This window comes from Pseudomonas fluorescens, from assembly GCF_000968015.1.
GTDB lineage: Bacteria > Pseudomonadota > Gammaproteobacteria > Pseudomonadales > Pseudomonadaceae > Aquipseudomonas > Aquipseudomonas fluorescens_W.
The window spans coordinates 1-56,993 of record NZ_LACH01000040.1 but is presented as its reverse complement, the minus strand read 5'-3'; the positions used below and the strand labels follow the sequence as shown (position 1 = coordinate 56,993).

General features: G+C 59.9%; 53 protein-coding genes and 2 pseudogenes (1 of these 55 running past the window's edge). 28 read left to right on the top strand and 27 right to left on the bottom strand.

The genetic code is table 11. The features are described from left to right. Positions 1-1,137 carry the 3' portion of an NAD-dependent dihydropyrimidine dehydrogenase subunit PreA gene (gene preA / locus VD17_RS18615; protein WP_046055071.1) on the top strand. 138 nt of this gene lie to the left of the window's left edge, so 1,137 of the gene's 1,275 nt are visible here — the last part of the coding sequence; its start codon lies off the left edge, out of view; its stop codon occupies positions 1,135-1,137. A gap of 126 nt (positions 1,138-1,263) precedes the next feature. Here preA and VD17_RS18610 read toward each other — a convergent pair whose 3' ends face one another. Beyond that, positions 1,264-1,884 (bottom strand): TetR/AcrR family transcriptional regulator, encoded by a 621-nt coding sequence (locus VD17_RS18610; RefSeq protein WP_008149783.1) that lies wholly within the window; start codon positions 1,882-1,884, stop codon positions 1,264-1,266. 140 nt (positions 1,885-2,024) lie between these two features. Here VD17_RS18610 and copC point away from each other — a divergent pair, with 140 nt between their 5' ends. The 6 genes from copC (at position 2,025) to VD17_RS18580 (ending at position 7,960) form a co-directional block, all read left to right on the top strand. Further along, entirely contained in the window at positions 2,025-2,390 is a 366-nt protein-coding gene (gene copC / locus VD17_RS18605; protein WP_046055070.1) for a copper homeostasis periplasmic binding protein CopC, read from the top strand. Between the two features lie 3 nt (positions 2,391-2,393). Continuing rightward, a complete protein-coding gene (gene copD / locus VD17_RS18600) occupies positions 2,394-3,254 on the top strand; it encodes a copper homeostasis membrane protein CopD (protein ID WP_046055069.1) in 861 nt (286 codons plus the stop codon). Positions 3,255-3,503: 249 nt separating this feature from the next. Next, complete coding sequence (locus VD17_RS18595; RefSeq protein WP_046055068.1) at positions 3,504-4,802, top strand: OprD family porin; 1,299 nt, start codon at positions 3,504-3,506, stop codon at positions 4,800-4,802. Positions 4,803-5,144: 342 nt separating this feature from the next. Next, complete coding sequence (locus VD17_RS18590) at positions 5,145-5,969, top strand: NAD-dependent epimerase/dehydratase family protein (RefSeq protein WP_046055067.1); 825 nt, start codon at positions 5,145-5,147, stop codon at positions 5,967-5,969. Between the two features lie 53 nt (positions 5,970-6,022). Beyond that, positions 6,023-6,919, top strand: coding sequence for an SMP-30/gluconolactonase/LRE family protein (locus tag VD17_RS18585; RefSeq protein WP_046055066.1), 897 nt, complete (start codon positions 6,023-6,025; stop codon positions 6,917-6,919). Positions 6,920-7,084: 165 nt separating this feature from the next. Next, entirely contained in the window at positions 7,085-7,960 is an 876-nt protein-coding gene (locus VD17_RS18580) for an aldose 1-epimerase (RefSeq protein WP_046055065.1), read from the top strand. On the opposite strand, the gene VD17_RS18575 is transcribed toward VD17_RS18580, so the two are convergent. The 13 genes from VD17_RS18575 to pedF all read right to left on the bottom strand — a co-directional run bounded on the left by VD17_RS18575 (position 7,939) and on the right by pedF (position 21,533). Further along, positions 7,939-9,672, bottom strand: a complete 1,734-nt coding sequence (locus VD17_RS18575) for a hybrid sensor histidine kinase/response regulator (RefSeq protein WP_046055064.1) — start codon at positions 9,670-9,672, stop codon at positions 7,939-7,941. The two genes, VD17_RS18580 and VD17_RS18575, sit on opposite strands and share 22 nt — an antisense overlap. Beyond that, positions 9,656-10,819 carry an alcohol dehydrogenase-like regulatory protein ErcA gene (gene ercA, locus VD17_RS18570; RefSeq protein ID WP_008149766.1) on the bottom strand — a complete coding sequence of 388 codons (1,164 nt, stop codon included), beginning with the start codon at positions 10,817-10,819 and terminating at the stop codon, positions 9,656-9,658. Before ercA ends, VD17_RS18575 begins: the two co-directional genes overlap by 17 nt. A gap of 256 nt (positions 10,820-11,075) precedes the next feature. Then, a complete protein-coding gene (gene pqqE, locus VD17_RS18565) occupies positions 11,076-12,218 on the bottom strand; it encodes a pyrroloquinoline quinone biosynthesis protein PqqE (RefSeq protein WP_046055063.1) in 1,143 nt (380 codons plus the stop codon). Then, positions 12,196-12,468: a pyrroloquinoline quinone biosynthesis peptide chaperone PqqD gene (gene pqqD / locus VD17_RS18560; RefSeq protein WP_046048900.1), complete on the bottom strand. Its 273-nt coding sequence runs from the start codon at positions 12,466-12,468 to the stop codon at positions 12,196-12,198. The genes pqqE and pqqD overlap by 23 nt, the downstream gene beginning before the upstream one ends. Next, a complete protein-coding gene (gene pqqC, locus VD17_RS18555; protein ID WP_046055062.1) occupies positions 12,465-13,217 on the bottom strand; it encodes a pyrroloquinoline-quinone synthase PqqC in 753 nt (250 codons plus the stop codon). Before pqqC ends, pqqD begins: the two co-directional genes overlap by 4 nt. A gap of 127 nt (positions 13,218-13,344) precedes the next feature. Next, complete coding sequence (gene pqqB / locus VD17_RS18550; protein WP_046055061.1) at positions 13,345-14,259, bottom strand: pyrroloquinoline quinone biosynthesis protein PqqB; 915 nt, start codon at positions 14,257-14,259, stop codon at positions 13,345-13,347. 55 nt (positions 14,260-14,314) lie between these two features. After that, positions 14,315-14,386, bottom strand: a complete 72-nt coding sequence (pqqA, locus tag VD17_RS31685; protein ID WP_003253598.1) for a pyrroloquinoline quinone precursor peptide PqqA — start codon at positions 14,384-14,386, stop codon at positions 14,315-14,317. 257 nt (positions 14,387-14,643) lie between these two features. Beyond that, positions 14,644-16,164 carry an acetaldehyde dehydrogenase ExaC gene (gene exaC / locus VD17_RS18545; RefSeq protein ID WP_046055060.1) on the bottom strand — a complete coding sequence of 507 codons (1,521 nt, stop codon included), beginning with the start codon at positions 16,162-16,164 and terminating at the stop codon, positions 14,644-14,646. A gap of 264 nt (positions 16,165-16,428) precedes the next feature. Then, entirely contained in the window at positions 16,429-18,204 is a 1,776-nt protein-coding gene (locus VD17_RS18540) for a PQQ-dependent methanol/ethanol family dehydrogenase (RefSeq protein ID WP_046055059.1), read from the bottom strand. Positions 18,205-18,476: 272 nt separating this feature from the next. After that, positions 18,477-19,415, bottom strand: a complete 939-nt coding sequence (locus VD17_RS18535; protein WP_046055058.1) for a quinoprotein relay system zinc metallohydrolase 1 — start codon at positions 19,413-19,415, stop codon at positions 18,477-18,479. Positions 19,416-19,431: 16 nt separating this feature from the next. Beyond that, on the bottom strand, positions 19,432-20,193 hold the full coding sequence (locus VD17_RS18530) for a quinoprotein dehydrogenase-associated SoxYZ-like carrier (RefSeq protein WP_046055057.1): 762 nt from the start codon (positions 20,191-20,193) through the stop codon (positions 19,432-19,434). Next, a complete protein-coding gene (locus VD17_RS18525; protein ID WP_046055056.1) occupies positions 20,190-21,068 on the bottom strand; it encodes a substrate-binding periplasmic protein in 879 nt (292 codons plus the stop codon). The genes VD17_RS18530 and VD17_RS18525 overlap by 4 nt, the downstream gene beginning before the upstream one ends. 3 nt (positions 21,069-21,071) lie before the next feature. Beyond that, a complete protein-coding gene (pedF, locus tag VD17_RS18520; RefSeq protein WP_046055055.1) occupies positions 21,072-21,533 on the bottom strand; it encodes a cytochrome c-550 PedF in 462 nt (153 codons plus the stop codon). Between the two features lie 252 nt (positions 21,534-21,785). On the opposite strand from pedF, the gene VD17_RS18515 reads away from it, so the two are divergent. From VD17_RS18515 to VD17_RS18490, 6 genes are all read left to right on the top strand, one after another. Continuing rightward, a complete protein-coding gene (locus VD17_RS18515; protein WP_046055054.1) occupies positions 21,786-22,970 on the top strand; it encodes an ABC transporter substrate-binding protein in 1,185 nt (394 codons plus the stop codon). A gap of 40 nt (positions 22,971-23,010) precedes the next feature. After that, positions 23,011-23,970: a YVTN family beta-propeller repeat protein gene (locus tag VD17_RS18510; RefSeq protein WP_046055053.1), complete on the top strand. Its 960-nt coding sequence runs from the start codon at positions 23,011-23,013 to the stop codon at positions 23,968-23,970. Then, the gene (locus VD17_RS18505) at positions 23,967-24,698 is read left to right on the top strand and encodes an ABC transporter ATP-binding protein (RefSeq protein ID WP_046055052.1); all 732 of its coding nucleotides are present in this window, start codon (positions 23,967-23,969) and stop codon (positions 24,696-24,698) included. The genes VD17_RS18510 and VD17_RS18505 overlap by 4 nt, the downstream gene beginning before the upstream one ends. Continuing rightward, entirely contained in the window at positions 24,695-25,486 is a 792-nt protein-coding gene (locus VD17_RS18500) for an ABC transporter permease (protein ID WP_046055051.1), read from the top strand. The genes VD17_RS18505 and VD17_RS18500 overlap by 4 nt, the downstream gene beginning before the upstream one ends. Positions 25,487-25,782: 296 nt before the next feature. Further along, positions 25,783-26,340 (top strand): PQQ-dependent catabolism-associated CXXCW motif protein, encoded by a 558-nt coding sequence (locus VD17_RS18495; protein ID WP_046055050.1) that lies wholly within the window; start codon positions 25,783-25,785, stop codon positions 26,338-26,340. Between the two features lie 56 nt (positions 26,341-26,396). After that, the gene (locus VD17_RS18490; protein ID WP_008149733.1) at positions 26,397-27,059 is read left to right on the top strand and encodes a response regulator transcription factor; all 663 of its coding nucleotides are present in this window, start codon (positions 26,397-26,399) and stop codon (positions 27,057-27,059) included. Between the two features lie 113 nt (positions 27,060-27,172). Here the strand turns inward: VD17_RS18490 and nahK are convergent, their stop codons facing one another. The 4 genes from nahK to VD17_RS18470 all read right to left on the bottom strand — a co-directional run bounded on the left by nahK (position 27,173) and on the right by VD17_RS18470 (position 33,365). Beyond that, positions 27,173-29,767 (bottom strand): hybrid sensor histidine kinase/response regulator NahK/ErcS', encoded by a 2,595-nt coding sequence (nahK, locus tag VD17_RS18485; protein WP_046055049.1) that lies wholly within the window; start codon positions 29,765-29,767, stop codon positions 27,173-27,175. Then, complete coding sequence (gene nosP / locus VD17_RS18480) at positions 29,736-30,902, bottom strand: nitric oxide-sensing protein NosP (RefSeq protein ID WP_046055048.1); 1,167 nt, start codon at positions 30,900-30,902, stop codon at positions 29,736-29,738. Before nosP ends, nahK begins: the two co-directional genes overlap by 32 nt. Before the next feature lie 262 nt (positions 30,903-31,164). After that, positions 31,165-32,349: a porin gene (locus VD17_RS18475; RefSeq protein WP_046055047.1), complete on the bottom strand. Its 1,185-nt coding sequence runs from the start codon at positions 32,347-32,349 to the stop codon at positions 31,165-31,167. Positions 32,350-32,558: 209 nt separating this feature from the next. Continuing rightward, positions 32,559-33,365 carry a sulfite exporter TauE/SafE family protein gene (locus tag VD17_RS18470; protein ID WP_046055046.1) on the bottom strand — a complete coding sequence of 269 codons (807 nt, stop codon included), beginning with the start codon at positions 33,363-33,365 and terminating at the stop codon, positions 32,559-32,561. A 160-nt stretch (positions 33,366-33,525) separates the two neighbouring features. On the opposite strand from VD17_RS18470, the gene VD17_RS18465 reads away from it, so the two are divergent. Further along, positions 33,526-34,389 carry an MBL fold metallo-hydrolase gene (locus tag VD17_RS18465; protein WP_046055045.1) on the top strand — a complete coding sequence of 288 codons (864 nt, stop codon included), beginning with the start codon at positions 33,526-33,528 and terminating at the stop codon, positions 34,387-34,389. Positions 34,390-34,598: 209 nt separating this feature from the next. Here the strand turns inward: VD17_RS18465 and bkdR are convergent, their stop codons facing one another. Continuing rightward, complete coding sequence (bkdR, locus tag VD17_RS18460) at positions 34,599-35,087, bottom strand: Bkd operon transcriptional regulator BkdR (protein WP_033054503.1); 489 nt, start codon at positions 35,085-35,087, stop codon at positions 34,599-34,601. 185 nt (positions 35,088-35,272) lie between these two features. Between bkdR and VD17_RS18455 the strand changes: the two genes are divergently transcribed. The 5 genes from VD17_RS18455 to VD17_RS18435 all read left to right on the top strand — a co-directional run bounded on the left by VD17_RS18455 (position 35,273) and on the right by VD17_RS18435 (position 41,502). Beyond that, positions 35,273-36,508 (top strand): 3-methyl-2-oxobutanoate dehydrogenase (2-methylpropanoyl-transferring) subunit alpha, encoded by a 1,236-nt coding sequence (locus VD17_RS18455; RefSeq protein WP_046048921.1) that lies wholly within the window; start codon positions 35,273-35,275, stop codon positions 36,506-36,508. 1 nt (position 36,509) lies between these two features. Continuing rightward, positions 36,510-37,568 carry an alpha-ketoacid dehydrogenase subunit beta gene (locus tag VD17_RS18450; RefSeq protein WP_046055044.1) on the top strand — a complete coding sequence of 353 codons (1,059 nt, stop codon included), beginning with the start codon at positions 36,510-36,512 and terminating at the stop codon, positions 37,566-37,568. After that, complete coding sequence (locus VD17_RS18445; RefSeq protein WP_046055043.1) at positions 37,569-38,840, top strand: dihydrolipoamide acetyltransferase family protein; 1,272 nt, start codon at positions 37,569-37,571, stop codon at positions 38,838-38,840. A 3-nt stretch (positions 38,841-38,843) separates the two neighbouring features. Continuing rightward, a complete protein-coding gene (gene lpdA / locus VD17_RS18440) occupies positions 38,844-40,229 on the top strand; it encodes a dihydrolipoyl dehydrogenase (protein ID WP_046055042.1) in 1,386 nt (461 codons plus the stop codon). Positions 40,230-40,482: 253 nt separating this feature from the next. Next, on the top strand, positions 40,483-41,502 hold the full coding sequence (locus VD17_RS18435) for a branched-chain amino acid aminotransferase (RefSeq protein ID WP_033054494.1): 1,020 nt from the start codon (positions 40,483-40,485) through the stop codon (positions 41,500-41,502). A 72-nt stretch (positions 41,503-41,574) separates the two neighbouring features. Here VD17_RS18435 and VD17_RS18430 read toward each other — a convergent pair whose 3' ends face one another. Together VD17_RS18430 and VD17_RS18425 are read right to left on the bottom strand one after the other, a co-directional pair. Beyond that, positions 41,575-42,489 carry a hypothetical protein gene (locus tag VD17_RS18430; protein WP_046055041.1) on the bottom strand — a complete coding sequence of 305 codons (915 nt, stop codon included), beginning with the start codon at positions 42,487-42,489 and terminating at the stop codon, positions 41,575-41,577. A 236-nt stretch (positions 42,490-42,725) separates the two neighbouring features. Next, a complete protein-coding gene (locus tag VD17_RS18425; RefSeq protein WP_046055040.1) occupies positions 42,726-43,631 on the bottom strand; it encodes a LysR substrate-binding domain-containing protein in 906 nt (301 codons plus the stop codon). A 105-nt stretch (positions 43,632-43,736) separates the two neighbouring features. On the opposite strand from VD17_RS18425, the gene VD17_RS18420 reads away from it, so the two are divergent. Together VD17_RS18420 and VD17_RS32665 are read left to right on the top strand one after the other, a co-directional pair. Next, complete coding sequence (locus tag VD17_RS18420) at positions 43,737-44,345, top strand: LysE family translocator (RefSeq protein WP_046055039.1); 609 nt, start codon at positions 43,737-43,739, stop codon at positions 44,343-44,345. 138 nt (positions 44,346-44,483) lie between these two features. Beyond that, positions 44,484-44,630: pseudogene (locus VD17_RS32665) on the top strand (cytochrome P450); the annotation flags it as partial. Between the two features lie 7 nt (positions 44,631-44,637). Here VD17_RS32665 and dmeF read toward each other — a convergent pair. The 3 genes from dmeF to VD17_RS18405 form a co-directional block, all read right to left on the bottom strand. Next, positions 44,638-45,558, bottom strand: coding sequence for a CDF family Co(II)/Ni(II) efflux transporter DmeF (gene dmeF / locus VD17_RS18415; RefSeq protein ID WP_033054492.1), 921 nt, complete (start codon positions 45,556-45,558; stop codon positions 44,638-44,640). 12 nt (positions 45,559-45,570) lie between these two features. Further along, entirely contained in the window at positions 45,571-45,846 is a 276-nt protein-coding gene (locus VD17_RS18410; protein WP_046055038.1) for a metal/formaldehyde-sensitive transcriptional repressor, read from the bottom strand. 116 nt (positions 45,847-45,962) lie between these two features. Next, complete coding sequence (locus VD17_RS18405; RefSeq protein ID WP_046055037.1) at positions 45,963-46,844, bottom strand: LysR substrate-binding domain-containing protein; 882 nt, start codon at positions 46,842-46,844, stop codon at positions 45,963-45,965. Between the two features lie 138 nt (positions 46,845-46,982). Between VD17_RS18405 and VD17_RS18400 the strand changes: the two genes are divergently transcribed. The 3 genes and pseudogenes from VD17_RS18400 (at position 46,983) to VD17_RS18390 (ending at position 49,613) form a co-directional block, all read left to right on the top strand. Further along, the gene (locus VD17_RS18400) at positions 46,983-48,014 is read left to right on the top strand and encodes a D-cysteine desulfhydrase family protein (protein ID WP_046055036.1); all 1,032 of its coding nucleotides are present in this window, start codon (positions 46,983-46,985) and stop codon (positions 48,012-48,014) included. Positions 48,015-48,136: 122 nt separating this feature from the next. After that, positions 48,137-49,358, top strand: a pseudogene (locus tag VD17_RS18395) (colicin E3/pyocin S6 family cytotoxin). 15 nt (positions 49,359-49,373) lie between these two features. Next, positions 49,374-49,613 carry a pyocin S6 family toxin immunity protein gene (locus VD17_RS18390; RefSeq protein ID WP_046055035.1) on the top strand — a complete coding sequence of 80 codons (240 nt, stop codon included), beginning with the start codon at positions 49,374-49,376 and terminating at the stop codon, positions 49,611-49,613. Positions 49,614-49,719: 106 nt separating this feature from the next. Here VD17_RS18390 and VD17_RS18385 read toward each other — a convergent pair whose 3' ends face one another. Further along, positions 49,720-50,058: an FKBP-type peptidyl-prolyl cis-trans isomerase gene (locus VD17_RS18385; RefSeq protein WP_046055034.1), complete on the bottom strand. Its 339-nt coding sequence runs from the start codon at positions 50,056-50,058 to the stop codon at positions 49,720-49,722. Between the two features lie 185 nt (positions 50,059-50,243). On the opposite strand from VD17_RS18385, the gene VD17_RS18380 reads away from it, so the two are divergent. Beyond that, the gene (locus tag VD17_RS18380; protein ID WP_046055033.1) at positions 50,244-51,317 is read left to right on the top strand and encodes a sensor domain-containing diguanylate cyclase; all 1,074 of its coding nucleotides are present in this window, start codon (positions 50,244-50,246) and stop codon (positions 51,315-51,317) included. Between the two features lie 12 nt (positions 51,318-51,329). On the opposite strand, the gene VD17_RS18375 is transcribed toward VD17_RS18380, so the two are convergent. After that, the gene (locus VD17_RS18375; RefSeq protein WP_046055032.1) at positions 51,330-51,638 is read right to left on the bottom strand and encodes an RcnB family protein; all 309 of its coding nucleotides are present in this window, start codon (positions 51,636-51,638) and stop codon (positions 51,330-51,332) included. Between the two features lie 211 nt (positions 51,639-51,849). Here VD17_RS18375 and VD17_RS18370 point away from each other — a divergent pair, with 211 nt between their 5' ends. Together VD17_RS18370 and VD17_RS18365 are read left to right on the top strand one after the other, a co-directional pair. Beyond that, positions 51,850-53,154 carry an MFS transporter gene (locus VD17_RS18370; RefSeq protein WP_046055031.1) on the top strand — a complete coding sequence of 435 codons (1,305 nt, stop codon included), beginning with the start codon at positions 51,850-51,852 and terminating at the stop codon, positions 53,152-53,154. Between the two features lie 21 nt (positions 53,155-53,175). Next, entirely contained in the window at positions 53,176-53,952 is a 777-nt protein-coding gene (locus VD17_RS18365; protein WP_046055080.1) for a substrate-binding domain-containing protein, read from the top strand. Here the strand turns inward: VD17_RS18365 and VD17_RS18360 are convergent. Then, entirely contained in the window at positions 53,942-54,847 is a 906-nt protein-coding gene (locus VD17_RS18360; protein ID WP_046055030.1) for a LysR family transcriptional regulator, read from the bottom strand. The genes VD17_RS18365 and VD17_RS18360 overlap by 11 nt on opposite strands. 306 nt (positions 54,848-55,153) lie before the next feature. On the opposite strand from VD17_RS18360, the gene VD17_RS18355 reads away from it, so the two are divergent. Continuing rightward, the gene (locus tag VD17_RS18355; protein ID WP_046055029.1) at positions 55,154-56,965 is read left to right on the top strand and encodes a monovalent cation:proton antiporter-2 (CPA2) family protein; all 1,812 of its coding nucleotides are present in this window, start codon (positions 55,154-55,156) and stop codon (positions 56,963-56,965) included. The last annotated feature ends 28 nt before the right edge of the window (positions 56,966-56,993 follow it).

Here is a 56,993-nt window from a genome sequence, read left to right as displayed (position 1 = left end):
CTGGGTGAAGACCCGGCGGCGGTCAACGTGTCGTCCCGCTACTCGGCACACTTCGGTGCCAACCGTGAAGTGGTGGGTTTCAACAACATCGAGCTGATCACCGATCGCTCGCTGGAGATCAACCTGCGGGAAATCACTCAGGTCAAAAAGGACTGGCCGGACCGTGCGCTGATTGTGTCGCTGATGGTGCCCTGCGTCGAAGAATCCTGGAAACACATCCTGCCGCTGGTGGAAGCCACCGGCGCCGATGGCATCGAGCTGAACTTCGGTTGCCCGCACGGGATGCCGGAACGCGGCATGGGCGCGGCGGTCGGCCAGGTGCCGGAGTACGTCGAACAGGTCACCCGTTGGTGCAAGACGTACTGCTCGCTGCCGGTGATCGTCAAGCTCACGCCGAACATCACCGACATTCGCGTCGCCGCCCGCGCAGCTCATCGGGGTGGTGCGGATGCGGTGTCGCTGATCAACACGATCAACTCGATCACCAGCGTCAACCTGGAGCGCATGGTCGCCAATCCCGCCGTGGGCAACCAAAGCACTCATGGGGGTTATTGCGGTTCGGCGGTGAAGCCGATTGCGCTGAACATGGTCGCCGAAATCGCCCGCGATCCACAGACGCAAGGCCTGCCGATCTCCGGCATTGGCGGCATTGGCAGCTGGCGCGACGCGGCGGAGTTCATTGCGCTGGGCAGCGGCTCGGTGCAGGTGTGCACGGCGGCGATGTTGCATGGCTTCCGGATTGTGGAGGAGATGAAGGACGGGTTGTCACGCTGGATGGACAGTCAGGGTTACGCCAGCGTGTCAGAGTTTTCCGGGCGTGCGGTGGGCAACACCACGGACTGGAAGTACCTGGACATTAACTATCAGGTGATTGCCAAGATTGACCAGGAGGCGTGCATTGGTTGCGGTCGTTGCCACATTGCTTGCGAAGACACTTCGCACCAAGCGATTGCCAGCCTTAAGCAGGCGGACGGGACGCACAAGTATGAAGTGATTGATGATGAGTGCGTGGGGTGCAACCTGTGTCAGATCACGTGCCCGGTGCAGGATTGTATTGAGATGGTGCCGATGGATACGGGCAAGCCGTTTCTGGATTGGAATCATGATCCGAGGAATCCGTACCATGTAGCGGTCTGAACTGACGCCATCGCGAGCAGGCTCACTCCCACATTGATCTCTGGTGTACACAGCATTTGTGTGCAACAACAATCCAATGTGGGAGTGAGCCTGCTCGCGATGAGGCCGTCAACAACGCCTGAACTCTCAAGGCTCCAACCCAATCCCCCGCAAGATCACACTCGTCACCGTCTGCACCGCCCGCTCGAACTGCATGTCCGACAGCGGCTGATGGTCATTCAGAATATTCACCTGATGATCAAAATCCGCGTAGTGCTGGGTCGAGGCCCAGATCATGTACAGCAGGCTCGAAGGCTCCACCGGCAGGATGCGTTTGTCGTCCACCCACTGGCGAATTTTCGCTTCTTTCATCTTGGCCCAGTCGTACAGACTGACGTCCAGCTTCTCACCCAGGGTCGGCGCACCATGGATGATTTCGTTGGCCCAGACCTTGGAGCCATAAGGCCGGCTGCGGGAGTGGTTCATCTTGGCGCGGATGTAGCTGCTGAGCACCACACGCGGGTCGTCGAACATCTCGAAGCACAGGGCGTCCTGTTTCCACACTTCCAGCAAACCCAGCAGCACGGCGCTGTACAACTCACTCTTGGTGCTGAAGTAGTAATGCAGGTTGGAGCGCGGCAGTTGCACTTCGGCGGCGATGTCGGCCATGGCGGTGCCGCCGAAACCTTTTTCGGCGAAAACCTTTTCGGCCCCCAACAGAATTTTCTCGACGTTACTGCGACGAATCTCGATCTTGTGATTGCCCATGAGGGCTCCCTGACAACAGCGTTGGTCAAGACTAGCATCCGCTCTACCTCGCGGCGACAAGGGAAAACGAAACTTCGTACACCCAGCGTCTCGCAGGTAAACTGGCCGCCTTTTCGAACCCGCCTCAGAGGTATTCCACGATGCTGCTCAAGAAAACCCTGACCACCGTCGCCCTGCTCGGCTCGTTGTTCGCCGCTTCATCGGTGTTTGCCCACGCCCATCTGAAAAGCCAGGCCCCGGCCGCCGACAGTACGGTGAGCGCGCCGTCGGAACTGCGCCTGGTGTTTTCCGAAGGCGTTGAAGCGACCTTTTCCAGGGTCACGATCAGCAAGGACGGCAGCGACGTGCCGGTGAAGAGCCTCGCCACCGAAGGCAGCGACAAGAAAACCCTGATCGTTACCCCGGCCGCACCGTTGGCAACGGGTGCCTACAAAGTCGAATGGCACGCGGTGTCGGTCGATACCCACAAAAGCGAAGGCGCCTATAGCTTCAAGGTTGGTCAGTAATTCATGACGAGCGCGATGGTGCTGTGCCGCTTTCTGCATTTCACCGTTGTGCTGATGCTGTTCGGGGCCTGGGTGTTCAGGCCTCTGCTGGTCAATGGCGACGCTGGACATCTGGATCAGCGACTGACGAAGACAAGCCGCTGGCTGGCGGCGGTGGCGTTGGTCACTGGCGTTAGCTGGTTGCTGTTGATCACCGCCAGCATGGCCGGTTCGTGGGACGCGGCATTCGATCCGTCGACCCTGCAACTCGTGCTGAGCAAGACGTTTTTCGGCCAGGTCTGGCGCTGGCACTTGCTGCTCAATGCGTTGTTGGTCGCGCTGCTGATGACGCCCTTGCGTTCAAACCTGCCCCTGCGAATCGGCCTCGCCAGCCTCCTGCTGGCCACCCTCGCCCCGGTCGGCCACGGGGCCATGCTCGACGGCCTCAATGGCCAATTGCTGATCCTCAATCAAATCATTCACCTGACCTGCGTCGGCGCCTGGCTCGGCGGTTTGATGTTATTGGTGATGATTCTGCGGCAGCCGGCAGAGCATTTAATCAAGGCGACCTTGCAACGCTTCAGCGGCGTTGGTTACGTCTTGGTGGCGGGGTTGGTGATGACCGGTTTGATCAACGTGCGGGTACTCACGGGGCAATTCTGGCCGACGCCATTGCTGTCCGGGTTTGCGCTGATTCTGTTGATCAAGGTGGTGCTGGTCGCCGCGATGCTGGGGCTGGCGTTGTTCAATCGGCTGCGGATCAACGACTGCGAGCAGCGTCCGACCATTCTGAAAACCAGCGTGATCCTGGAATGGCTGCTGGGGACGGGCGCAGTGGCAGCCGTTTCATTGCTGGGCACCCTGCCGCCGATGATCGTGAGCTAAAACACAGAACCCTGTGGGAGCGAGCTTGCTCGCGATAGCGGTCTGACAGTCACTGCTGTGGTGTCTGTTCTACCGTCATCGCGAGCAAGCTCGCTCCCACAGGGGTTCTGCGACATACCATCAATCGCGCCAAGTCATCGTACAACTTCCGATTGACATTCCCCGTAACACTTGCAAATAATCCGCCCCGATGTTGTACGACGACGTATAACAAAAAATAAAAACAACAAGAAACACGGGAGCGTCACTGTGAGCAAGCTCGTCCGCAATTCCTCCGTCTGCACCCCTCGCCCAACCTTCGCACGCCGTCATGCCCTGAGCCTGATCGGTTGCAGCAGCCTGGTCCTCGCCCTGCCCATGACCAGTCATGCCGAAGGTTTCGTCGATGACGCCAAAGCCACGCTGAACCTGCGCAACTTCTACATCAACCGCAACTTCACGAACCCGGCCTACCCGCAGGGCAAGGCTGAAGAGTGGACGCAAAGCTTCATCCTCGACGCCAAATCCGGATTCACCCAGGGCCCCGTCGGTTTCGGCATGGATGTGCTGGGCCTGTACTCGGAAAAGCTCGACGGAGGCAAAGGCACCGGCGGCACTTCGTTGCTGCCGATTCATGACGACGGCCGCCCGGCCGACAATTTCGGGCGCCTGGGTGTGGCGCTGAAAGGGAAAGTCTCGAAAACCGAATTGAAGGTCGGCGAATGGATGCCTGTGTTGCCGATCCTGCGCTCCGACGACGGCCGCTCGCTGCCGCAAACCTTCCGGGGTGGTCAGGTGACGTCCACCGAGATCAGTGGCCTGACGCTCTACGGCGGCCAGTTCCGCGCCAACAGCCCGCGCAATGATGCGAGCATGGAAGACATGTTCATGAACGGCAAATCGGCGGCCTTCACCTCGGACCGTTTCAACTTTGGCGGCGGTGAATATGCGTTCAACGAAAAGCGCACCCAGGTCGGCGTGTGGTACGCGCAACTCAGCGATATTTATCAGCAGCAGTATTTCAACCTGAGCCACAGCCAGCCCATCGGCGACTGGACCCTCGGCGCCAACCTTGGCTACTTCATCGGCAAGGAAGACGGCAGCGCCCTGGCCGGCGACCTCGACAACAAAACCGCGTTCGCCATGCTCTCGGCCAAATACGGCGGCAACACCTTCTTTGTCGGCCTGCAAAAACTCACCGGCGACGATGTCTGGATGCGGGTCAACGGCACCAGCGGCGGCACCCTGGCCAACGACAGCTACAACTCCAGCTATGACAACGCCAAGGAAAGATCCTGGCAACTGCGCCACGACTACAACTTTGTGGCGCTCGGCATTCCCGGCCTGACGATGATGAACCGCTACATCAGCGGCGATAACGTGCACACAGGCACCATCACCGACGGCAAGGAATGGGGCCGCGAATCAGAACTGGCTTACACCGTACAGAGCGGCGTGCTGAAGAACCTCAACGTCAAATGGCGAAATGCGTCGATCCGCAAGGACTTCAGCACCAATGAATTCGACGAAAACCGCATTATCATCAACTACCCGATCTCGTTGCTGTAAGACGGGTATTACGACAAGGTTGAATCCCAGATTTGTGCCACAACTCACTCCTTGTAGCAGCTGGCGAAGCCTGCGTTCGGTTCGGGCCGCGTTCGGACGGAGCAGTCGTAAACCCTGCGCACGTGATTTTCCTGATTCACCGCGTCAGCTGATTTTACGACTGCTCCGCAGCCGAACGCAGGCTTCGCCAGCTGCTACATCGATCGTGGGGCTGCCTGACCCTTTGTCAATTTCAATTGATGTGTCGTTGACAACCACCAGAAAGGCTAACGATACTTCGACCCAGTCGTACGACAACCCACAACAAATTCAATAACAATGACTGCTTGTTCAGGGACTTCCATGACCATCACTACCCAAGCCCGCGCTCCTTTCAATCGTCTCCTCCTGACCGGTGCCGCCGGTGGCCTCGGCAAAGTCCTGCGCGAACGCCTGCGCCCCTACGCCAACGTGATTCGCCTGTCGGACATCGCCGACATTGCCCCGGCCATCGATGACCGTGAAGAAGTCGTGCCTTGCGACCTGGCAGACAAACAAGCAGTCCATCAGCTGGTTGAAGGTGTGGACGCGATCCTGCACTTCGGTGGCGTGTCGACGGAACACTCGTTCGAAGACATCCTCGGCGCCAACATCTGCGGTGTGTTCCACATCTACGAAGCCGCTCGCCGCCATGGCGTGAAACGGGTGATTTTCGCCAGTTCCAACCACGTGATCGGCTTCTATAAGCAGGATGAAGTCATCGACGCTCACTCCCCTCGCCGCCCGGACAGCTACTACGGCTTGTCCAAGTCCTACGGCGAAGACATGGCCAGTTTCTACTTCGATCGCTACGGCATCGAGACCGTCAGCGTGCGCATCGGCTCTTCGTTCCCGGAACCGCAAAACCGCCGGATGATGAGCACCTGGCTGAGCTTCGGTGACCTGACCCAACTGCTCGAATGCGCGTTATACGCGCCGAACGTCGGCCATACCGTGGTCTACGGCGTGTCCGATAACAAGAACGTCTGGTGGGACAACCGTTTCGCGGCCAGCCTGGGTTACAAGCCCCAGGACAGCTCCGAAGAGTTCCGCGAAAAAGTCGAAGCCCAACCGATGCCGGCCGCTGATGACCCGGCTCGGGTCTACCAGGGGGGTGCGTTTGTCGCGTCCGGCCCGTTTGGCGACTGAACCCGCGTACCTCACTTGATCCCAACAACAAAAACCCGAGGGGATGAGTTGTCATGCAAGCCGAATTGATTGTCGATGCCCGCAACGCAGTCGGTGAATGCCCGGTCTGGGTCCCCGAGGAAAACGCCCTGTATTGGGTTGATATTCCTGCCGGCGGACTTCAGCGCTGGAGCGCCGAAACCGGCCATGTCCATGCCTGGACAGCACCGCAGATGCTCGCCTGCATTGCACGTCACAGCAACGGTGGCTGGGTTGCCGGGATGGAAAGCGGGTTCTTTCATCTGCACCCGCATAACGATGGCAGCCTCGACAGCAACCTCCTGGCTCCGGTCGAACACGCCCGCCCGGATATGCGCCTCAACGATGGTCGCTGCGATCGTCAGGGGCGCTTCTGGGCCGGCAGCATGGTGCTGAACATGGGCGCCAACGCTGCCGACGGCACGCTGTATCGCTACAGCGCCGGTCAACGCGGGCCACTCGAAGCGCAACTCAGTGGGTTTATCGTGCCCAACGGCTTGGGTTTCAGCCCGGACGGGCGAACGATGTACCTGTCTGACTCTCATCCCCTGGTCCAGCAAATCTGGGCCTTTGATTACGACATCGACAGCGGCACGCCGTCCAACCGCCGACTGTTCGTCGACATGACTCAGTTCCCCGGCCGCCCCGATGGCGCGGCGGTCGATGCCGACGGTTGCTACTGGATCTGCGGCAACGACGCCGGGCTGATTCACCGTTTCACTCCCGACGGCCGACTGGACCGTTCCCTCGCCGTACCTGTGAAAAAACCGAGCATGTGCGCCTTCGGCGGCAGTCGTCTGGACACACTGTTCGTGACCTCGATCCGCCCCGGCGACGACCATGACGAACAGTCGCTGGCCGGCGGTGTGTTCGCCCTCAATCCCGGGGTGAAAGGTTTGCCGGAGCCATTGTTCAAGGATGAACCCATATAGCAGCTGGCGAAGCCTGCGTTCGGCTGCGCAGCAGTCGTAAAACCATACGGCGCGGTGTATCAGGAAAATCGCATTCACCGGATTCACGACTGCTGCGCAGCCGAACGCAGGCTTCGCCAGCTGCTACAGGGCTCAGCGGTGTTCTTACATCAGAGTTCAATTGAAATGACGCCAATGTTGCTGAACCTTGAAGACGAATTCACCCACCTCACCCTCGCCCCGCAACTCGGCGGCAGCATCGTCAACTGGAGCGTGCGCGGCACGGGTTTGCCGCTGCTGCGCCACAGCGATGCTCACGCGCTGAACACTGGCCTGCCGGGCAAGCTCGGGTGTTTCCCCTTGGCGCCGTGGTCAAACCGCATTGCCGAAGGCGGCTTTGAATGCCCCGATGGCTGGCTGGCGCTGACACCCAACAGCCTCACCGATCCCCTGCCGATTCACGGCAGCGCCTGGCAACAGCCGTGGCAGGTGGTTTCGCAGACGCACGATGAAGTCATCCTGCAACTCGACAGCACCACGCCCTTCGCCTATCGCGCCCGGCAACGATTCCACCTGAGCGACGGCAAGCTGAGCATTGATCTTAAGGTCACCCATCTGGCCAAACGTCCTGCCTGGCATGGGCTGGGTTTGCATCCTTACTTTCCGCGTACCACGGGCACCCAGTTGCTGGCGCAAGCCCGGCAAGTCTGGTTGTGTGACGGGAGCAAACTGCCGACACACCTCAGTGCGTTGCCGGCCGAATGGGATTTCCAGTCAAGCAAAGTGTTACCCGAGACATTGGTCGACAACGGCTTCTGCGAATGGGACGGTCACTGCCTGATCCGTCAGCCAGCGTTGGGCTATGAGCTGGAATGCCGCGCCACCGGCAGCGATTACTTCCTGCTCTACTGTCCGGTGGGCCTGGATTTTTTCTGTATCGAGCCGGTGAGCCACCCTGTCAACGCGCATCACCTGCCCGGTCGTCCGGGGTTGCGATTGCTGGAGCAAGGCGAGTCAGCCGAGCTCGGTTTCAGCCTGCACTATCGCTCCCCCAGCAACTGACTCAGCACCGCACGCAACTTGCCGGGTTTTACCGGTTTGTTCAGCAGCGGTGCGTCGAGTTTCAGCAATGAGCGCCGACATTGATCCGTGCGGTCTGCGGTGATGATGACCGCCGGAATCGCCTGGTGGTAATGCTCGCGCAAATGCCTGACCACATCACAACCCACCACCCCGTGATCGAGGTGGTAGTCCGCCAGAATCAGTTCCGGCGGTCGCCCCTGCAAGGCCGCCAGTGCGGAGAATTCATCGGTGGCCGTCACCACTTCGCAGCCCCATTGCCCGAGCAGCGCGCTCATGCTTTCGAGGATGCTCACTTCGTTGTCCAGCACCAGCAAACGCCGGCCCGGCAATGGATTTCCGGTGCCCGGCAGTGGTGCGGCCTGACTGATCGGTAGCGGAACCTCATGGGAAATCGGCACCTCGATGCTGAACATCGAACCGCGTCCCGGCAGCGAATGAACCCCGACTTTATAGCCGAGGATCTTGGCGATGCGTTCAACGATGGCCAACCCCAGGCCCACACCCTTGCGGTCGGCGGCGCGTCCGACGTCCAGTTGGTTGAACTCGAGGAAAATCGAATCCAGTCGATCCGCCGCAATCCCGCGCCCGGTGTCCCAGACTTCCAGGCGCAGCATCTCACCCCGGCGTCGGGCACCCAGCAGGATGCTGCCCTCGTCGGTGTAGCGGCAGGCGTTACTGAGGAAGTTGCGCAGAATCCGCGTCATCAGGCGCAAGTCGGTGCTGATGGCGTAATCGCCCATGTGCACCCGCAGGTTCAACCCTGCGGCTTGGGCCACTGACTGGAACTCCGACACCAGCGGCGCGAGCAATTCGTCGAGGCGGTACAGCGCAATGTCCGGTTTGACCGCCGCCTGATCGAGCCGGGAAATATCCAGCAAATCGGTGAGCAAATCCTCCGCCCCTTCCAGCGCCTGGTGCGTGCGCTCCACCAGCACTTGCTCGACATCGGGCAGCTTGCGCTCGCGCAAGGTGGAGATCAGCAAACGCGCGGCATTCAGCGGTTGCAGCAGGTCATGACTGGCGGCGGCGAGGTATTTGTCCTTGCTGCGATTGGCGGCCTCGGCGGCGTCCCGGGCATCGCGCAAGGCCTGGGCAATCTGTTTACGCTGGGTGATCTGCTGTTGCAGGTTGCGGTTGGCTTCCAGCAACTCGTCGGTGCGCGCGGTGACGCGCTGCTCCAGTTCGTCGTTGAGTTGCTGCAGGCGCTGCTGGGCGAGTTTGCGCTCGGTGATGTCGGCGACAAAACCCTCTACCAGCCCTTCCTGATCGGGCTTGAGCAACAGGTTCATCAGCACGTCGAGGCTGCTGCCATCCTTGCGTCGCAATTGGGTTTCGTAACCAAGCAGGCTGCGCTCGCGCTTGAGCAGTTCACCGATGTTTTCCAGCTCTTGAGCGCCGCCGACAAACAGATTGCTCGCCAGATCGGCCAGCGAAAACAGTACCTCCTGAGGGTCCTGATAGCCGAGCATCCGCGCCAGTGCCGGGTTGGCGGCGCGCATGCCTTCCAGGAGGCTGGCCTGGAAGATCCCGTGGACGGCGTTTTCGAACAGCCATTTATAGCGATTGCGCTCGGCTTCCAGTTCGTCGAGGCGCGCGGCCAGTTCCGGGTAATGACTCTTGCGCGCCGAGTGGCTGCCTAATCCCAGTAACCCCGCCAGCGCCCGTTGCTGTTCGTCAGAGGGCTTCGCCATAGACGACCTCGACATCACGCTGACTGGACTCGCGCGGGTTGGTCAGGATGCACGGGTCGTGCATGGCGTGTTGCGACAGGAACGGAATGTCCGCGGTGCTGACCCCGTGCAGTCCGAGGGTTTCGTGGAAGCCGATGGCGTGCTTCAGGGCGATCAGGTGTTCGACCAGACGCCCGCAAATCTGCCGGTGATTCAAGCCACGGCAATCGATGCCAAAGGTCTCGGCGATCACCTTGAAGCGCTCCGGTGCGGAGCTGTAGTTGAACGCCACCACGTGTTCCACCAGCACCGCGTTGCACAGCCCATGAGGCAAGTCGAGAAAGCCACCCAGGCTGTGAGACATGGCGTGCACCGCGCCGAGGATCGCGTTGGAGAACGCCAGCCCGGCCTGCATGCTGCCGAGCATGATTTTCTCGCGCAGGGCGATGTCGTTCGGGTTGGCGATCATCTGCACCAGGTTGCCGTTGATCAGGCGCATCGCCTCCAGCGCATGGGGATCGGTCAACGGCCCGTGACCGGTGGAAACAAACGCTTCGATGGCATGCACCAACGCATCAATGCCGGTACAGGCCGACAGGAACGGGTCCATGCTCAACGTGGTTTCCGGGTCGATCAGCGACACGTCCGGCACCACCGCCTTACTGACGATGGAGAACTTCATGCGTTCTTGCTGGTTGGAGATGATCACGAATTGCGAGACATCGGCCGAGGTCCCGGCGGTGGTCGGAATCAGGATCAACGGCGGGCTCGGGACACGGATGGTGTCCACGCCTTCGAACTCGAGGATGCTGCGCCCATGGGCGACGACAATGCCGATGCCTTTGCCGCAATCCATCGGGCTGCCGCCACCGACGGCCACGATCACATCGCAATGGTTTTCCCGGTACAGGTCCGCGCCGAGCATCACTTCTTCGACCCGAGGGTTGGGCGAGACCGCGCTGTACAGGACGTACTCGATGCCCTGGGCTTGCAGGCTGGCCTCGACATCGGCGACCCAACCGGCGGCAATCACACCGGGATCGCTGACCAACAGCACCTTGCGGGCACCAAAGGTTTTGGCGCAATTGCCGACGTTGTGCCGGCAGCCGGCACCAAAGATGATTTCAGGCGAAACGAATTTACGCAGCTGGCTGAGACTCTGGCTCATTGGAAAGCCTGTTTTTATTGTTTTGGAAGGTAATGTCCACACTAAAGCATCCGTCGGTGAATGCAATCAGACCAATGGGTAGCAGACAGGGGCGTACTCAAATCTTGAATTCACTAGAGATTCCCTGTGGGAGCGAGCTTGCTCGCGATGACTGTCTTCCAGTCGACATTGATGTTGATGTTGATGTTGCCTGACACTCCGCTATCGCGAGCAAGCTCGCTCCCACAGGGGATTTGCGTCGGACGCACCTCCCGATTTACCCGCGGTAGATCAGTCGCGAAGCCTTCTCGTTACGCAACGTCAGGTGTTCCATGCCCAGCCCCGGTGCCTCGGCTTCCTCGCGGGCCTTGAGAATCACACCGTGGTGCGGTGACTTGCTGCACACCGGGTCCGCGTTGGCGGCGTCGCCGGTCAGCATGAATGCCTGGCAGCGGCAGCCGCCCAGGTCCTTGTGCTTTTCATCGCAGGAGCGGCACGGCTCCTTCATCCAGTCATCGCCACGAAAGCGATTGAAACCGAAAGAATCAGTCCAGATGTGCTCGATACTGTGCTCGCGCACGTTGGGGAACTGCACCGGCAACTGTCGGGCGCTGTGGCAAGGCAACGCCGTGCCGTCGGGGGTGATGTCGAGAAACAGATTGGCCCAGCCGTTCATGCAGGTCTTGGGGCGTTCCTCGTAGTAATCCGGGGTGACGAAGATCAGCTTGCACGGGTGGCCCTGCGCTTCAAGACGCTCGCGGTATGAGTGGGTGATGCGCTCGGCACGCTGCAATTGTTCGCGCGTGGGCAACAGGCCGACGCGGTTGAGCTCGGCCCAGCCGTAGAACTGGCACGTCGCCAATTCGACGAAATCCGCTTCCAGTTCCAGGCACAAGTCGATGATCTGCGCGATCTGGTCGATGTTGTGCCGATGGGTGACGAAATTCAGCACCATCGGGTAGCCCTGGGCTTTCACCGCACGAGCCATCGCGAGTTTCTGGGCGAAGGCCTTGCGCGAACCGGCGAGCATGTTGTTCACCGCTTCGTCGGCGGCCTGGAAGCTGATCTGGATATGGTCCAGCCCCGCGACCTTGAAATCGCGCACTTTCTGCTCGGTCAGGCCGATGCCCGAGGTGATCAGGTTGGTGTAGTAACCCATGTCCCGGGCGGCCTTGATCAGCTCGGCCAGGTCCTGGCGAACCAACGGCTCACCGCCGGAAAAACCCAGTTGCGCGGCGCCCATTTCCCGGGCCTCGCGGAACACCCGGATCCATTCTTCGGTGCTCAACTCTTCGTCTGATTGGGCAAAGTCCAGCGGGTTGGAGCAATACGGGCATTGCAGCGGGCAACGATAGGTCAACTCCGCCAACAGCCACAGCGGCGGCCCCGGACGCGAATCATTCGATCCAGAATTGAGCATGGGCCACCTCCAGAAACGCCAGCACATCTTCATCGATCCCCGGTACGCCGGGGAAACTCTCAGACAGTCGATCAATGATCGCCGCGACGCTGCGCTGACCGTCCACCAGATCGAGGATCTGCCCGGCACTGGTGTTGAGTTTGATCATGCCTTCGGGGTACAGCAGCACGTGACAGTCCTGACGGGGTTCCCATTGCAGGCGAAAACCCTGGCGCAGCGACGGTGATTGCTCGCGGTTGATCAGGCTCACAGGGCAATCCCTCGATGCCAGACCTGCTCCGTGGTGACGCTGTGATACGGCGGACGCTCCAGCTCGTAGGCCATGCTCATGGCGTCGAGCATGCTCCACAGCACGTCGAGCTTGAATTGCAGGATTTCCAGCATGCGTTGCTGGCCTTCGACCGTGACGTAGTGCGCCAGGGTGATGCGCAAACCGTGCTCGACATCCCGTCGCGCCTGACTCAGCCGAGTACGGAAATAGTCGTAACCGCCGACGTCGATCCACGGGTAATGGGCCGGCCAGGCATCGAGCCGGGATTGATGGATTTGTGGCGCAAACAGCTCGGTCAGCGAACTGCTGGCGGCCTCCTGCCAACAGGCGCGACGGGCGAAGTTGACGTAGGCGTCCACGGCGAAACGCACACCGGGCAGTACCAATTCCTGCGAGAGGATTTGCTCGCGATCCAGCCCCACCGCTTCGCCCAGCCGCAGCCAGGCTTCGATCCCGCCTTCGCTGCCGGGTGCGCCGTCGTGATCGAGTATCCGTTGCAACCATTCCCGGCGTACGTCGCGGTCCGGGCAGTTGGCGAGAATCGCGGCGTCCTTCAGGGGAATGTTGACCTGGTAATAGAAGCGATTGGCGACCCAGCCTTGAATCTGCTCGCGGGTTGATCGGCCGGCGTACATGGCTTGGTGGAATGGATGGTGGATGTGGTAATAGGCGCCTTTGGCGCGCAGGGCCGCTTCGAATTCGGTGGGGGTCATTGCTTGGTCAGTCATTGCTGTTCTCCTGGAAGCTGTGCGGTGTCTGCTCTGGCCTCATCGCGAGCAAGCTCGCTCCCACACTGGATCTGTTGCGAACTTGAGTCCCCTGTGGGAGCGAGCTTGCTCGCGATGAGGCCATCAGCTACAGCTCAATACTCATGCCGTCATAGGCCACTTCAATCCCGCGCCGATCCAGCAGCGCCCGCTCGGCCGAGTCTTCATCGAGGATCGGGTTGGTGTTGTTGATGTGGATCAGCACCTTGCGCTGGCGGGTGAAGCCTTCAAGGATGTCGAGCATGCCGCCAGGGCCGCTTTGCGACAGGTGACCCATTTCACTGCCCAGGTTCTGGCCGACTTCGCAGACTCGCATCTCGTCGTCGCGCCACAAGGTGCCGTCCAGCAACAGGCAATCGGCGCGTTGCATCCAGCCCAGAACCTCGTCGTCGACCTGTCCCAGGCCCGGCGCATAGAACAGCGACGCGCCGCTGCGCCGGTCTTCGATAAACAAGCCGATGGTGTCGCCCGGCTGCGGATTGCCGCGATTGGGCGAGTACGGCGGTGCGTTGCTGACCAAGGGGATCGCGCGAAATCGCAGGTGCGCGCACGCCGGGATGCTGAAGGGCTCGCGGTCGAGCCCGACCGGTTGCCACTGCAACCCGCCGTTCCAATGCTTGAGCATGGTGAACAACGGGAAGCCGCTGCTCAGGTCTTCATGAACCCGTTCAGTGCACCAGACCGAATGCGGGCAGCCTTCGCGCAGGCTCAACAGGCCGGTGCAATGGTCGATCTGGCTGTCCAGCAGGACGACGCCAGCGATAGCGGTATCACGTACCCGGCGCGCCGGTTGCAGCGGCGCGAAACTCTCGAGTTGCGCGCGAATGTCCGGTGAAGCATTGCACAGCACCCAATCCACACCGTTGTCGCTCAGGGCAATCGAGGACTGGGTGCGCCGTTGGGCCCGCAGGCTGCCATTGCGCATCGCGGCGCACTGGCGGCAGTTGCAATTCCACTGCGGAAAACCACCGCCAGCGGCGGATCCGAGAACGCGAATGTGCATGGGCAATGCTCCAGAAGGCAGGCCCGGCCAACGTAACGGCTGGCCGGGTGAACAATCAGCGGTTGGCGAAATACATCGTCACTTCGAAGCCAATGCGCAGGTCGGTAAACGCGGGTTTAGTCCACATGGGTCAATCCTCTTCTTGTGCCGGACGATTCCGGTAAAGCCATTAATGCACGGGGGGCCAGGCACCCGAATGCTACTTTCGAACGAGGTGGCGGCGTGCATTGGTAGGGGGTGCTGCCAGATTCTCAGCACACCCAAAACCAATGTGGGAGCGAGCTTGCTCGCGATGAGGGCAGCACATTCAACATTGATGTTGACTGTCAGACCGCTATCGCGAGCAAGCTCGCTCCCACAGGTTCTTCAGTGTACTTGCGGGGGTTAGAAGAACCCCATCGGATTGATGTCGTAGCTCACCAGCAGGTTTTTGGTCTGCTGATAATGGTCGAGCATCATCTTGTGGTTTTCACGGCCGACACCGGACTTCTTGTAGCCACCGAACGCGGCGTGGGCCGGGTACAGGTGGTAGCAGTTGGTCCAGACACGCCCGGCCTTGATCGCGCGGCCCATGCGGTAGGCGCGGTTGATGTCGCGGGTCCACAGGCCGGCGCCGAGGCCGAACTCGCTGTCGTTGGCAATCGCCAGGGCTTCGGCTTCGTCCTTGAAGGTGGTGATACCCACCACCGGGCCGAAGATTTCTTCCTGGAACACGCGCATTTTGTTGTGGCCCTTGAGCAGGGTCGGCTGGATGTAATAACCCGTCGACAAGTCGCCTTCAAGACGCTCGGCCGCGCCGCCGGTGAGCAGCTCGGCGCCCTCTTCCTGGGCAATTTTCAGGTACGAGAGGATCTTGTCGTATTGCTGCTCGGACGCCTGGGCGCCGACCATGGTTTCGGTGTCCAGCGGGTTGCCGCGCTTGATCTTGACGATCTTCTTCATCACCACTTTCATGAAGTCGTCGTAGATCGACTCCTGCACCAGCGCTCGCGATGGACAGGTGCAGACTTCGCCCTGGTTGAAGAACGCCAAAACCAAACCTTCGGCGGCCTTCTCGATAAACTGCGGCTCGGCTTGCATGATGTCTTCAAAGAAAATGTTCGGCGACTTGCCGCCCAGTTCGACAGTGCTCGGAATGATGTTCTCTGCCGCGCATTTCATGATGTGCGCGCCAATCGGGGTGGAACCGGTGAAGGCGATCTTGGCAATGCGCTTGCTGGTGGCCAGCGCCTCACCCGCTTCGCGACCGAAGCCCTGAACGATGTTCAGCACACCGGGTGGCAGCAAATCGGCGATCAGTTCGGCGAAGACCATGATCGACAGCGGCGTCTGCTCGGCGGGTTTGAGTACCACGCAGTTACCGGCGGCCAGGGCCGGGGCGAGTTTCCAGGCGGCCATCAGTAGCGGGAAGTTCCACGGAATGATCTGTCCGACCACGCCCAGCGGCTCGTGGAAGTGATAGGCCGTGGTCAACTCGTTGATCTCGGCAGCACCGCCCTCTTGAGCGCGGATGCAACCGGCGAAGTAACGGAAATGGTCGGCGGCCAGCGGCACGTCGGCATTCAGGGTTTCGCGCACGGCTTTGCCATTGTCCCAGGTTTCGGTGACGGCGAGGATTTCCAGATTCTGCTCGATGCGGTCGGCGATTTTCAGCAGCACCAGGGAGCGGTCCTGCGCCGAAGTCTTGCCCCAGGCGTCGGCTGCGGCATGTGCTGCGTCGAGGGCTTTTTCGATGTCGGCGGCGCTGGAGCGAGGGAATTCGGCGATCACTTCACCGGTGACCGGCGAAGCGTTGGTGAAGTACTCACCATTGACCGGGGCGACGAACTCGCCGCCGATGAAATTGCCGTAGCGCGGTTTAAACGTAACGACGGCGCCAGGTGTACCAGGTTGTGCGTAGATCATGGTGGGCCTCTGTCTGGGTCGATGCCTGTCGGGCAAACAGGCGATGAACCGATAGTAGAGAGCCCTGCGCGCCAGACGAATGCGCCGTTGGCAGGAGGACTCTCGTTATTTGGTCGTAGATTTGCGTACATCTCCATGTGGCAAATCTCCCTTGTAGGAGTGAGCCTGCTCGCGATGGCGGTGTCACAGTCAGTATCACTTTTGACTGGAAGTCCGCTATCGCGAGCAGGCTCGCTCCTACAGGGTTATGCGGTGTATTTGGGGTTAGTGCTTGGCCACGAGGTCTTTCGGCAGCTTGAAGGTCCAGAGCATGCCGCCCTGGTTGAAGTCCTTGATGCGCTTAGCCACTTCGCCGCCCCACAGCGGAACAGCACCGCCCCAACCGGACAGCACCGAGACGTATTGTTCGCCGTCCATTTCCCAAGTGATGGGTGAGCCGAGTACGCCGGAGCCGGTCTGGAACTCCCAGACTTTCTCGCCGGTCTTGGCATTGAACGCCTGCAGGAAACCTTCCGGCGTACCGGTGAACACCAGGTTGCCCTTGGTGGTCAGCACTCCACCCCACAACGGCGCGAAGTTCTTGTGGCGCCAGACTTCCTTGCCGGTTTTCGGGTCGATGGCGCGCAACACGCCGATGTAGTCTTCATTCAATGGCTTGATGGTGAATCCGGCACCGAGGAACGCCGCGCCTTTCTTGTAGGCGATGCCTTCGTTCCAGATGTCCATGCCCCACTCGTTGGACGGCACGTAGAACAGTCCGGTGTCCTTGTTGTAGGCCATCGGCATCCAGTTTTTCGCGCCGAGGAACGCCGGGGCTACGAATACCGAACTGCCTTTGGCTTCGGTGCCTGGCGCGCCTGGGCGGCTGGCTTCGTTGTAGATCGGCCGGCCGTCTTTATCCAGGCCGGTGGCCCAGGTGATCTTGTCCACGAACGGGAAACCGCGAATGAATTTGCCGTTGGTGCGATCCAGCACATAGAAGAAACCGTTACGGTCAGCGGTCGCGGCGGCTTTGATCTCTTTGCCGCCTTCGGTGTAGTTGAACGAGACCAGCTCGTTTACGCCGTCATAGTCCCAGCCGTCGTGAGGTGTGCTCTGGAAGTGCCATTTGATGGTGCCGTCGTCCGGGTTGAGCGCCAGGCGCGACGAGGAGTAGAGGTTGTCGCCAGGACGCAAGTGCGAGTTCCACGGTGCCGGGTTGCCGGTGCCGAACAGCAGCAGATTGGTTTCCGGGTCGTAGTAACCGCCCAGCCAAGGGGCGGCGCCGCCGGTTTTCCAAAGGTCGCCGGGCCAGGTCTTGCCGGCTTCACCGCCGGAGATGCCGTTCTCTATCGCTTTGCCGTCCTTGTAGGTGTAACCCATGTGGCCTTCAACGGTGGGTCGAGTCCACAACAGGTCGCCGTTTTTCGGGTCGTAGGCTTCGATTTTGCCCACCACCCCAAACTCGCCGCCGGCAACACCGGTGATCAGTTTGCCGTTGATGACCAACGGCGCGGCGCTGATCGAATAGCCTTCCTTGTGATCAGCGACTTTCTTGCTCCAGACGACTTTGCCGGTGTCTTTGTTCAGGGCCACAAGCTTGGCGTCGAGGGTGCCGAAGATCACCAGGTCGCCGTACAGCGCGACACCACGGTTGATCACGTCGCAGCAAGGACGGATGTCATCGGGCAGGCGCGCATCGTATTGCCAGAGTTTCTTGCCGGTGCGCGCGTCCACCGCAAACACCCGCGAGTAAGAACCGGTCATGTACATCACGCCGTCCTTGATCATCGGCTGTGCTTGCTGACCGCGTTGTTTTTCACCGCCGAAGGAGAATGCCCAGACCGGCCGCAAGTCCTTCACGTTGTTGACGTTGAGCGTGTCCAGCGGGCTGTAGCGTTGACCCTGGACGCCCAGACCGTTGGTGACGACCTGCTCCGGGTTCTTGGGGTCCTGGAGGATGTCTTGATCAGTGACGCCGGCCAATGCCGAGCCAGACAACAGCATGGCACTGAGCAGCACGCTCAAGACGAAGGGTTGGCGACGTGCGGGTTGGGTCATGACGGCTACCTCTGCAGTTTTTGTTATACCCGGGAAATTTTTCCGGTCTGGTGCAGATTCTTGGGCGCCGCCGCCCTTGGAACAATTGCCCGCAGTGCTGAGATTGCTAGTTCCTTAGTACCGGGTCGTATGAGGTGAAACCGAATTCGTTGATCGCCACTACCCCCTGTGGGAGCGAGCTTGCTCGCGATGAGGCCCTCACATTCAGCATCGATGTCGGCTGATACACCGCCATCGCGAGCAAGCTCGCTCTCACAGGGGATCTTTGTTGATCACTTGTCCGCGTTCGAATCGACTCGGGTCATTTGCCCGCGCTCGTAACGCGGATACAGATGGCTGACGCTGCGGATCAGTTCGTAGCGGCTCAGAGTGATCCCGGCGAAACGTTCGGGAATGGGGCTGCGGATCATCTCGGCCATATCACTGCCATTGGTGGCACCATCGCGCATAAGCTGATCGAGCCAGCTGAGGTAGTCACGCATTTGCTCGAACGGTTGTTGGTCACTGGCCACGGGGCCGTGACCGGGGACGATCAACGTCCACGGCAAGCCTTGAAGGGTGGCGATGTCCGCCAGCCACACCGACAGCCCCGGACTGTTGGGCGTGGTCAGCGCCCGTTGGTAAAACACCAGGTCTCCAGCAAACAGCACGCCGGTTTTCTGGTCGAGAATAGCCAGATCCGCGCCCGTGTGCCCACCCAGGCCCAGCAGAAGCAGATCGTGATCCCCAAAACTTCGCACGCCGGGCGTCAGCGCCTCGGTCGGCAACACCACTTCGGTGCCGCGCATCCAGTCGCCCACCAGGCGATACATGTTCTCGGCCATGGCATCGCCCTGCTGATGCAACAGCTCGGTGGTGCCGGCCAGCGCGCCAATCGGCACGTCACTGAAGGCCTGGTTGCCGAGCACATGATCAGGATGATGATGGGTCAGCAGCACCTCGATCACCGGTTTGTCGGTGATCGAGGCAATCGCCTTGCGCATCGCTTCGCCGTAGCGTTTCGACGGCCCGGTGTCGATCACCACCACACCCTGCCCGGTGACGATGAACGCGGTGTTGACGATGTTGCCGCCGTTGGCCTTGGCAAAATTGTCGGTACTGCCTTCCAGCAACCAGGTGTCTTCGGCGATCTGCCGGGGTTTGAGTGAGTAGTCGAGATCGGCCAGGGCCGGCAGGCTCAGGCTCATGAACAACAGCAGCATCCAGCGCATCACGCGCTCCTTTGGGTCAGGGTAGGGCCGCATCGAATTGATTGCCGCTGTTGTCGCGCAGCATCAGGCGCGTCTGCCCTGCCCCTTCGATATCGAAGGTCAGGTTGGGGTTTTCGCTGACGGCGGGAAACAGCTCCAGACGGGCCAGCAGCTGATCGTTCTGATCCCGCAGTTCGGCATGGTTGATGAAGAATTCCGGGATGCCGCTGACCATGCCGTTGTCCATCGGGTGCGCCACCTGCAAACGCACGCGACTGAATTCGCCACGGGGATAACGACCGCCCAGTACTTCGCCGATGTGCTCTTCCCATCCCGGCTGAGTGCGCACCACACTCGGCGCCGTGCAACCGCCGCCCGCCGCATCGATCAGCGTCGAACCGACATGCCAGACCCCATCGCGGGTCAGTACCGCCGCGCGCAACGGCGTGGCCTGCTCGATACGAATGCGGATCGACAGCCAGGGCAGCACGCGGTCCAGCGGCTGGAAATCGACAATCTTCGGCAAGGGGTTGAGCTCAGCCCAGGCGAGGATTTTCACCACTTCGCCCTTGAACGCTCGCGCGTCGATTTCCAGCGGCACTTGCCGGGCGTCTTCGGCGAACGGTGGCGCCAGCAGCTTGACCCGCTCGTCGAACACGAACGGTGCATCGCCGAGCATTTGCTTGTGATAGAAGGCCCACATCACCGAGGGCACCGGGTCTTTGCCCGGGTCGATGTCCACGGCGTGCGCGGCGATGGGTAACCAACAGGCCAACAGACAACTCGCTCGCCAGTTCACTGTTGATACATCTCGGGCACGTCATAGCGCAGGCCGTAATGGCCATAAATGGTTTTGACAGCGCCCTCGCGGATCAAGACTTCCAATGCCTCTTCCACGGCATAGGCCAGTTGTCGGTTGCTTTCGTGCACCGCCATGCCGATCTCCCAAAGCTGCTTGCCCATGTTCGGGTAGGCGTTTTCCGCCAGCGCCACTTGCGGGTCCGCCGCTTCATGCACTTGCCAGTCAATCTCGCCGCGCATGGCCATGACGGCGTCGACTTCACCGGCCTTCATGGCCGCGAAAGCCTGGGGCACGCCGGGATAGTGGTGGGTTTTGCCGGCGAGCATGCCGTTGAACACCGAGGTCAGGTAGAACGACGGCACGCTGTCGACTTCGACGCCGATCGGGTGGTGCTCGAACACGGCGACGCTGCCCACCTTGTCCAGCCGGCGACGGTCATAGGCGACCTGCCATTGTTCGTTCTGGTACGGCCCGAACATCACTACATGGCCGTTTTCCAGCTCGCCCAGTTCATTGCGTTTTTGCGCGTAATCGCGGTCATACGGCACGCGCATCATCAGGTCGGCCAGTTGCAGATCATGCAACTGACTGGCACGCCAGATGTAATCGCGCAGATCGTCATCGAGCTTCTCGCCGGCCGGCGCCCAAATCAACGTCAGGCGTACGCCGAGGGCCTTGGCCAGCGCTTCGGCGAGCTCGACATCAACGCCACGGGCCTGGCCGGCGTCCTCGAAACTGTAGGGGGCGAAGTCCTTGTAGACCGCTACTTTCAGCTCCCCGGCCGCGATCATTTCGTCATAGGTACGGACCTGCGCCTGCACGGCCTGGCAGCACAGCAACACAGCGCTGATCAACACAGCGAACAGGCGCATGGATTACTCCTCGACGTGAACGGTGTCCAGGTAAGTGCGTACCGCCCACAAGGCTTCCTGGCTCAGGTAGTCGGCCATCTTCGGCATGTAGACCCGGCCGTCACGCACGGCGCCGTGGCGCACCCGTTCGACGAACCATTCATCACCGGCATCAGCGACATCGAGCATGCGCAAATCAGGGGCGATGCCGCCGGATTTGGCTTCCAGGCCATGACAGGCCGCGCAGTTCTGGTTGTACGCCGAAGAGCCGATTTCCACGGCTTTATCGTGTTGCGGTGAATTGCGGTAAGGGTTCACCGATGCCCAACCATCGGCATCGACCTTGACGCCTGCGTCCTTGATCGGGGTCAGGCCCGGGGTTTCGACAGCCTGGGGGACCACGTTGCCGTGGGCCCAGACCGAACCTGCACTGATAAAACCGGCCAGCAGTCCGGCAACGAGTAAGGCGTTGCGTTTTGTTTTCATTGTTATGCCCTCTTGATTGCACGCAAAACCTCTTTGAAGAGGCTATGGCACCCATCTTAGGAAGGGCTTCGCGCAAGCCCCATGCTGCTTTGGTGGCCGCCGTCTAGTTCCTTGGTAGTAGGGCTTGTGGCGCGAACCCGGGTACGCTTCCGGCACCTTTACGACCTTGGTACTGGCTCACTGGTACTTTCTGCATATTTCCTTCTGCCTCACAGCGTTCCTATGCTGGCGCTACCTGTAATGGAGTGCCTTATGCGCCAGCTTGCCCCTTACGCCCTGATCTACCTGTTGGCGATTGCCTGCGCCGCCGGGCTGGCGACCCAGAGCCTGGCCGCGGACGCGCCGTTGAAGGTGCAGATCGGCTACCTGGGCTATCACCCCGACCCGGGACCGTTGCTGTCGAACGTCATTCCCGAGCCGGTCGATGCCGGGTTGCGTGGCGCCGAACTGGCGATCAATGACAGCAACAGCACAGGGCGTTTCCTCAACCAGAGCTACAACCTCGTCAGCGCCAACGTCGACAATCCAGATGCCTTGGTGGAAGCGGCCAAGGCTCAACATGAACAAGGTCTGCGCCTGTTTGTCGTCAACGCACCGGCCGCCAGCTTGCGCCAACTCAGCGCCGTGCTACCCGACAGCTTGCTGTTCAACGCCGGCAGCCCCGACGACAGCCTGCGCACCACCGACTGCCTGCCGAACGTGCTGCACAGCCTGCCGAGTCGGGCAATGCTCGCTGATGCGCTGGCGCAATTTCTGGTGGTGCGCAAATGGCAACGGGCGTTGCTGATCGTCGGCCCGACCCCGGACGATCAAGCCTATGCCGCCGCCCTGCGGCGCGCCGCCAAACGCTTCGGCCTGAAACTGGTCGCGGAAAAAGCCTGGAGTTTCGACAACGATCAGCGTCGCAGCGCCCAGGCCGACATGCCGCTGTTCACCCAGACCGCCGAGTACGACGTGGTGCTGGTGGCGGATGAACGCGGTGATTTCGGCGAATACGTGCCCTACCAGACCTGGTACCCACGGCCGGTCGCCGGCACTCAGGGCCTGACCCCGGTGGGTTGGCACAAAACCGTGGAAACCTACGGCGCCGCCCAGTTGCAGAAACGCTTCGAAGCCCTGACCGGGCGCTGGATGAATGACCGGGATTTCGCCGCCTGGATCGCCGTACGCAGCATCGCCAGTGCGGTGAGCAAACTGCGTCAGGTCGATGCGATGGCGATCCGTACGCTTGAAATCGGCGATCAATTGCCACTGGACGGTTTCAAGGGTCGCAAGCTCAGTTATCGGCCGTGGAACGGCCAGTTGCGCCAACCCATTCCCATCGTGCAGCCCCGGGCGCTGGTCAGCACGTCGCCGCAAGACGGCTTCCTGCACCCCTTCAACGAGATGGACAGCCTCGGCTACGACAAGCCCGAGGTCAGCTGCCGCTTTCCCTGATTCAACTTTCCACAAGAACTACAACAAAAAGGAATCCACCATGCGTCGCACCCTGCTCTCTTGCGTCCTCTTGCTCGCCGCCGGGAATGCCACGGCCAGCACCGCCTGGGTCTCCAACGAAAAAGACAACAGCCTGAGCCTGATCGACCTGCAGACCCTGCAAGTGACCGACACCCTGCCCGTCGGCCAGCGCCCGCGCGGTCTGCTGCTGTCCCACGACAATAAGCTGCTGTACATCTGCGCCAGCGACTCGGATCGGGTCCAGGTGATGGACGTCGCCACGCGCAAGATCATCAAGGAACTGCCCTCGGGCAAGGATCCTGAACAATTCGCCCTGCACCCGAATAATCGCTGGCTGTACGTTTCCAATGAAGACGATGCGCTGGTAACGGTGATCGACACCGAAACCTCCAAGGTGCTGAGCCAGATCAACGTCGGCGTCGAACCCGAAGGCATGGCCGTCAGCCCCGACGGCAAGTGGGCGGTGAACACCAGTGAAACCACCAACATGCTGCACTGGATCGACACCAGCACCCAGACCCTGGCCGACAGCACCCTGGTGGATCAACGACCGCGCTTCGTCGAGTTCACGCCAGATGGCTCGAAGCTCTGGGCTTCGGCGGAAATCGGCGGCACGGTGACCATTCTCGACGTCGCCACCCGCAAGATCCTCAAGACCCTGACCTTCCAGATCAAGGGCGTGCACCCGGACAAAGTCCAACCGGTAGGCATCAAGCTCAGCGCTGACGGCAAGTACGGTTTCGTCGCGCTCGGCCCGGCCAATCATGTGTCGGTGATCGACGCCAAGACCTTCGAGATTCTTGATTACCTGCTGGTCGGCCGGCGTGTCTGGCAGATGTCGTTTACCCCGGATCAAAAGCAATTGCTGGCCACCAACGGCGTCAGCGGCGATGTGTCGGTGATCGATGTCGACAACCTCAAGGTCACCCAATCGATCAAGGTCGGGCGTTATCCGTGGGGCGTGGTGGTGACGCCATGAACGCACTCGAAGTCAGTGAGCTGAGTTTCGCTTATGGTGCAAAAGAGGCGTTGCGTCAGGTGAGTTTCAGCCTCGCGCCCGGCCGTTTCGCGGCACTGCTGGGGCCGAACGGCGCGGGCAAATCGACGCTGATTGCCCTGCTCACTCGACTCTACGATGTGCAGCGGGGCGACATCCGCGTCGGCGGCTGTTCGTTGCGCAACGCGGCGCGTCCGGCGCTCAAGCAATTGGGTGTGGTGTTTCAGCAAAGCACGTTGGACCTGGACCTCAGCATCGAGCAAAACCTGCGTTATCACGCCGCGCTGCATGGGATGTCCCGACGTCAGACCGGTCTTCGGGTCGACGCCGAACTGGCACGCCAAGCCTTGACCGAACGCCGTCGCGAACGGGTCCGCGAACTCAATGGCGGCCACCGTCGTCGGGTGGAAATCGCCCGCGCCTTGCTGCATGAGCCACGCCTGTTGCTGCTCGATGAGGCCAGCGTCGGTCTCGACCCGGCCAGTCGGCTGGCGCTCAATCAGCACATTCGCAGTTTGTGCCGCGAGCAGAACATCAGCGTGCTCTGGACCACCCATTTGCTGGATGAAGTGCAGCCCAGCGACGACTTGTTGATCCTGCATCAGGGCCGGTTGGTCGCCAGCGGACAAGCCGACGCCCTGAGCCTGGAGCACGGCGGCGACCTGGGTTCGGCCTTCACTCGACTGACCACTTCAGGAGCCGCCCAATGAATGCCTACTGGCAATGTTTCAGCGGCATCGTGCTGCGTGAATGGCTGCGTTTTGTGTTGCAGCGCACGCGGTTTCTCAGCGCTTTGGTTCGGCCATTGTTGTGGCTGCTGGTGTTCGCCGCCGGTTTTCGCGCGGCACTCGGGATCGCGATCATCGAGCCCTACGACACCTACATTCCGTATGAGGTTTACATCATCCCTGGCCTTGCCTGCATGATCCTGCTGTTCAACGGCATGCAAGGTTCGCTGTCGATGGTCTACGACCGGGAAATGGGCAGCATGCGCGTGCTGCTGACCAGCCCCCTGCCCCGGACTTTCCTGCTGTGCAGTAAACTGTTGGCCACCTCTCTGATCTCGCTGTTGCAGGTGTACGCCTTTCTCGCGATTGCCTGGGTGTATGGCGTGCAACCACCGGCAATGGGCTTGTTGATCGCCTTGCCGGCGTTGCTGCTGGTGGCGTTGATGCTCAGCGCGCTGGGTTTGTTGCTGTCGAACGCGATCCGTCAGCTGGAGAACTTTGCCGGGGTGATGAATTTCGTGATCTTCCCACTGTTTTTCCTGTCGTCGGCGCTGTATCCGCTGTGGAAAATGCGCGAGTCCAGCGAGTGGCTGTACTGGTTGTGCGCCTTGAACCCGTTCACCCATGCAGTGGAACTGGTGCGGTTTGCCTTGTATGAGCGCTTCAATCCGTTGGCGCTGGCGGTGTGCATCGGGCTGACGCTGGTGTTCGCTTTGCTCGCCGTGTTCACCTTCAACCCGCAACACGCCGCCCTGCGCAAATCTAGTTAACAACACAAATCCCCTGTGGGAGCGAGCTGTGGCGAGGGGATTTATCCCCGTTGGGTCGCGAAGCGGCCCTGAATCTGCGATTACGGTGTTTCAGAAAAACCGTATTCACCAGGTTTGCGACTGCTTCGCAGCCGAACGGGGATAAATCCCCTCGCCACACAGGCTCGCTCCCACAGTTGATCTCCATCAAACATGCAAAAATTACTACTTTAGTACTGGTTTTCCTGTCTATCGTCGCATTCCAATCGCACCGAGACTGGCATGTAATAGGTTCATAACTATAAGGATTGAACCCCATGCCGCGTGCCCGACGTCGTCTGCTGCGCCCTTCTCTCGCTGTGCTATCGCTGAGCCTGTTGCTGGGCGTTGCGCAGGCCGAAACACCGCTGTTCTCCGCTGACGGCTATCGCATCGGTCTGTACCGCAGCCCGACACCGAATCAAATACAGGGCGCCGGCATCATCGATACCGCGGCCCTGCAAACCCTGCTGACCCAGACGCCGCGTCCGGTGCTGATCGACGTCTACCGCCGCCAGTGGTTGCAAGGACGTTTCATCGAGGACCTGCCCCACGAAAACCTCCCCGGCAGCCATTGGCTGGCCAATACCGGCGACGGTGACCTGACGCCCGACTGGCAGGATTATTTTGCGCGTAAGCTGAACACATTGACCGAAGGTGATCTCACGCAACCGCTGGTCTTCTACTGCCGCTCCGATTGCTGGCTGAGCTGGAACGCCGTGAAGCGCGCCGCCGCCATGGGCTATAAGACGCTGTATTGGTATCGCGACGGCCTCGACGCCTGGCAGGCCGCCAACCTGCCCGTGACGCCGGCCCAGCCCGAGCCCTTTCCCTGACCTTTACGCGTGCGTGTTGTTGCCACACCATAATGAAAATAATGAGGTGAAAGGCTATGTACAAAATTCTGATTGCCGACGATCACCCGCTGTTTCGCGAAGCCATTCATAACGTCATCAGCGATGGTTTTCCGGGCAGCGAGGTGATGGAAACCGCCGACCTGGACAGCGCCCTGGTGCTGACGCAGGAACACGATGATCTGGACCTGATCCTGCTCGACCTGAACATGCCCGGCATGCACGGCCTCAATGGCCTGATCAACCTGCGCAACGAGGCGCCGACCATTCCGGTGGTGATCGTCTCGGCCGAACAGGACAAACAAGTCGTGCTGCAAGCCATCACTTATGGCGCGGTGGGTTTCATCACCAAATCCTCGCCACGGGTACAGATGACCGAGGCCATCCAGCAGATCCTCAACGGCAATGTCTACTTGCCTCCGGACATCATCCGCACGCAAAAATGCGGTACAAGGCGCATGAACGATGCCCCGAGCTTCCCACCGGAACTGCTCCAGGCCTTGACCCGCAAGCAGTTGCTGGTGCTCGAACGCATGACCAAGGGCGAGTCGAACAAACAGATCGCCTACACCCTGGAAATCGCCGAAACCACAGTCAAGGCCCACGTCTCGGCAATCCTGCGCAAACTCAACGTGCACAATCGGGTGCAGGCGATTTTGAGCGCGGGCGACATTGATTTCGGGTCTTACTTACGGCGCTGAGACCGAGTCGTCTTCATCGCGAGCAAGCTCGCTCCCACATTGGATCTGAGTCGACTCGGTCAATTGTGGGAGCGAGCTTGCTCGCGATGGGGCCAGCAAAAGCACTAGAGCAATCAAGGCCTGCCGAGTAGATGACTCATCGCGGTCTTGAGCTTCATCGGCCGCACCGGTTTGTGCATCAGGGTGTGGCCCAGTTCGCGGATCTGCTGTTTGAGTTCGTTGCTGTAGTTGGCGGTGATCATCATCGCCGGAATGGCTGAACCGCGTCGGGCGTTAATCCGGGCCACGGCATCGACGCCGTTCTGGTCGTCGTCCAGGTGATAGTCGGCGATCAGCAAATCGGCTTCTTCGTGATAGTTGTCCACTTGCCGCGCCAGGTCCTGCTCCGATAGCGCCGTGACCACCAGACACCCCCACCCTTCGAGCAACGTGCGCATGCCGGCGCAAATGGCCGCGTCGTTGTCCAGCACCCACACCCGCGCCCCACGCAGACGTTCAAGCATCGGCTCACTCATCAGCAGACTCGGCAGCGCCTTGGGTGCCGTGGCGCTGAGCGGCACTTCGACCGAGAACATCGAGCCCTTGCCTGGCCACGAACGCACATGAATGCGGTGACCGAGAATCCCGGCAATCTTTTCCACGATCGCCAGGCCCAGGCCCAAACCGCGATCCTGATCAGGACGCTGTACATCACCGCGTTTGAATTCCTGAAAAACCTCCTCGAGGCGGTTTTCGGCGATGCCCATGCCGCTGTCCCAGACCTCGATCGACAGGCGCTGGTGATGACGCCGGCAACCGAGCACCACACGACCGCTGTAGGTGTAGCGAATGGCGTTGCTCAGCAAATTTCGAAGAATCCGCGCCAGCAACTGAATGTCGCTGCGCACCAGTGCCGAACAAGGAATGAAATGCAGCTCCAGGCTTTCGCTGCGGGCCACTTGGGTGTACTCGGCCGCGAGGTTTTCCAGCAATTCGCTCAGGGCAAACGGCGCAATGTCGGCCTTGATCACCCCGGCATCCAGTTTGGAGATATCGACCAGCGTGCCCAGCAGGTTCTCCACATCTTCCAGGGAGTTGCTGACATTACGTACCAAAATGGCATTGGCCACCGGCTCCCGCCGTTCAAGCAACGCGCTGGTAAACAGCCGCGCGGCGTTGAGCGGTTGCAGCAGGTCATGACTGACGGCAGCGAGAAATTTGGTCTTCGACAGGTTGGCCTGTTCGGCTTCGAGTTTGGCTTCACGCAGGCGAGATTCCGCTCGCCGACGCTCGTCGATCTCACGCAGTAATTGGTCGTTGAGCGTGGTCAGTTCCGCCGTCCGTTCGCGCACCCGCAACTCAAGATTCTGATAGGCCTGGTGCAGCGCTTCAGCGGTGCGGCGGCGTTCGGTGATGTCGCGGATCAACACAAAAATCCCCACCACTTCCCCGGTGGCCAGGCGATTGGGTACGTAGGAGCGCAGCATGTAGCGCTCCTGATTGTTGATGTTGGTTTCGGCGAACTCGAACGTCACGCTCTCGCCGGCCAAGGCCCGGGCCACGTAGGCTTCCAGGCGTTGGTAATGCTGTTCGCTGTGGACTTCGCGCAGGCTCTGCCCAAGCATCACGCCCCGAGGCCAGCAGTACCATTCTTCATACACCTTGTTGGTGAACTCGTAGACCAGGTCGGCATTCAGGTAGGCAATCAACGCCGGCACATGGTCGGTGATCAGGCGAATCCAGCGCTCGCTTTCGCTCAGCGCTTCGGCGTGTTGGTAGCGTTCGGTGATGTCGGTGAAGGTGTTGACGAAACCGCCGGTGGGCAACGGATGGGTGCGGATTTCCAGCACCCGGCCATCGTAGAGGCGCTGCTCGCATTCCTGCACGTGCCGCCCGTTCAGATCCCGACTGGCCGGGGTCAGCAGGTTCAACTCGCTGTCGCCGATCACTTCGGCAAACGGACGATGGGCCGCCACCGGGGCCAGGCCGCTGAGTTCGAGGAAACGCCGGTTCCACAACTCCAGAATGCCCTCGGCGTTGACCATCGCCACCCCTTGGGACAGGTTGTCGACTGCTCGTTGCAACAAATGGGATTTCTGCGCCACCGCCTGCTCGCGGCGCACGGTCTCGCTGAGTTTGACGTCGGTAATGTCAGTGAACAGGATCACCCGCCCGCCTTCCTGGGTGGGTCGTTCGCTGACTTGCAACCAGCGACCATCCTGCAGGCGATAGAGCAGATTCTCGTCGGCATGCCCGCGCGGTTCTTCAGTGAACAGCCCAGTGGCGGACATCAACCGCTTGACCTCGGCCAGGCGCATGCCGGCGTTGATCCGCACCCGGCTGTTGCCCCAGAACGCCTTGAAACGGCTATTGAACAGCACGATCCGCTGGTCCGCATCGAACAGCACAAACGCATCGGAAATGCTCTCGATTGCATCGATCAAATGCTGATGCGCGGTTTCCGCCCGCAGGCGTGCCTCGCTCAACAAGTGATTGCCCGACTTGAGTTCAGCCATGGCCTGGTTCAAGGCGTCGGTGCGCTCACGCACCTGTTCGGCCAGCACCACCGAATGCTGGAACGCCGCGTACGGATCGTTGCCGCGAGTGATGCCGGACTCGATCCGCTCGATCAGCGCGCCATTGATGCGCTGCAGTTTGTGGTTGTCGCGCTGCAGGCTGGCGATCTGTGCCTGAAGCTCAGCGGTGTCCAGGGGACCGGCCTCGGGCAATGGCAACCCCGGTGAAGGTCTGGTTGATGTGCATGCCATTGAACTGTTCTCCGTAGGTGTTGAAACCCATCACCCGTTGGTCACGCAAAAACGTTCCGATCTGCTCCAGACTGCCGCCGTCTTCCAGTTCCAGACGCCTGAGAAAGCAGTCGCAGCCGATGGTCAGCAACAGCTCGCCGAGGCGCTCCTGCAAGCCTTCGAACAGGGTTTGCAGGTTCGGCAGCATCGGGCCTGGCGTCATGACGGTGAGGACGATGCCGTTTTCCACCGCGCAGTAGAAACTCAGACTCAAGTCCGGGTGAACCTGCTGGATCGCCCGCACGTAATACTGATCGTTGATCCGCACGGCCAAGGGGTGCGCGGCGAAGATCCGATGATCGAGCTCGGCCACCGGCACACCGATGTGCCGGGCGTACTCCTCGGCGGCCGGCTCGGCATTCAGTTCAAAGACCCGGCGCGAGGCGCTGTCGGCCCCGGTGACCACCAGTTTTTCTGCCCTCGGCAGAATGTGGTGAGTGGTGAACACCTCAAAATCCAGCCAGGTATTGACCAGCACCACCACCGCCGCGCCACTGTGGAACTCGCCATTAAAATAGACGTGGGTGTGGGTCAGGTAATTGTCGTCGCCGGCCGAACCGCCGAAATGTGGGATGTCGCCCAACGCTGCACTGAGGGCCGCGAGGACCATTTCTTCCCGGCTGGACAAACCATCGAGCAAGGTCAGGGCAAAGCTGTTGCCCTTGATTGGCGCCAGGGTATTGCTGCGACAGCCACTGACCAAGCGCTCGACCATTTGCTGGGCGTCGATCAGGCTGAAGCGTTCCATCTCGGAGATCAGTTCGGCGTCGATGGAAAAATGCCGGTGGTCGAAGCCCACCGCAGTCACGCAGTTGCGGCCGTAGCCAAGGGGCGTGATTTCCCCGGCACTGGTGCAACCCACCAGGCGAATGCCGCCGAAGCTTTGTTGCAAGGCCTGGCCCAGCGCCTGCAAGTCGTACTCGGCGGAACAGAAGAACAGCACGAAACCCAAGTGCGGGTGCAACAGTTGCCGCGCCAGCTCCTGGGCCACCTGTTGGGCATCGGTGGCCTGGGACATTGCACTGACCACACCTTCATCACTCTGGACCTGCTGCATCGTCGCCTCCCGCAGGTGCGCATGTATGAGGTTCGAGTGTACGAAGCCTGCGAGCGGCTACGTATGCTACTTGGGTAGCGGGTAGCCGCTTCGATGGGATGAGAGTGGACGGATTGCGGCTTGGTGACCGCCGCTTTGTGGCGAGGGGACTTGTCCCCGTTGGACTGCGCAGCAGGCCCCTGCGGTCGATGCGCAACCGAAGGGGGCCGCTTCGCGACCCAACGGGGACAAGTCCCCTCGCCACAGGGATTTGTGTCAGCGGTTACCAGGTCAGTACCGCCCCCACAGCAAAGGTGTCGGTGTCTTCGTTCTGGTCGCTGGTGTCGTGGCCGTTGATTGCGAACTGGTTGTACTCGGCCACCAGCTTGAGGTTGTCGTTAACGTCATGGAACAGCGCAATGCCGCGCGTTTCATAGTCCGCGCCGCTGCCGACCACGCCATTACCGTCGTCGTTGGTCTTGCCGTAAGACAAGGCCAACCGGTTCTTGCCCAGTTTGTAGGAGCCCTGCAGCAGGTAACCGTCACTGTCGACGTTGCGCAGGGTCGGTTCGCCGGCATTGTTGGTGAAGAACGGGTTGATGCCTTTGGCCTGGAAGCCGGAGCCGGTGAGGGACAAGCCGCCCATTTTCGCCTGCACGCCATAGCCGACGCCTTTGGAGGTGACGGACGCGACGGTGGAATCGGTATTGTCCGACGTCTGGTAGCTGCCGTTGACCCAGCTGTAGATCTTCGCGCCGGCAACGTCGAACTGATAGGTGATCTCGCTCTCGGTGCGCGGGTTCTCCTGATACGCCTTGCCCAATGGACTGCTGTCGTTGGTGTCCACCGGGTCCATGATCCCCACGGCCACCCGCAAGCCCTCCATCACCGGCGTGCGATAGGTAATCTGCGACGTCGGGAACGGGTACGGATAACCCGTGCCGATGTTGCCGAACGACACCCCGCCACCGTCCACCAGGCCCAGGGAATCGCTGACCTGGCCGTAACCGGCGAGCATTTCATCCAGCAGGATGTTGGAACGGGCAAACAGGCCGAAGTCCTTGCCGATCAGCACTTCGCCCCACTCCGGGTTGGCCACCGTGCCGTAGAACTGCCGCACGTCGATGGCGGTGTCGGTGCCGTTGGTTTCGCTGTCGTTGATGGTCACCCAGAAGGAGGACCGGGCGCCGAGCTTGAGGTCATCGACCTGCTTGCTCATGTTGAAGCCCAGGTAGTTGGGCAGAAAACCCATTTTGACCCGCGCCTGTTTCCGGTCGAATTGGTCGCCGGCACGGTCCACATCGCTGTTCACATAGAAGGCGTTGATGTAGCCGTCAGTGGAAAACGTGGTCTGGTCCTTGTCGTACAGCACGATCTCGGCTTCGGCCATCGAGCTCAAACCGAGGGTCGACAGGCTGGCGATGAAGGCAGGCAAGAAACGATGCTTGATGTTCTTATTGTTGTGCATGACGCGCTCCGCAGCGGGGGACTGGATGTCGGAGGCGATTATCGAAAGCTGACCGGCGGCGTCATACGCTGCCTTGGCGGCGGTTTTGAAGTGCTTTGGAGTGGCAGGCAATGCGCGACAAGTTCGGTGTAAGACCGCCCGTCGACGAGGCCCGGAACTTAAGGTGTACGCCTGTGGAACGCACTGGCGTCCACAGGAACCGGTACTTGCTAGACGCCCGCTCTAAACAGCATGTAAGCGGCGACCACGACACAGATGCTGGCGAAGCCGATCTGCAAACCCCGAGCCGGTACTCGCGCACAAAGTCTTCGGCCAATGATCATGCCGACGATGCTCGCGACGATAAACGCCACGCCCAGACCGTCGACTCGCACACCGGCCTGAAACGCGCCGATCACGCCGATGGCGGAAATCAGGCTGATGACCATCAAGGAAGTGGCGACGATTCCGCGCATCTGTACGTCGGTCAGCTGCTTGAACGCCGGGACGATCAGGAAGCCGCCGCCCACCCCCAGCAACCCGGAGACCACCCCGGTCACCGCGCCCAGTGCCGCGAGGGTCGCAGTGCACTTGGCGGTCCAGGAAAAGCGCCCGGTCTGCTGATCGAGCATGCAGTTCTTCTGGCCCCAGTTGGCGTGGCCGTGGTCGCTTGGACCTTCGTCCCGGCGCTCACGTCGCAGCATCCGCCAGGCCACCATGACCATCAGCAGGCTGAACAGGATCATCAGGATTTTTTCCGGTAACTGATGGGCGAAGTAGATGCCGACCGGCGAAAAAACCGCCCCCAGCAGGGCGATCAGCAACGCTGCGCGGTAGCGCACCAGGCCATGGCGCAACCCGTCAATGGCGCCGACAGCCGCCGCACTGCCTACCGCGAACAGCGCGACCGGCGCAGCCTGGGTCATGGTCAAACCCAGCCCCAGCACCAAGGCAGGCACCGCAAGAATTCCGCCACCGGCGCCGGTTAAACCCAGTACCAACCCCATCACCACGCCAAAAAAACTCGCCAGCAACATAAAACACTCGTGATCTGCAAAAAAAGCCGGGAGCGCCCGGTATCGATGACTGACAGGATAGAGCCCGCGCAGCTTTTTTCATTAATTGAATTGATGCGGGCTGGTCAGCGCAGGGAGAATGAAACTACCCTCATGACTTGTCCAGAAAGAAACGGCCACCATGCCCGCCTTGATTGAAGCTTTTTTAGACCCTGCCTCGTCGACCTACAGCTACGTGATCTACGAGCACGATGGCGGGCACTGCGCCATCGTCGACCCGGTGCTCGACTACGACCCCGCCGCCGGGCGAACCGCCACCGTCCAGGCCGACAAGATCATCGCCTTCGTTCGCCAACATCAGCTGCAGGTGCAATGGCTGCTGGAAACCCACGCCCATGCCGATCACCTGTCCGCCGCACCGTATCTGCGTCGGGAACTGGGCGGCAAGATTGCTATCGGCGAATCCATCAGCAAGGTTCAGGGCGTGTTCAAGACCCTGTTCAACCTTGAGCCGGAATTTCGCAGTGACGGTTCGCAGTTCGACCATCTGTTCGCGCCGGACGAATCGTTTCGCATCGGCAATCTGAAAGCCACGGCCCTGCATGTGCCCGGCCACACCCCGGCGGACATGGCCTATTTGATCGACAGCGATGTGATTCTGGTGGGCGATACCCTGTTCATGCCGGACGTGGGCACCGCGCGCTGCGACTTTCCTGGCGGCAATGCCAACCAGATGTTTTCTTCGATTCGCAAACTGCTGGCCTTCCCTGCCGGCGTTCGACTGTATGTCTGCCACGATTACCCGCCCGCAGGCCGCGTACCTCAGTGCATGAGCACGGTGGGCGAGCAGCGCAAAAGCAACATTCATATCCATGACGGTATCGACGAAGCCGCGTTCGTCGCCATGCGCACCCATCGCGATGCGGGGTTGGGCATGCCGACGCTGTTGCTGCCGGCGATTCAGGTGAATGTGCGGGCGGGGAATATGCCGCCGGCCGAGGGCAATGGCGTGACCTATCTGAAAATCCCTCTGAATAAACTCTAACGATCGAACACGTAACCCGTAGCAGCTGTCGAGCACCGCATTGTGGCGAGGGGATTTATCCCCGTTCGGCTGCGGAGCAGTCGTAAACCATTGCATGCGGTGTTCCTGGCACACCGCAGTGTCAGGTTTGGGGGCCGCTTCGCAACCCAACGGGGATAAATCCCCTCGCCACAATGCGGTGCTCGACAGCTGCTACAGAGACTTTGCGTTCAGTTGTTGAGGGTCAGGCCGTTGGCGGGCAACGGCAGCGCGGTTTTATAGCGCACCTGCTTGAGCGCAAAGCTCGAGCGGATATTCGCCACGCCGGGGACTTTGGTGAGGAAGTCCATCATGAAGCGCTCCAGCGACTGAATGGTCGGCACCAGTACGCGAATCAAATAGTCCGGGTCGCCGGCCATCAAATAGCACTCCATCACTTCCGGGCGATCCGAGATCGCTTCCTCGAAGTGCTGCAACGCCTCCTCCACTTGCTTCTCCAGGCTCACGTGAATGAACACATTCACATGCAGGCCCAGCAGCTCGGCATCCAGCAGCGTCACTTGCTCACGAATCAGGCCCAGTTCTTCCATCGCCTTGACCCGGTTGAAGCACGGCGTCGGCGACAGGTTGACCGAGCGTGCGAGGTCGGCGTTGGTGATGCGCGCGTTCTCCTGAAGGCTGTTCAAAATGCCGATATCGGTACGGTCCAGTTTGCGCATGAGACAAAACCACCTGTTTTTTATGTTTATGCAGATTTTTTATCCTCAAATGATCGCCAACGCAACGAAACAGAGAGAAATATTCTTCTTGGCCCGGCCTATGATTGTTGTAGGACAAGATTTCTTTCATCGAAGAATGACGGTCAGCTCACTACAAAAAATTCACAAGATCGAGCGTAGAAGCCATGAACCAAGCGTACGAACCGCTGCAACTGCACGTTCCCGAACCATCGGGCCGTCCTGGCTGCAAAACCGACTTCTCCTACCTGCGTCTGACCGACGCCGGCACGGTGCGCAAACCCCCAATCGACGTTGAACCGGCCGACACCGCTGATCTGGCCAAGGGCCTGATTCGGGTGCTCGATGACGAGGGCAATGCCCTCGGCCCATGGGCTGAAGGCGTACCGGCCGAGATCCTGCGTAAAGGCATGCGCGCCATGCTCAAGACGCGGATCTACGACAACCGCATGGTGGTCGCCCAGCGCCAGAAAAAAATGTCGTTCTACATGCAGAGCCTTGGCGAAGAAGCCATCGGCAGCGGCCAGGCCCTGGCACTGAACGTCGATGACATGTGCTTCCCGACGTACCGCCAGCAAAGCATTCTGATGGCGCGAGACGTGCCGCTGGTGGACCTGATCTGCCAACTGCTGTCCAACGAGCGCGATCCGCTCAAGGGCCGCCAGCTGCCGATCATGTATTCGGTCAAAGACTTCGGTTTCTTCACCATTTCCGGCAACCTCGCCACTCAGTTCGTACAAGGCGTGGGCTGGGGCATGGCCTCGGCGATCAAGGGCGACACCAAAATCGCCTCGGCCTGGATCGGCGACGGCGCTACCGCTGAATCCGACTTCCACACCGCCCTCACCTTCGCCCACGTTTACCGGGCGCCAGTGATCCTCAACGTGGTCAACAACCAGTGGGCGATCTCCACGTTCCAGGCGATTGCCGGTGGTGAAGCCACCACGTTCGCCGGTCGTGGCGTCGGTTGCGGGATTGCCTCCCTGCGGGTCGATGGCAACGATTTCGTCGCGGTCTACGCCGCCTCTGCCTGGGCCGCCGAACGTGCGCGCCGCAACCTCGGTCCGACCATGATCGAATGGGTCACCTACCGCGCCGGTCCGCACTCCACTTCTGATGATCCGTCCAAATACCGTCCTGCCGACGACTGGAGCTACTTCCCGTTGGGCGACCCGATTGCTCGCCTGAAGCAGCACCTGGTGAAAATCGGTCAGTGGTCCGAAGAGGAGCACGTCGCCGTCAGCGCCGAACTGGAAGCCGAAGTGATCGCCGCGCAAAAAGAAGCCGAACAGTACGGCACCCTCGCCGGCGGCCAGATTCCGAGCGCCGCGACCATGTTCGAAGACGTCTATAAAGAGATGCCGGAGCACTTGAAGCGCCAGCGTCAAGAGTTGGGGATCTGACATGAACGATCACAACAACAAAATCGAGTTGGAAACCGCCATGACCACGACCACCATGACCATGATCCAGGCCCTGCGCTCGGCCATGGATGTGATGCTTGAGCGTGACGACAACGTCGTGGTGTTCGGCCAGGACGTGGGCTACTTCGGCGGCGTGTTCCGTTGCACCGAAGGCCTGCAGACCAAGTACGGCACCTCCCGGGTGTTCGACGCGCCGATCTCCGAAAGCGGCATCGTCGGCGTCGCCGTCGGTATGGGTGCCTACGGTCTGCGGCCAGTGGCCGAGATCCAGTTCGCCGATTACGTGTACCCGGCGTCGGACCAGATCATTTCCGAAGCCGCCCGCCTGCGTTATCGCTCGGCCGGCGAGTTCACTGCACCGATGACCCTGCGCATGCCTTGCGGCGGCGGCATCTACGGCGGCCAGACGCACAGCCAGAGCATCGAAGCGATGTTCACCCAGGTCTGCGGTTTGCGCACGGTCATGCCGTCCAACCCTTACGACGCCAAAGGCTTGCTGATCGCCTCCATCGAAAACGATGACCCGGTGATCTTCCTCGAGCCAAAACGCCTGTACAACGGCCCGTTCGACGGTCACCACGAACGTCCGGTAACCCCGTGGTCGAAACACCCGGCCGCGCAAGTGCCGGACGGTTACTACACCGTGCCGCTGGACGTCGCCGCCATCACCCGCCCGGGCAAGGACGTGACCATCCTGACTTACGGCACCACCGTTTACGTGTCGCAAGTGGCAGCTGAAGAAACCGGTATCGATGCTGAAGTCATCGACCTGCGCAGCCTGTGGCCGTTGGACCTGGAGACCATCGTCAAGTCGGTGAAGAAAACCGGCCGCTGCGTGATCGTTCACGAGGCGACCCGCACCTGCGGTTTCGGTGCCGAACTGGTCGCCTTGGTGCAAGAGCACTGCTTCCACTACCTGGAAGCGCCTATCGAGCGCGTCACCGGTTGGGACACTCCCTACCCGCACGCACAAGAGTGGGCGTATTTCCCTGGTCCGTCCCGAGTGGGCGCGGCTTTGCATCGGGTTATGGAGGTCTGAATGGGCACGCACGTTATTAAAATGCCGGACATTGGTGAAGGCATTGCAGAAGTTGAATTGTCGGTTTGGCACGTCAAAGTCGGCGACATGGTCGTCGAAGATCAGGTACTCGCCGATGTCATGACTGACAAGGCGATGGTCGACATCCCGTCGCCGGTGAACGGCAAAGTGATTGCGCTGGGCGGTGTGCCCGGCGAAGTCATGGCGGTTGGCAGCATCCTGATCAGCATTGAAGTCGAAGGCGCGGGCAACGTTAAAGAGTCGGCTCAGCCTGCACCTGTTAAAGAAGCGCCGGTTGCGGCACCGAAAGCTGCAGCCTCTGTTGAAAGCAAACCGGTTGCCGCTGCAGCGCCACGAGCTGCCGTATGCCAAGGCCCGATGGTTGCTCGCGAGGCTGATGAGCGCCCGCTGGCCTCCCCGGCCGTGCGCAAACATGCGCTGGACCTCGGCATCCAGTTGCGTCTGGTGCGTGGCACCGGCCCTGCTGGTCGGGTGTTGCACGAAGACCTCGACGCCTATCTGGCCCAGGGTCAGCAGCCGCAATCCACCGCTGCCGCCGCTTACGCCCAGCGTAACGACGAAGAACAAATCCCGGTCATCGGCATGCGCCGCAAGATTGCCCAGCGCATGCAGGACGCCACTCAGCGCGCCGCTCACTTCAGTTACGTCGAGGAAATCGACGTCACCGCCGTGGAAGAACTGCGTGCTCATCTGAACGAAAAACACGGTGCGACCCGCGGCAAGCTGACCTTGCTGCCGTTCCTGGTCCGCGCATTGGTCGTCGCCCTGCGCGACTTCCCGCAGATCAACGCCCGTTACGACGACGAAGCCCAGGTCATCACGCGCCTTGGCGCGGTGCATGTCGGCGTCGCCACGCAAGCCGACATCGGTTTGATGGTGCCGGTGGTCCGTCACGCCGAAACCCGCAGCTTGTGGGACAGCGCCGCTGAGATCTCCCGTCTGGCCACCGCAGCGCGCACTGGCAAGGCCAGCCGCGATGAGTTGTCCGGTTCGACCATCACCCTGACCAGCCTCGGTGCTTTGGGCGGTATCGTCAGCACCCCGGTGTTGAACCTGCCGGAAGTGGCGATTGTCGGCGTCAACAAAATCGTCGAACGCCCGATGGTCGTCAAAGGCCAGATCGTGATCCGCAAGATGATGAACCTCTCCAGCTCCTTCGATCACCGCGTGGTCGATGGCATGGACGCGGCGCAATTCATCCAGGCCATCCGTGGCTTGCTCGAACAACCCGCTACCCTGTTTGTGGAGTAAGGCATGCAACAGTCTTTGAACACTACGCTGCTGATCATCGGCGGCGGCCCTGGCGGCTATGTAACGGCGATCCGCGCCGGTCAGCTGGGCATCTCGACCATTCTGGTGGAAGGCGAATCACTGGGCGGTACTTGCCTGAACATAGGCTGCATCCCTTCCAAGGCGTTGATCCACGTCGCCGAACAGTTTCACCAGACGCAGCACCACAGCCAGCACTCGGCACTGGGCATCAGCGTGTCGGCGCCGACGCTCGATATCAGCAAGAGTGTCGAGTGGAAGGACGGCATCGTTGATCGCCTGACCACCGGCGTTTCGGCACTGCTTAAAAAGAACAAAATCCAGGTTATTCAAGGCTTTGCGAAAGTAATTGATGGTAAAACCGTAGAAGTCGGCGACACGCGCATTCAGTGCGAGCACCTGGTGCTGGCCACCGGTTCGAAAAGCGTGAACCTGCCGATGCTGCCGATTGGCGGCCCGATCATCTCCTCCACCGAAGCCCTGGCGCCGACGTCCGTGCCGAAACGGCTGATTGTGGTCGGTGGCGGTTACATCGGTCTGGAGCTGGGGATTGCCTATCGCAAGCTCGGTGCCGAAGTCAGCGTGGTCGAGGCCCAGGATCGCATCCTGCCGGCCTATGACGCCGAACTGACGCAGCCTGTGCATGACGAACTGAAAAAGCTCGGCATAAAGCTTTACTTGAAGCACAGCGTCCAAGGCTTTGATTCTGTTAGCAATACACTGCAAGTTCTTGACCCGAACGGTGACAGCCTGAACCTGGAAACCGATCAGGTGCTGGTGGCCGTTGGCCGCAAACCGAACACTCAAGGCTGGAACCTCGAAGGTTTAAACCTGGACATGAACGGCTCGGCGATCAAGATCGACAACCGCTGCCAGACCAGCATGCGCAACGTGTACGCCATCGGCGACGTCAGCGGCGAACCGATGCTCGCGCACCGGGCCATGGCTCAGGGCGAGATGGTTGCCGAACTGATCAGCGGTAAATCCCGCGAGTTCAACCCGACTGCCATCGCCGCCGTGTGCTTTACCGACCCGGAACTGGTGGTCGTCGGCAAGACCCCGGACGAGGTCAAGGCGGCTGGTCTGGACTGCATCGTTTCCAGCTTCCCGTTTGCGGCCAATGGCCGGGCGATGACGCTGGAATCGAAAAGCGGCTTCGTGCGGGTCGTGGCACGGCGTGACAATCATGTGATTGTCGGCTGGCAGGCGGTCGGTGTGGGCGTGTCGGAATTGTCGACGGCGTTCGGTCAGAGCCTGGAAATGGGCGCGCGGCTGGAAGACATTGCCGGCACGATCCACGCGCATCCGACGCTGGGCGAGGCGGTGCAGGAAGCGGCAATGCGTGCGCTGGGGCATGCTCTGCATATGTGATTCAGATCGATTGGCAGGGTTCGTGATGGCCTCATCGCGAGCAAGCTCGCTCCCACCTTTGATCTGTGTCGTTCACAAATCCATTGTAGGAGCGAGCCTGCTCGCGAATTCTCAAGGTCAACACGATTTATCTGCCAATCAGCCGATAGTCCGGGCTGCGATTTAGGCCCGGAATGAAGTATTGTTGTCCCCATCCAGAAAAACGTCAGAAGCCTTGAACCGTTTCGGCGGTTGTTAAGTGATAGAGGGTGTCATGGGTAACGAAAGCATCAATTGGGACAAGTTGGGTTTTGACTACATCAAGACAGACAAGCGCTATCTGTCGCACTGGCGTAATGGCGAGTGGGACAAAGGCACCCTGACCGAAGACAATGTGCTGCACATCAGCGAAGGTTCCACTGCCCTTCACTATGGCCAGCAATGCTTCGAAGGGCTGAAGGCCTATCGTTGCAAGGACGGTTCGATCAACCTGTTCCGCCCGGACCAGAACGCCGCACGCATGCAACGCAGCTGCGCACGCCTGCTGATGCCACAGGTGTCCACCGAGCAGTTCGTCGAAGCCTGCAAGGAAGTGGTCCGCGCCAACGAGCGTTTCATCCCGCCTTACGGCACCGGCGGCGCGCTGTACCTGCGTCCGTTCGTGATCGGCGTGGGTGACAACATCGGCGTGCGTACCGCCCCCGAGTTCATCTTCTCGATCTTCGCCATTCCGGTCGGTGCCTACTTCAAGGGCGGCCTGACCCCGCACAACTTCCTGATCTCCAGCTACGACCGCGCCGCCCCACAAGGCACCGGTGCAGCCAAGGTCGGTGGTAACTACGCGGCCAGCCTGATGCCAGGTTCCCAGGCCAAGAAAGCCCACTTCGCCGACTGCATCTACCTGGACCCGATGACCCACACCAAAATCGAAGAAGTCGGCTCGGCCAACTTCTTCGGGATCACCCACGACAACAAGTTCGTGACCCCGAACTCGCCGTCGGTCCTGCCGGGCATCACCCGTCTGTCGTTGATCGAGCTGGCAAAATCGCGTCTGGGCCTGGAAGTGATCGAAGGCGACGTGTTCATCGACAAGCTGTCCGACTTCAAGGAAGCCGGCGCTTGCGGTACTGCTGCGGTGATCACACCGATCGGCGGCATCAGCTACAACGACCACCTGCACGTGTTCCACAGCGAAACCGACGTCGGCCCGGTCACCCAGAAGCTCTACAAAGAGCTGACCGGTGTACAGACCGGCGACATCGAGGCGCCAGCGGGTTGGATCGTCAAGGTTTGATTTGACGGGGCCTGAGCCCAAGCTGCACACAACCCACCCATCGCTTTGGCGATGGGTGGGTTTTTTATTGCGTTAATTGCACCTGCTGCAACCTTGCTGTTCTCGTATGCGTTCAAGCATGGTTTCTGGGCAATGTTTTTTCAGGGCTTCTACGTCAATCGGCTTTGAGGGTGAAGCTAAAAACCGAGAAATAGCCTCCTTGTCGAACTCTTCAAAAATATAGAAGCGACTAGGATCATAAAAGTACAAATCCTTGACGGCTTTGTTGGTAGTAATTAGTTTCTTGTCAAAAAATGCAGCCTCTAAGGCTCGAAGCGTGAGGCCAGATTGCCCTGGTTGGTTGATCTCTATCAGCACGTCAGCATCAATTACCTTCTGAAGGTTTTCTTCATACGGCAATATTGAATCAGTGTGATATTTCGATAGTGAGACGGATGATTCATCCTTCACGATTAGAAATTTAATGCTACAACCCAAGCTCTCAAGATCATTAGCAATACTTTCTATCAGGTGAGCGCGACCTTTATCCCTGCCAAGAAAAAAACAAGTGAGATGGCGGGTAGGCTCCAGCCTTTTTGTATTCAGCTTTCTTGCTGCTTCTGCATTGAAAGGAAAGAACTGCTCCAGGTAGTCGATACCCAATAAACGGCACTGGACCGGGTCGAAGCTGTAGATTTTGTCGAAAAGCTTTCTCATTTCATCTACAAAGGCCGCATCCACCAGATCTCTGATCAGCAGGACCTTTACACCTTTGAAAGTGCTGATAACACTAGGGTTCAATCCGCGCGTAGCTTGCCCCTCGTTACAAATCAGTATGTCTTGGGCACTTATAGATTTACGCGCATTGACCCACTTCCCGAGCCAGGAAGTTGACATATTGAGCGGGATTTTTTTTTGAAGTGATCTTAGAATACGGTTGATTCTTTTGGCGTAAGCCGGAATGTGGAATTTATGAACATCATGCTTTTCAGCAAGACCATCGATCATAATCTGCTCATATCGAGCTTTCCACCCTAAAAAAAACACTCTCATATTCATATTTCTCGGGTGTTGAATTGCCGGTCATCTAACGAAGTCAGGATATTTAAAAAATCAAACACGTGATGTCCGATATAAAAGCTGATATCCCGCGCTCCTGAAATTGACCCACCGAACCTGCATAGCATATGGCCATTTAGCAAGGAGTCTGACACAACACCCTCCAATGGGTGAAGTCCGCCTTGCTAACAACCTGCTGGTGTGTGCTCATCCTGAGCAATGCGGGCAAACAACCACTCCACAAACACCCGTGTCTGCGCCGTCACGTCCGGCGCAATACCGTAGTAATAACGCGGCAACGGCATCCGCAATTCGGGCAACGGGCAAATCAGGCGACCGCTTGAGAGGTGGGTGCCCAGCAAAGAGGTCGGGCACAAGGCAATGCCCTGTCCTTCCACCGCGGCCTCAAGCACCAGGTGCATGTGATCAAACTGCCGGGTGACCTGAGTGGCTGACTGGCCTTGCCCAAAGTGCAGGGCCCAATTGTGCCAGTCTTCACGACGCGCCTTGGCGGTCAGTAACGTGTGCCGGCTCAGGGACGCGAGGTCTTCAAGGGCCAGGCGTTCGATCAGCGAAGGTGCCGCGACCAGCAACAGTTCGTCTTCGAAAAGGGCTCGCGCCTCAATCGCCGGTGCCCAGTCGTCACGACCACGGCGAATGACAATGTCGAACCCGTCGCGTGCATGATCGGGTGCCTGGGTTTGGGTAATCACTTGCGGTTTGATGTCCGGGTGCTGCGCAATGAAATCCTCCAGTCTGGGCGCTAGCCAAAGCATCGCAAAGGATGGACGGACATTGATCTTCACGGTCGGCAACGAGGCATGTTGCTTGAGCGCAGCGGCGGCGTTGGCGATCTGCGCCAGCCCGGCACTGACCTGCTCATAAAAACGCTGACCGGCCGGCGTCAGCACCGATTGACGGACACGCCGCTCGAACAGCAGCACGCCCAGGTGTTCCTCAAGCAATTTGATATGCCGGCTGACGGCACTGTGACTGACATGCAGCTCTTCGGCCGCCAGGCTGAAACTCTGATGGCGAGCAGCAACGGCGAAGGCGCGAACAGCATTAAGCGGCGGTAGTGGATTTATCATGCGTCTAATTTAGTCACATATGCAGCGCAATTAAAGCGTTTGTCACGCCCACGTCGCCACGCCAATCTGCCCGCACGCAGCCTGCGCCACCTGACGGAGCAAGACATGAACAGCTATGGACTCTTTCTACTTTTCGCCACCCTGACCATTTTGAGTCCAGGGCCTGGCGTGATCCTGACCCTGTCCAACGCGGTGCGCCACGGCTGGACGGGGGCCGTGCCGGGCATTTTGGGGATCGCGTCGGGGGCGTTTATCGTCGCCGCCATCAGCGCCACCAGTGTCGGCCTGATCCTCAGCACCTCCGCGAACGCCTTCACCGCATTGAAATATGCCGGGGCTGCCTATTTGTTGTACCTGGGTTACAAAAGCTGGCGTTCGGATCGTTTCAGCTCGTTGCTTGAAACACGCCCCTCAAGCCCGGGCTACCGCTTCCTTGAAGCGGCTTCGCTCCAGTTTTTGAACCCCAAGGCTGTGTTTTTCTTTCTGGCGGTGTTCCCGCAATTCATCGACACCTCGGCGCACTTCTCCACCCAGTTCTTCAAGTTGGTGACCTCCTACGCCGTACTGGTGATTCTGGTGCATGGCAGCTATGCCTTACTCGCCAATGCTGCCAAAGGCTGGTTGTCCAGCCCGAAGGGTTCCTGGCTGGCGGCGAAAGTCTCGGGCGTGACATTCGCCGGTTTCGGCGTGCTGATGGCCTCGGCCAGTCGCTAAGGCGCAGAACTGACGATCGCGCGGCGTCTGGTCTCGGTGGAGCGGGTTGTGCTGCCGATACCTGAACCGGCAGTTCAACGGCAAACCGGCTGCTGAGTTCCCAGACCTATGAAGCCACCGCCGGGTTGATCGGCAATGCAATGCCCGGGACAGTTGTTAGCGTTGAGTATTGCCAGCGCCACGTTGAGGGAGATTCTGGCAATGAAACCTGCGCTAGACCAAATGGAATGGCACTACCGCCCTTCCCTCAACGGCCGCCTTCCGCTCTTCAGCGACTGCCCCTGAAGAGACATCAAGCGTTGCGATACTCGACGGTCAAGTGAGACAACTCATGAACCGGCGCCAGACGTTCGCGAACGTTGTCGGCACTCACTCCCGCTGCCGCCACTACGCTGACAATCGCTGCCCGCGCCTCAGGCCCGACCTGCCAGACGTGAAGGTCGCTGATGTGCACGTCACCCGACGACTCCAGCAGTTCACGAATTTCAGCGGCCACGTGCTCATCGGTGGTGTCGAGCAGCACCGCAGCACTGGTGCGCATCAGGCCATAGGCCCACTTGGCGATGACAATGGCGCCGACGATGCCCATCACCGGGTCCAGCCAGACCCAGCCGAGGTAACGGCCGGCCAGCAAGGCGGCGATGGCCAGCACCGAAGTCAAGGCGTCGGCGAGCACGTGGACATAAGCTGAACGCAGGTTGTTGTCGTGATGGTGATGATGCCCGTGGCCATGATCATGGCCGTGATGCCCGTGATTGCCCGCCAGCAAAAACGCACTGACGATGTTTACCGCGAGCCCCACCACCGCAATCATCGTCGCCTCCGAAAAGGCCACGGTGGTCGGCTGAAACAGTCGCAAGATGGATTCACCGGCGATACCGAGCGACACCAGCCCCAACACCATGGCCGAGGCAAAACCGGCCAGGTCACCGACCTTGCCGGTACCGAAGCTGTAACGGGCATTGTTGGCATTGCGTCGGGCAAAACCGTACGCCGCCGCCGCAATGCCCAAGGCACCGGCATGGGTCGCCATGTGAAAACCATCGGCCAGCAGTGCCATGGAGCCGGTGATGTAACCGGCAGTAATCTCACCAATCATCATGACGAATGTCAGCGCCACCACCCACAAAGTGCGGCGGGCGTTTTCATCATGGGAGGCGGCGAGAAACATGTGGTCGTGAGAAAAATTCGAAGCTTGCGGCGTTTGTGTCATGTGTCCGGATCTCTATTTCGAGTAGCGGCGAATGGCTTGCAGCAACTCTTCCAGGCCTTCGGCGCGCTCTTCGTCGCTGAGGCCAGGACGTGCCACGTGCTCACGGGCGTGGGCGTCGATGAACTGATCCATCAAACCGTTAATCGCGCCCCTGACAGCCGCAACCAGATGCAAGGTCTTGGCGCAATCGGCGTCGGACTCAAGCGCCCGCTCTATGGCCTGCACCTGACCTGAAATGCGCCGAACCCGGTTGAGCAAGTCATCTTTGTGTTCGTGGATGTGCGCCATACCTATACCCCCTACCCCTATCTGGCGCACATAGTCACTGATCCCGGTAGAACTGGCAAGACGACAATCAGCGAGGGCCTATCGAAACGCCGCTGAAAAATCCGCATCCGCAACCGTCATGCCAGTCGCTGCGCAACAAAATCGATAAAGGCTTTCAACTTGGGCAGTGATTTACGCGAGCGTGGATACACCATCTGTACCGGCTTGGGCGGCGGAGCATAGGCGTCCAGGATCCGCACGAGTTCGCCTTTGGCCAACGCGGCCGACACCAGGAAATCGGGCTGCATCAAAATCCCCTCTCCGGCCACGGCCGCCTGCAGCAGCACTTGGCCGTCGTTGCTTTTGAGCACCGCCCCTTCAGGCCAGGGAACCTCGCTGGCGCCGCTTTTCAAAGGCCAGGCAAACCGGTTGTTCCAGGACGTGTGGGTGAGGATTCTGTGTCGGTGCAGGTCTTCGGGGGATTGGGGTTCCTGCCATTTTTCCAGATACCGGGGCGATGCGCAGATCACCATTCGATACGGTGGCAATGGCTTGGCCAGCAGGTTCACGCCAATCAGTTCGGAGATCCTGAACGCCAGATCGAATGACGTCTCGTACAGGTCCACCACTTCGTTGCTCAGAATCAGCTCGACCTGAATCTGCGGATAACACTGCATGAACTCCGACACCAGAGGACCGACCAATGCCACGCCGAGGGTCATCGGTGCGGTGATTCGCAACAGTCCGCTGGGCTCCGGGCTCGACGCCTCCACCCGGCTGAACGCGTACTTCACCTGCTCCAGCGCCCGCTTGGCTTCTTCATAAAACAACCGCCCTTCCCCGGTGATGGATTGGCGTCGGGTGGTGCGTTGAATGAGCTGGGTGTTGAGGGTTTTCTCCAGGCTCTGGATATGCCTTCCAACCATGACCGCCGACATCCCGACTTCACTGGCCGCATCGGCGAAACTGCCGGCCTCGACCACGGCGACGAAAACTTCCATTTGCCTGAGTTTGCTCATGACTATGCCTTGTGAAGGGAGGAACGGAACGCTTGATTAAGTACATCAGGTTAAAGGAGTAATAACCGGCAATGCGTTTATCACGAAGGGCTTTCTCCTTAGAGTCACTTAATTAAAGTGAACAATGAGGCTCCATTGATGCAAACCCTACTGGACACGTCACTGAGTTCTTTTGCGCGGGCAGACCTTCTGCAAGGCCCCACGCCCATTCAACGCGCCGAACGCCTCGAACAACTGCTGGGTTTGAAGTCGCTGGGAATCAGCCTGTTTCTCAAGCGCGACGATCATATGCTGATTGGCGGTGGCGGTAACAAACTGCGAAAACTCGAATTCCATATCGGTGCGGCATTGGCGGCCGGAGTCGACACGGTGATTACCATCGGCGGCCTTCAGTCCAACCATGCGCGCCTGACCGCCGCGGTGTGTGCTCGCCTGAGCCTTGCCTGCGAACTGGTCCTGACCCGCGCGGTACCCAAAACTGATGTGGATTACGAACTCAACGGCAACGTCCTGCTCGACCAGCTGTTCGGCGCACAGCTACAGGTACTTGCCGGGGGCAGCGACTCACTCGCCGTGGCCGAAACAAGGGCCGCGCAACTTCGGGATTCGGGGCGCAACGTGCTGGTGATTCCCACGGGTGGCTCAACGCCGCTGGGCAGTCTCGGCTATGCGCGCTGCGCGGCGGAGATCGCGCAACAGGAGTCGGAACTCGGCATCACCTTCCATCAAGTCGTGGTGCCCAACGGCAGCGCCGGCACCCACGCCGGGCTCGCAGCGGGCTTTCAGTTGCTGGGCCGAGGCACCTCGATCGTCAAATCCTATTCGGTTTTGTCCGATCGAGACACGTCAGCGGCCAGAACCCGGCAATTGACCCAGGATGCACTGGCACTGTTGGGCAGTAGCGCCAATGTGCAGGCTGAAGAGATCGCCATCGACGGCAGTCAGTTGGGCGACGGTTACGGTCTGCCGACGCCAGCCATGCAGGAAGCCGTGCGCCTGATGGCTCGCGCCGAAGGCCTGTTGATCGACCCGGTGTACTCCGGCAAAGCGTTTGCCGGGCTGTTGGCCGATCTCAGGCAAGGACGCTTCCGTTCCGGGGACAATGTGCTGTTTGTGATGACCGGTGGAACACCGGGTCTTTATGCCTACCGGGAGACTTTTCAGTCTTAGCGGTTAATCGTCGCGGGGCAGCTCTTCCAGTAGTTCATAGAGTTTCAGACCCGTCCTACATCTATCAAATACCGTTTGATATAGCGTCCGCATCATTTTCAAAAGATGAAACAAGGACGCTCATGGCTCGCAAAACAGGCATACCCAGGATTCACAACCCAGCGTCAGGCGACGGGCACCACGTCACCAGCCGCTACATGAACGCCACCGAACTGGCAGAGCGGGACGCCAGACAAAAAACATATGACGACTTGCTGGCCAGACAACAAGCATATGAAGACCGTTTCGTCAGACAACCTCAACAACAGGACCCTCCAGGCTCCAAGGGTTGCGTGTTCGCCAAAAGCTGCAACCTTCCCGACGGCATAATCAACCACGACAACCCAGCCGGGTTTGTCCCTGTAGAGAAACTGGCCGATTACGGAAAATTCTCCCTGCTGGGTGGTCGCGAAAGGGATGCAGCGGGAAACATCCCTCTCAAAAAAATCAGTGGTAACGCGTTACCTGCTGCATTAGGAACGCTTCTCTTAGGTGGGGTTGGTGCTGCGGGCACCGGCACAAGTGCTGTTGGTGGTGCAGGCGTAGTAACGGGAGGTGTTGTTGCAGGCGCATTGGCGGGAATGGTTGCACTACTGTGGCCGTCGAATCTGGGGGACAGCTCCCTGTACACCGAAGAAGCTCCAGTCGATCAAGGAAGGCCGTACACGTGTCCGACTGCATGTCGAACAACAGGCCGATGGCACATTCAAGGGATACGGATACAACACCCAGAAACGCAGCGATTGGGAAATGATTCCTGTAGTGCAGTTTGTAGTTCAAGGCACTCAGCACGTGGCTGACTTCGGCAATGGGACAACGCTGATATGGACGCCAGCCGTTGACCCGTCGAACACTTTGGGAATTCCACCGCTAGAAGGTGCCCCACAAGCCCCGCACATCTGGATTTATCCGCCTACCGACCAGGCAGACAACATCATCGTCAACCCGATTTACCCGCCTGAGTACAAGGACTTCATCCTTGTTTTTCCGGCTGATTCCGGTGTGCAGCCGCTGTATGTTGTGGTTTCAAGACCTGCTGGTAACGGTGATATAAAGTACCACAGGCCGCCACGGGCATTACCTGCATTCCCTGGTGCCCTTCCTGTTAAATCAAGAAGCAGTGTTCAGGGCGGCGGGGGTAAGCGCAGTCGGTGGAAAGACCGAAAGGGGCGAATATATGAATGGGACAGCAAGACCGGCGCAATAGAGATCTATGACAAGCAAGGTAAGCATCTTGGCGAGTTCAACCACGAAACAGGTGAACAGATAGACCCCGCAACCCCCGGCAGAACCACCGAGAAGTAAATTAAGAGGCTATTTATGTTTTTATGGATTAGTGGATTTTTAAAAGATAGTAACGAGGACGACTCCTTAAAATACGATCTTACAGTTCGACCTGAGTTTGAAGTCGCGGTAATGGATGTTCTAGGTTGGAAAAGTCTTGATGAAAGCGCGGATGGGGAATGGCTACTGACCAGCGAACAAGTCCAACAAATCGCTATAGCTCTCAATGAGCAGTTACCGACTGAACTGGACCTCTTCATAGGGGTGCGGGAGTAAATACGGCAGGCACGCTTGATGGTATCGAGGCGTTCAATCAACTTGCCAAATCAACATCAAAAGATCGCACGCTGCGATCTTTTGACCTTCAAACCCAAGACAACAATCACTCATCGCGCGTCAGCACTTCCAGCAGTTCAATCTCGAACATCAGGTTCGAATTCGGCGTGATCTTGCCCATGGTCCGTTCACCGTAGGCCAGATGCGCCGGCACCAGCAACTTGCGCTTGCCGCCGACCTGCATCCCCATAATCCCCTGATCCCACCCCTTGATCACCCGACCCGTGCCAATCACGCACTGGAAAGGTTTACCCCGGCTGTAGGAAGAATCGAATTCAGTCCCATCTTCCAGCCAGCCACGGTACTGCGTGGTGATCAGCGCGCCTTTGACGGCAACTTTGCCGTCGCCCACCTGGATGTCGATTACCTGAAGCTCATCATTCATTGCATGCACTCGTGTGTTCGTTTGCCCGGAAGGCTTAATGGGCGCCGTTTTCCCAGATTTGCAGTCGATTGGCAACCATTCCGATCACCTGGCGAGGGGTTTAAACCTGTTTCCCGCAGTGACCGTGAACTAAGATAAGCAACACCTACCCGTACGGATCAACACGCCATGATGGCAACCCCTGAATGAGTTTCGTCTGGACCAGCGCCGCCATCGGCTCAATGATGCTAGCCCTGATCGTCGCGTTGATCTGTCGCGAGCGCTCGCTGCGAAAGCAGCTGGCCGAGTATCGCGTGCTGATCACCAACCTGACTGACGGACAAAACATCCGCCAGGACGGCGACGCCGAACGCTTCAAGCGCAGCCAGTACTTCGCCCGCATCGGCACGTGGGACTGGGATGTCGACACCGACAAGCTCTACTGGTCGGACGCGATCTACGGCATGTTTGGCTTCAGGATCGACGAAGTAACGCCCTCCTACGCGCTGTTTTGCTCATGTGTTCACCCGGACGACCGGGCCCAGGTCCGGGCCGGGGAATTGCGTTGCCTGAAAACCGGCGACAACCATGACGAGGAATACCGGGTGGTCTGGCCCGACGGCACGATCCGCTGGCTTCGGGAAACCGGCAATGTGGTCAAGAACGACCACGATGCAACGATCAAGATGATGGGCGTAGTACGCGATATCACTGAGGAAAAAGCCTCCGCCAGCTACCTGCAACACCTGGCCCACTTCGACCCGCTGACCGGTCTGCCCAATCGTCTGGTGCTCGAGGAGCGTCTGTCCGAAGCACTGGAACAGGCGCGCATCAGCGCCACGAGGGTTGCGCTGGTATTTGTCGACCTCAATGGTTTCAAGGCTATCAACGACCATTACGGCCATGCCGCCGGTGACCGGGTACTGATCACCACCGCCACCCGCCTGAAGAAAATCCTGCGTTCAACCGATACCGTCGCCCGGATCGGTGGCGACGAGTTTGTGGTCATCCTTCAAGGCCTGCCCCAAGGCAACAGCCTGCAAGACGAAGCCCGCAGCATCTGCCAGAAAATCTTCGTCGAACTGTCGCCACCGGTGACCATCGGCAATGATCAACGCCACATCGGCACCAGCCTGGGGGTCGCGGTGTTCCCGGACCATGCGCCGAGCATGGACCGGTTGATTCATATTGCGGATCTGGCGATGTATGAGGCGAAGCGCAGTGGGAATAATCAGTATCGGTTGGGCACTGAAAGCACCGTACGCGCTCACAGCGAATAGCCCTTCGACGGTTTAACGCTCCACTGGCGTGATATCAATAATCGTCCCGTTGGTAATCATCACCATCATGTACTTGTCGTTGATCTGCACCCACTGCGCCTGAGCCTTCGGCGCTTTCAGGCCTTTCTGCTTCCAGTTGCTCAAGGCCTTTTCGCTGCGCTGGTAAACGTCGGGGGCACGATCCCCCTTCACCAGTTGGCGGGAGTTGTTAACCCCCGGCTGGACGGTTTTTTGCGGTGGGTCATCCGCTTGAACAATGGGACTGATAGCGGCAACGCCGGCGGCAATGGCCAAGGCGGCGATGAGGGATTTGCTGTTCATGGGGTGATCCTCTTGTGATGTCGCGGTACCAGAACTCCGACTGCACAGGCAGCGAATCATTCCTTGCGGGCTACATTGATCCGTTTTACACATCAATGCATGCCAACAATGCAATTAACATATCGATCACCCTGCTCCACTATCCGCCCCAATAAGAACCGTGCGCCGCGTCCAGGCGGTGCACGTCATAAAAGCGGTGGAGTACACGTCTATGACAGCATCAACCCAACGGCCCGCGACTTCCGGTCGCTCCCGGGCCAGTGCGATTTTCCGGGTCACCTCGGGCAACTTCCTCGAACAATTCGACTTCTTCCTTTTCGGCTTTTACGCCACGCAGATCGCTGCCGTGTTCTTCCCGGCCAGCAGCGAGTTCGCCTCGCTGATGATGACCTTCGCGGTGTTCGGCGCTGGCTTCCTGATGCGTCCGTTGGGCGCCGTGGTGCTGGGCGCCTACATCGATGATGTGGGTCGGCGCAAAGGGTTGATCGTCACCCTGTCGATCATGGCCAGCGGCACGATTTTGATTGTGCTGGTGCCCGGTTACGCAACCATCGGGCTGTTCGCCCCGGCCATCGTCTTGATCGGCCGCTTGCTGCAAGGCTTCTCGGCCGGCGCAGAAATGGGTGGCGTCTCGGTGTACCTCTCGGAAATCGCCACGCCCGGCAACAAAGGCTTCTTCACCAGTTGGCAGTCGGCCAGCCAGCAAGTGGCGATCATTGTCGCGGCGGCGTTGGGCTATGGCCTGAACCAATGGATGGCGCCGACGATGATTGCCGACTGGGGCTGGCGAATTCCGTTTTTCGTCGGGTGCATGATCGTGCCGTTCATTTTTTTCCTGCGCCGCAACCTTGAGGAAACCGAAGAATTCGCCGCGCGCAAACACCGTCCGAGCATGGGCGACGTGTTCCGCACGTTGGCGCAGAACTGGGTGATCGTGTTCGCCGGGATGATGATGGTTGCCCTGACCACCACCGCGTTTTACCTGATCACCGTGTACGCACCGACCTTCGGCAAGACCGTGCTGCACCTGAGCACGTCTGATGCACTGCTGGTGACTTTGCTGGTGGGCGTTTCGAATTTCTTCTGGCTGCCGATTGGCGGCGCACTGTCGGACCGCATCGGCCGTCGTCCGGTGCTGATTGCCATGGCCCTGCTGACGCTGGCCACGGCATATCCGGCGCTGACGTATCTGGTGCAGGCGCCAAGTTTCATCAACATGCTGTTGGTGCTGCTGTGGTTGTCGTTCATTTACGGTTTGTACAACGGCGCGATGATCGCCGCGCTGACTGAAATCATGCCGGCCGAAGTGCGGGTCGCCGGGTTCTCGCTGGCCTACAGCCTGGCCACGGCGGTGTTCGGTGGTTTCACCCCGGCGATGTCGACCTTCCTGATCCAGTACACCGGCGACAAGGCTGCGCCCGGCTACTGGATGAGTTTTGCCGCGCTCTGCGCCCTGTGCGCGACGCTGTATCTCTATCGCCGTTCGACCGGTCGCCTGCAACCGGCGATGTCCTGAACCCTTTGAGAGCACATGACCATGAAGAAGCTATTCAATTTTGCCGCCCTGACTTTGCTGGCCAGCCTGGGTCTGAGCACCATCGCCCAGGCCGAAGAGATCCGCGTGATGACCTCCGGCGGTTTCACCGCCGCCTATAAAATCCTCGGCCCGAAATTCGCCGCCTCCACGGGCAACACACTGGACACCGCCCTCGGCCCCTCGATGGGCAAGGCGCCGGAAGCGATTCCCAATCGTCTGGCTCGCGGTGAAAAAGCCGACGTGGTGATCATGGTCGGCTACGCCCTCGATGACCTGATCAAGCAAGGCAAAGTCGATCCCGCCTCACGGGTAGAGCTGGCTGACTCGCGGATCGGTCTGGTGGTACGTGAAGGCGCGCCGAAGCCGGACATCAGCTCAGTCGACGGTCTGAAAAAGACCTTGCTCGACGCGAAGTCCGTGGCCTATTCCGACAGCGCCAGTGGCGTGTACATCGAGGAGCAACTGTTCAAACGGCTGGGCATCGAAGACCAGCTCAAACCCAAGTCGACGATGGTCCCGAAAACCCCGGTGGGCTCGGTGGTTGCCACCGGTGACTATCAACTGGGCTTTCAGCAGGTCAGCGAGTTGCTGCCGGTGCCGGGCGTGAGTTTTGTGGCGAAGATTCCAGAGTCGGTGCAGTCAGTGACACGTTTCGCCGCCGGTATTCCGGTGGGGGCACAACACCCGGCGCAAGCCAAGGCACTGCTGGATTACCTGGCCTCGACCGCCGCTCAACCGGATGTGAAAGCCACCGGGCTGGACTCGGTCACTCGCTGACCTGGACTTTCATTTCCACCACCAGCCGTTCGAGTTCCAGTGCCGCCGGGGTCAAGGTACGACCCCGGCGCTTGATCAAACCGACACTGCGCATCACCTGCGGATCGGTCAGCGGCACCCGTGTCAGGATCGGGTGATCTGCCGCCGGCATCGCCATCAACGGCACCGCTGCCACACCCAACCCCGCTTCGACCAAACCAATCATCGTCGTCACATGCCGGGTTTCGCAGATACTCGGCCGCTGCGGCACGATGCCCGTGAGCGCCTGATCCAGCAGAAAGCGATTGCCGGACGTCTTGTCCAGCGAGATGTAGTCCTGCTGATAAAACTCATCCCACGTCACGCTGCTGCGCCCGGCCAACGGATGATCGCGTCGGCACGCCACCACATAACCCTCCTGCACCAGCGGCTCGAACTCCACTTCCGCCTCCAGGGTGCCCATGAAACTCAGGCCGAAATCCGCCTCGCCGTTGACCACCGCACTGAGCACCTCATGGGCGCTTGAATCGAGCACCTTGACCTTGATCCGTGGAAACTGCCGGTGGTAGTGGGCGATCACTCGCGGCATGAAGTAGTAAGCCGCTGAAGGTACGCAGGCGACGGTGACATGACCGAGGCGGGTCGAGGCGACTTCGCTGATACCCAATAACGCCACGTCCAGGTCGTCCAACAGGCGCTCGACGCTCGGCATAAAGCCGCGTCCGGCCTGGGTCAGGCTGACCTTGCGAGTGGTGCGCTCGAACAACCTTACGCCGAGGGCGTCTTCGAGTTTTTCGATGCGCCGGCTCAACGCCGGTTGGGAAATGCGCACCGCGTCGGCCGCCTTGCGAAAGCTGCCCTGCTCCACCACGGCGCGAAAGGCTTGCAGGTCGTTAAGGTCGAAGTTGATGGCCATGGTGCGTACTCGGGAACAGACAGATTGATCAGCTTATCCTATGAATGTAACCAATTGATGCGACATGTAACGAAATCTATGTCGCCCGCAAGGCCGCCATCGTCGGAACGCCGCCCGGAGCAAGCTCGCTCCCACAGTGGATCTCCAGTGGACACAATATCTCTGCACGCCACGAACAAATGTGGGAGCGAGCTTGCTCGCGATTGCAGTGTGTCAGTCGACAAGGCTTTATGTTCAGGCTGACGCATCAAGCATCACCCTTTATCCTTGTCACCCCAGCCGTACCGAGTGAATGGAGTTTTTGCCATGCCCCATGAAGGCAACCTGTTGCAAGCCGCTGTCGTGTTTCTGTTCGCGGCGGTGCTCACCGTTCCCTTGGCCAAACGCCTGCAACTGGGGGCGGTGCTGGGTTATCTGTTTGCCGGCGTGATTATCGGGCCGTCGGTACTGGGCTTGATCGGCAATCCGCAAAGCGTCGCCCACATTTCCGAACTCGGGGTGGTGTTGCTGCTGTTCATCATTGGCCTTGAACTGTCGCCGCGACGTTTGTGGGTGATGCGCAAATCAGTGTTCGGCGTCGGCCTGGCGCAAGTGCTGCTGACGGGCTCGGTGATTGGTGTACTGGCGTTGTTCGCGTTCGGCCAACCGTTGAACAGCGCGATCGTGCTGGGCTTGGGCCTGGCGCTGTCCTCCACCGCGTTCGGTTTGCAAAGCCTGGCCGAGCGCAAGGAACTGACCAGCCCCCACGGTCGGTTGGCGTTCGCAATTCTATTGTTCCAGGACATCGCCGCCATCCCGTTGATCGCCATGGTGCCGTTGCTGGCGGGCGGCGATCACACCAGCAGCGCTGGCGAAGGCTTCAATCACGGCTTGCGCGTGCTGGGCAGCATCGCGGTGGTGGTGATCGGTGGGCGGTATCTGCTGCGCCCAGTGTTCCGTGTGGTGGCCAAGACCGGTTTGCCGGAAGTCTCGACCGCCACTGCGTTGCTGGTGGTGATCGGCACGGCGTGGCTGATGGACCTGGCCGGCGTGTCCATGGCGCTGGGGGCGTTCCTCGCCGGGTTGCTGCTGGCGGACTCCGAATACCGTCACGAACTGGAAGCGCAAATCGAGCCGTTCAAGGGATTGCTGCTGGGGCTGTTTTTCATCAGTGTCGGCATGGGCGCCAATCTGAGTCTGCTCCTGAGCGCGCCGATCGTGGTGCTGGGCCTGACCTTGTTGCTGATCGCAATCAAATTGCCGCTGCTGTTTGTCGTCGGTCGGCTGGCCGGTGGCTTGGGCAAGGTCAGTGCGATTCGCCTCGGCATCGTGCTGGCGGCCGGTGGTGAATTTGCGTTTGTGGTGTTCAAGATCGGCCGCGACCAGGGATTGTTCGAGCCGCACCTGTACGACTTGCTGGTGCTGACCATCACCTTGTCCATGGCGGTAACGCCGCTGCTGTTGCTGGTGTGCGCACGACTGGTCAGCCCCAAGGTTCAGCCGGTGGTGGTACCGGAGAAATTCCGCGAGATCCATACCGACACGCCGCGCGTGGTGATCGCCGGCATGGGCCGTATGGGGCAGATCGTTGCGCGGATTTTGCGTGCGCAAAACATCAAGTTCGTCGCCCTCGACACCTCGGTGGAAACCATCGAACTGTCGCGCAGCTTCGGCGGTGTGCCGGTGTTCTACGGCGACCCGATGCGCCCGGAAATCCTCAGTGCGGCCAAGGTCGAGCAGGCGGAATACTTTGTCATCGCCACCGACGACCCGGACACCAACATCAAGACCGCCGAACTGGTGCAAAAACTCTATCCGCACATCAAAATCATCGCCCGGGCGCGTAACCGTCAGCATGTGCATCGATTGGTGGACCTTGGCGCCGAGGCCATTCGGGAAACCTATTATTCGAGTCTGGAAATGAGCCGGCGCACCCTGGTCGGTCTGGGTTTGACCCAGGCCCAGGCCGATGCGCGGATCAAGCGTTTCAAGCATCACGACGAGCAGGTGCTGGAGGCCCAGCATGCGATTTATGACGATGCGGCGAAGGTATTGCAGACGGCACAGGAAGCCCGGGCGGAACTGGCGAGGTTGTTTGAGTCGGATCAGTTGGGGGAGCAGGAATCGGGTAAGGCTTGAGATCCAGCCCCTCACTGTAGAGACCGGT

Coding starts and splice junctions, on each gene's coding strand:
- nosP (WP_046055048.1), bottom strand. CDS start 30,902: ATGCAGCAGGTCCAGAGTGATGAAGGTGTGGTCAGTGCAATGTCCCAG.
- VD17_RS18405 (WP_046055037.1), bottom strand. CDS start 46,844: ATGAGCAAACTCAGGCAAATGGAAGTTTTCGTCGCCGTGGTCGAGGCC.
- lpdA (WP_046055042.1), top strand. CDS start 38,844: ATGCAACAGTCTTTGAACACTACGCTGCTGATCATCGGCGGCGGCCCT.
- VD17_RS18355 (WP_046055029.1), top strand. CDS start 55,154: ATGCCCCATGAAGGCAACCTGTTGCAAGCCGCTGTCGTGTTTCTGTTC.
- dmeF (WP_033054492.1), bottom strand. CDS start 45,558: ATGACACAAACGCCGCAAGCTTCGAATTTTTCTCACGACCACATGTTT.
- VD17_RS18390 (WP_046055035.1), top strand. CDS start 49,374: ATGTTTTTATGGATTAGTGGATTTTTAAAAGATAGTAACGAGGACGAC.
- VD17_RS18590 (WP_046055067.1), top strand. CDS start 5,145: ATGACCATCACTACCCAAGCCCGCGCTCCTTTCAATCGTCTCCTCCTG.
- VD17_RS18580 (WP_046055065.1), top strand. CDS start 7,085: ATGACGCCAATGTTGCTGAACCTTGAAGACGAATTCACCCACCTCACC.
- VD17_RS18510 (WP_046055053.1), top strand. CDS start 23,011: ATGCGTCGCACCCTGCTCTCTTGCGTCCTCTTGCTCGCCGCCGGGAAT.
- VD17_RS18465 (WP_046055045.1), top strand. CDS start 33,526: ATGCCCGCCTTGATTGAAGCTTTTTTAGACCCTGCCTCGTCGACCTAC.
- VD17_RS18525 (WP_046055056.1), bottom strand. CDS start 21,068: ATGCGCCTGTTCGCTGTGTTGATCAGCGCTGTGTTGCTGTGCTGCCAG.
- VD17_RS18375 (WP_046055032.1), bottom strand. CDS start 51,638: ATGAACAGCAAATCCCTCATCGCCGCCTTGGCCATTGCCGCCGGCGTT.
- VD17_RS18385 (WP_046055034.1), bottom strand. CDS start 50,058: ATGAATGATGAGCTTCAGGTAATCGACATCCAGGTGGGCGACGGCAAA.
- VD17_RS18495 (WP_046055050.1), top strand. CDS start 25,783: ATGCCGCGTGCCCGACGTCGTCTGCTGCGCCCTTCTCTCGCTGTGCTA.
- VD17_RS18455 (WP_046048921.1), top strand. CDS start 35,273: ATGAACCAAGCGTACGAACCGCTGCAACTGCACGTTCCCGAACCATCG.
- VD17_RS18445 (WP_046055043.1), top strand. CDS start 37,569: ATGGGCACGCACGTTATTAAAATGCCGGACATTGGTGAAGGCATTGCA.
- VD17_RS18610 (WP_008149783.1), bottom strand. CDS start 1,884: ATGGGCAATCACAAGATCGAGATTCGTCGCAGTAACGTCGAGAAAATT.
- VD17_RS18420 (WP_046055039.1), top strand. CDS start 43,737: ATGAACAGCTATGGACTCTTTCTACTTTTCGCCACCCTGACCATTTTG.
- pqqC (WP_046055062.1), bottom strand. CDS start 13,217: ATGACTGACCAAGCAATGACCCCCACCGAATTCGAAGCGGCCCTGCGC.
- VD17_RS18450 (WP_046055044.1), top strand. CDS start 36,510: ATGAACGATCACAACAACAAAATCGAGTTGGAAACCGCCATGACCACG.
- VD17_RS18430 (WP_046055041.1), bottom strand. CDS start 42,489: ATGATCGATGGTCTTGCTGAAAAGCATGATGTTCATAAATTCCACATT.
- VD17_RS18370 (WP_046055031.1), top strand. CDS start 51,850: ATGACAGCATCAACCCAACGGCCCGCGACTTCCGGTCGCTCCCGGGCC.
- VD17_RS18505 (WP_046055052.1), top strand. CDS start 23,967: ATGAACGCACTCGAAGTCAGTGAGCTGAGTTTCGCTTATGGTGCAAAA.
- pqqB (WP_046055061.1), bottom strand. CDS start 14,259: ATGCACATTCGCGTTCTCGGATCCGCCGCTGGCGGTGGTTTTCCGCAG.
- VD17_RS18475 (WP_046055047.1), bottom strand. CDS start 32,349: ATGCACAACAATAAGAACATCAAGCATCGTTTCTTGCCTGCCTTCATC.
- VD17_RS18575 (WP_046055064.1), bottom strand. CDS start 9,672: ATGGCGAAGCCCTCTGACGAACAGCAACGGGCGCTGGCGGGGTTACTG.
- pedF (WP_046055055.1), bottom strand. CDS start 21,533: ATGAAAACAAAACGCAACGCCTTACTCGTTGCCGGACTGCTGGCCGGT.
- VD17_RS18540 (WP_046055059.1), bottom strand. CDS start 18,204: ATGACCCAACCCGCACGTCGCCAACCCTTCGTCTTGAGCGTGCTGCTC.
- VD17_RS18535 (WP_046055058.1), bottom strand. CDS start 19,415: ATGCGCTGGATGCTGCTGTTGTTCATGAGCCTGAGCCTGCCGGCCCTG.
- VD17_RS18585 (WP_046055066.1), top strand. CDS start 6,023: ATGCAAGCCGAATTGATTGTCGATGCCCGCAACGCAGTCGGTGAATGC.
- VD17_RS18380 (WP_046055033.1), top strand. CDS start 50,244: ATGAGTTTCGTCTGGACCAGCGCCGCCATCGGCTCAATGATGCTAGCC.
- VD17_RS18365 (WP_046055080.1), top strand. CDS start 53,176: ATGAAGAAGCTATTCAATTTTGCCGCCCTGACTTTGCTGGCCAGCCTG.
- VD17_RS18490 (WP_008149733.1), top strand. CDS start 26,397: ATGTACAAAATTCTGATTGCCGACGATCACCCGCTGTTTCGCGAAGCC.
- VD17_RS18400 (WP_046055036.1), top strand. CDS start 46,983: ATGCAAACCCTACTGGACACGTCACTGAGTTCTTTTGCGCGGGCAGAC.
- VD17_RS18515 (WP_046055054.1), top strand. CDS start 21,786: ATGCGCCAGCTTGCCCCTTACGCCCTGATCTACCTGTTGGCGATTGCC.
- ercA (WP_008149766.1), bottom strand. CDS start 10,819: ATGAGCCAGAGTCTCAGCCAGCTGCGTAAATTCGTTTCGCCTGAAATC.
- VD17_RS18425 (WP_046055040.1), bottom strand. CDS start 43,631: ATGATAAATCCACTACCGCCGCTTAATGCTGTTCGCGCCTTCGCCGTT.
- exaC (WP_046055060.1), bottom strand. CDS start 16,164: ATGATCTACGCACAACCTGGTACACCTGGCGCCGTCGTTACGTTTAAA.
- VD17_RS18410 (WP_046055038.1), bottom strand. CDS start 45,846: ATGGCGCACATCCACGAACACAAAGATGACTTGCTCAACCGGGTTCGG.
- VD17_RS18435 (WP_033054494.1), top strand. CDS start 40,483: ATGGGTAACGAAAGCATCAATTGGGACAAGTTGGGTTTTGACTACATC.
- bkdR (WP_033054503.1), bottom strand. CDS start 35,087: ATGCGCAAACTGGACCGTACCGATATCGGCATTTTGAACAGCCTTCAG.
- pqqE (WP_046055063.1), bottom strand. CDS start 12,218: ATGCTCAATTCTGGATCGAATGATTCGCGTCCGGGGCCGCCGCTGTGG.
- VD17_RS18360 (WP_046055030.1), bottom strand. CDS start 54,847: ATGGCCATCAACTTCGACCTTAACGACCTGCAAGCCTTTCGCGCCGTG.
- copC (WP_046055070.1), top strand. CDS start 2,025: ATGCTGCTCAAGAAAACCCTGACCACCGTCGCCCTGCTCGGCTCGTTG.
- copD (WP_046055069.1), top strand. CDS start 2,394: ATGACGAGCGCGATGGTGCTGTGCCGCTTTCTGCATTTCACCGTTGTG.
- VD17_RS18500 (WP_046055051.1), top strand. CDS start 24,695: ATGAATGCCTACTGGCAATGTTTCAGCGGCATCGTGCTGCGTGAATGG.
- VD17_RS18470 (WP_046055046.1), bottom strand. CDS start 33,365: ATGTTGCTGGCGAGTTTTTTTGGCGTGGTGATGGGGTTGGTACTGGGT.